Source organism: Nocardia sp. NPDC055321 (assembly GCF_053645575.1).
The window spans coordinates 114,698-171,024 of sequence record NZ_JBSHMS010000003.1 but is presented as its reverse complement, the minus strand read 5'-3'; the positions used below and the strand labels follow the sequence as shown (position 1 = coordinate 171,024).

The window sequence follows — 56,327 nt, the reverse complement described above, 5'->3', positions numbered from 1 at the left end:
ACGAGTTCGTGCGGCTGTGGGATTCGGGCGCGGGCCTCGCGTTCGATTCCCCGATCCTCGCGCTGCGGGAGCGTTTGGACTCGCTGCGATCGAGCCGCGTGCGCACCAGCGACCGCGACCAGATCGGGTTGATCGTCGCGGCATGGAATCTGTGGCGGCGCGGACGCGGCGTGACGAAGTTACAGCGCCCGAAGGGCGGGTTCACCGCCGAGAACTTCCCGGAGCCCAAATGAGCGCCCGGGACCGTGATCGGGAACCGGCGGAGCAGCGGGCCTTGTGGGTGGAACGCGAACGCCTGCACACGGTCAGCGATGTTCTCTCCGATATCTGTAGCGCAGCCTTCGACACGGCGAGACAGGATGACCGCGGGGACTGCGCGGCGGCGGATGCCAAGTTCGAGTACGGGTACGGACGCCAGAGATCTGCTCTCGCAGAGTTTTTCGCCGTCGCCGATGCCTGTCTCGAAGGCCGATGGGGTAGCGAGTCCGTCGCCGAGTCTCGTGCCCGGCGCGCGAAGATCCTCGGTGGCGACAGCGAACTACTGAACCTGATCGACACCGCGAGCGCGGATCTGGCGGCCCGCCGCCGGCGCGCGCAGCCTGATCGGCGGAGATCGCGATGAGTTGCGCATGCGCCCCCGATCAGGAACCGGGCCGTGGCCTGTGCCCGACGCATTACGCGGCGTACCGGACTCGTCAGATCGCCTACGGGCGGTGGAAGCCGCGTGTACCGGCGACCGATGTGCGCGGGCATGTCGAGGCGATGCGCGCGGCCGGGGTGAACGCGAACCAGCTGGCCAAGCTCGCTGGGATCAGCCAGCCCGCGTTAACCCGGATCATGTCCGCCGGCCCGGACGCGCGAGTGTCGAGCCGCTTGCACGACGCGGTGCTGGCGGTTCCGGTGCCCGAACGTGCCGCCGACGTCACCGCAGACAACGCGCTGGTCCCGATTCTGGGGGCGCGCCGCCGTTTTCAAGCGTTGGTGGCCTCGGGCTATCCAGCGACCCAGCTGGCGCGGGAGTTGAGTGCGTCCTCGCTGAACCATCGCACCATCCGGGCGTTGATGGGTCACCGCATCGATCACGGGCGGCCCGCCCAGCAGATCGGCGCCGAGCGCGAGCGGGCGGTCAAAGACCTGTTCGACCGGTTACAGCTGGTCCCTGGCCCGTCGGCGCAGGCGCGCGCGTTGGGGCAGCGGCACCGGTGGCCCCTGCCGATGGAGTGGGACGAGAACGCCCTGGACGACCCGCACGGGCGCCCGACTCGGTCCCGCTGGACCTCGGCATCGAGCCGTTCGGAGCGGCACGAGCAGGTCGCGGACCTCACCGCCCGCGGGTTCACAAGCACACAGATCGCCGAGCAGCTCGGGATGAACGTGCGACTGGTCGCACGCGACCGCGCTCTCGCCAGTGCGCACCGCGCCGCTGAACCGACGCCGGACCTGTACTCGGACAACGAGTTCCAGGCCATGAACGCCGTCGCCGAACGGGCCCGCGCCGACATCGCTGCGCGCCGCGCACGTCCACGTCGACAGGGATTGGAGCGAACACGATGAACCACAACCAGAAGATCGACCGTTGCGCCGCCCTGGAGCGCCGCCACCGCATCCAGATCATCGCCGGACTGCGTTCGACCGGAGCGAGCTATACCGAGATCCGGGAACTACTCGGGATCACCCTGCGTCAGGTCGAGGCGGTGCTGGGTGAAGCGGAAGCCCTGCGCGGCCAGGGTTTCCGGATCCGTGAGATCGCCGCCGAGCTTGGGGTGCCGGTCGGTTCGCTGGGCCGGGTGCTTCCCGCCCGCCGGCGCGACACGGTGACCGGGCGTCAATCCCAGGTGTTGGCCGGGACAGCGCACATGCACGGCATGCAGGTCGACATGCTCGCGGAGTTCCTCAACATCCTCGAATCCAGCGCGTACGCGATCGTGCGCGAGCTGATCGCCAAAGGGCTGGTCATGCCGTTGGAGAAGGTGCAGCGCGGGCGGGCGTGGGTGTACCCGCGCAGGGACGTCGCGGCTCGCTACCTGAACTGGCGCCCGGCGGACTGGAAACCGCCGCTCACGCACGCCAACCACTACCGCGCTGTGGCTCAGGCCCGGATCATGCTCGTCGGATCCGATCCGAGCCTGTTCGTCTCCGAACGCACCTTGCGCCACCAGGCCACGATCGCGGCCAGAGCCGAGGCCCAGAACCGCCGGGGCACAGCGGTACTGGAGTTCAGCAGCGGCTTGGAGCCGATGCGGGGCCGTCCCCACATCCACGACGGGCATTTCCTCGGGGTCGTGCAGGGCACACACGGCTGGTGGGCGCTGGAAGTGGAGCTGAGCGTCAAGGACGCCCCCTACATGGACACCGCCCTGCAAGGCGCGATCCGCGCTGCCCGGGACGCGGGCCCGTACTCGATGGTCGGGCTGCTGTACCTGTGCCGCACCCCCGCAGTGCGCAAGAACGTCGGTGATGCGCTGAATCGGCTTCCCGCTGAGCTGCAAGCGCTCCCGCTGGAGCTGCACGTGCGCGACCTGGACAAGGACTGGACCGCGTTCATCACCCGACGCCGTGAGGCCCGCACCGCGAAAGCCCAGCGCCGCAACCTCTTCGACATCTCCCAGGAAGCATCATGAGCAACAACTGCCAGCCCCTGATCACCCCCGCCGACTGCGGCGACCCCGGTGCCGTCGCCCCGCCGGCCGACGGAGCGCTGTTCCCGCCGATCACCGCTGAACCCCCGCCTGGACTGCCGCCCGTAGTCGAGGAGGTCACCGACCCGGTAACACAGTGGGACGGAATCGATCTCGCAGGCGCTGGTCATGCTGCCGAGACAGCGCTGGTGTGCGGCGCGGTGCTGGCCGCGATGCTCGTGCTCATCGTGGCGGTGGCCGCGACCCGACCGTTGGAGCCGCACCGGCTGCGGAACTTCGCCGCCGCCGCGTGGGCGCTGCCGCTGACCTCGGCATTGGCGGGCGGGTCCTGGTCCACGCCGTGGAGCCTGCTGTGGGACGGCGCCGAGCACCTGGCCGCCGGCGAGCTGGGCGGGTTGTCGATGATGTTCGTGCTGGGACTGCCCGCGACCATGCTGGCCGCGTCGCTGTGGTGGGCGCACTTCCTGATCAAAACCGACACCGTCGGATTGAAGTCCCTGCGCCGCACCAAACGGGTCCAGGATGCCCTGACCGCACGCCGCCACCAGAGCGCGGCACGGGCGGCGAAACTCGGTGCGCCGCTGCACCGCGGGCACGACATCGTGCTGGGCACCCACGTGGACACCGTCACCCACAAATCCCTGGGCATGTGGCGGTCTCTGACTCGCCGTCACGAACCGTGGTTGGCGATCCCGCACGCGGACAGCAAGAAGCAGCAAGCCCTGTTCGGCACCACCGGCAGCGGCAAGACCGGGCTGATCACCACCTATTCCACCGCCCTGTTCGACTACGAATGGCGGGCTTGGCAGAAATGGTCCGGCGTGCCGGGCATGGCGGGCAAACACCCCCGCCCGCTACTGGTCGTGATCAGCTGCAAAGGCGGCCAAGATGACCGTGACCTCGGGGTGAGCCTGCGTGAATCGATGCTCGCGCAGGGCATCGACAAGGACCGGATCGCGCTGGTGGTCCCGGACATGGACACCCTCGACATCTGGGAGAACACCCCGGCGCGGGACCTGCGGGCGATGCTCGCGGCGCTGCTGACCTCCACCGCGGAAGCCAGCACCGCCGAGGGACAGCACTTCGAGGAGATGCAGACCCGCATCGCGCACCTGGTCGTGGACGCTCCGATCGGGCCGCCGCGCAACCACCGTGAATTCCTGGAGCGGCTGGACGCGGACAAGCTCAAGGACATCTGGAACAACGCGCCCGATGTGGTGCGCCAGGTCGACGCGATGCAAGCGGAGAAGGTCCCGCAGATCGACGACGCGCTGATCAAGTGCACCAACCTGTTCGAACACCTCAAGGACACCAACGGGAACATGGTGTTCGACGGCGGCCGCGACATCGGCGATCTGGACCTGCTGTTCATGACCGTGCCCGCCCTGGACAAGGACGCCGCGCGCGCTCAGGTCTCGGCCACCCTGCGCCTGCTGCTCCAGCGCGCCGGGCGCACCGCGAAAGACCAGCGGCGCAGCGTGATCCTGTTCATCGACGAACTCTCGGCCCTGACCACCCGCAAGGGGTCCATCGGGATCGAGGACATCGCCGAGCGTGGCCGCTCGCAGAAGATCGCCATGGTCTTTTGCGGCCAGTCCCCTGAGAGCGTCGCCCCCGACGCGTGGACACTGGGCCGCCTGCTCAAGACGTGCGCCGGCGGGGTGCTGCTGGGCTACATGGAAAACGCCGGAGAGCTGTGCAAACACGCCGGATCCATTCCCGTGATGCTGCCGTCACGGCACCTGATCAAAGGCCAGCGCCACGGCGACGAGGGCCAGGTCTCGGTCGGTGAGAAATGGCTCGTGGATCCCGACCGAGTCCGCCAGTTCGATACCGGCGAATTCGTGTTCTTCAAACGCGGACACGCCCGCTTCGGCCGCGTGATCCTGCGCGACGCCTCCGCGCACACCCCGCTTCCGGGCACCGCCCCCACCAAGCCCACCCCGGCACGCGGCGACGATTCCGCCCCCGCCCCCGCCTGACCCCCTGCCAGTCCGAATTCGATTGGAGCACAACCACTATGCGTATCTTCCGCGACCACGACGACGACCACGACGACGAGAAGCCCCGCCCGAGCGACGATCCCGCCGCGCAGGCCGAGTTACTGGCCGACGAGATCCAGGACTGGCTCGACGAGCGCGACCGCGCCAAGACCACCCCGCAAACTCCGATGGCTTCGGTGACACCCCTGTTCCCTGTCGCGACGGACCCTGCCACCGCATCCGAGACCGCGGCAGCGGACGCACTCAAGCCGGTCGCAACCCCGGTGCCGGCGGCGGTAACGCATACCCGCGGGCAGATCTGGCGAGCGAGCGCCGCGAGTTCCTTCGTTGTGGTCGGTGCCTCCACGGTCGCGATCTGGGGGCAGCCCGCTGAGGTCGGAGCCCCGATCACGGTCTACGGCCTCGGCTGGGTCGTCTACCTGCTCTGGAACAGCGCACACCGGCCGTCCCCGTCGCTGGCCTTGGCCGCGTTCACCGAACGCCGCGCCGCCCGCGTCCACCGCACCACGCCCTGAGCCACGTCATCACCACCACAAAAGGAAGGAAACCAATGCACCCCAACAACTCATTCACGAATGAGGTGGCGGGCCCACCGCCCCCGGCTCACGACCTCGAAACTCCTGGTATCGGGAGAAATTCGACCGCCGAAGCCATCGAACCTGCGGACGAATCCGGCGGTGCAGCAACAGCGTTCGACAGCCTGGCGGCGCTGCTGACCCGGTCCGCCGAGCTGACCAGGGACGAGTACCAGGCGTTCGCGCTGGGCCTGATCGATTCCAAACGCACCGACACCGACTTTGCCGACGGTGTCTTGCGCGGCCTGTGGTTCGCCGTGGTGATCGTCGCCCAGTACGCCCCTGGTACTCGCGCCGAACTGGGCCGACGACTGCTGCAACTCGACCACGCGATGCCCCGCCTGCTTCGCCGCGTCACCCCCGAGACCGACGAACCGGCCCCCTCTCCTGCTGACGTACCCGATGACGTCGCTGCCGAGTTCTACCACCTCGAAATGACCGACCTGAGCAGCCGATCCCTCAGCACCCGTTTCGAGGGAGACCGATTCAAATGGCTGCTCGCGAACCCCGAGCGTCCCGACCAGCCAACCGCGTCCTGACCGAACCCGTTATCCCCGAAAGGAATTCACACACTCATGTCTGAAATCGACGAGATCGCCCGCGATACCGGCAAAACCTTCCGCGACGTCCTGAACGTCGCCGGGCAGTGGTTGCGCACCCTGCGCAACGCCGACGGCACCGGCAAGCTCACCCGCAAGCAGCGCCGCGAGCTGGCCGAGCACATCATGGGCCAGGTCCAGGCCGAGAAGGTCACCGCCGCCTGGTACACCAAACGCGTCGCGGACTACCGCAGCGAGCACGCCGCGGCCCGGTACCGGCGCGAGAACGACCCGCTGTACACCGACCACGACGCCGCCCTGGACGCCGAGCGTCTGGACGCGATGCGGCTGCGGATCGAGGAATCGCTCACCACCGCCCAGATGCCGACCGAGCGCCGCGGGCAGGTAGTGCACGCCCTGGACAAGGCCACCCGCCGGCCCTACCGCACCAACCCCGCGTTCGAGGCCGTGTTCGAGCCGATGACCCAGACTCAGCAGCGCGAGGCCCGGGCCACGGCGGTGGAGTCCGAGAAGTGGGTCGAGGCCCGCCGTGTCGATCTCGATCACCGGCTGGCGTCGATGAACGTGCACGAGCCCACCCTGCAACGCCACCTCCTGCGTAAGTCGGGAGCTGTTGCGGGGGATCAGGGTTCGTCGATTGCGAGCGAAGTGAAGATCGGTCGCGACACCGCCCGGGCGAACGCGGTGCAGACGATCCGGCACGTGCAGTACACGTGGCTGCGGGACCAGGCCAGCGGTCGTGCCCCGGACCCGTACGGGGTCACCGCCCGCCGCGAAGCCGCCGAGCAGGCCAAACGGGCGGGGATGACGACCGAGGAGGTGCGGTGGGAGTTCGCCCACGCCGAGGCCAATTCGCGCTGCCAGGTGACGCTGTCCTCCAGCGCTCCCGACGGAAGCCGGCACGGGATGCGCGCCTACTTCGCGTCCGAGGCCGAAGCCGCTGACTGGACCCGAGATGCGGTGCGGTTCAACACCTGGGCGCCGGGCTCGACGTTCGCGGTGCGGGCCCGCGAGACCGGGCGGCGGCTCCCGTTCTACACCGCCGAGGGCAACCAGGCCGAGATCGGGCGCAGCATGAACGACTGGCAGAACGAGGTCACCACCGAACAGTCCGACCCTCCGGACCAGGACCGGACCCGCGAAAAGTCCGCGACCGCAACGGATCAGCAGGATCTGGAACGGCGAGTGCTGATGCTTCAGCGTGGCCTGGACGCGATCGCCGCCGAGCGGGACCAGCAGCGACAGCAGGCCGAGGCGACGCAAGCGGAGCTGGACGCGCTCAAGAACACCCAGCTGCGCACCAACGCCGAGATCCGCGAGCTGCGCGAGGAACTCGGCACCGCGCGCGATGAACGCGATCAGTACCGCGGGGAACGGGACGAGGCGGTGCGCAAGCTCGCCCAGGCCACGCCCGAGCAGGAACGGTACGGCAGCCGCGAACGCGTCGCGCGTGAGCAGCAGGGCAACGGTCCGGGGCCGTCGCAGCCGGTCAACGGTGGTGCGGTCCGTCCGCCGCGGGAGCGCTGAGCGATGTACGACGAGCACGAGGAAGCGATGCGCGCGGACTTCTCCGACCGCTTCGGCGAGAGCCTCAAAGCCCTGTGGCCCGGACTCTCGCCCAGCGAAGTCAGCGAGATCGACAGGCGTGTGGGCGAATACGACCAGCGGTGGACCGACGGTCCGTACGAGGCGGAGTGGAAGTTCCTGCACGCCTGCTACCAGGACTGGCGCGACCGCCCGCGGGAGATGCGGATCTTCGCCGACGATGTGCGCGCCAACCCGGGCGTGTACATCGCGAACGGGCTGACCGAGGTCGCGCGCCGCAGCATCGATCAGGCCGAAAACGCGGCCAGCGAGGAGCGTTCGGCGATCCGGTCGCTGCGACCGCCGGCCGAGCGTCTCCCGATCAGACGGGAGCGGTGAGCGTGATGGAACGTGAACACGAAGAAATGATGCGCAGCGACTTCCGAGACCAGGCCGCGCTGCAAGCCCGGACATGTCAGGCCGACGTGACTGAACAGGAGATCGGGGAGAGCTTCAGCAAAGTCCGAGAGATCCACGGCCGCTGGCACTCCGGCCCGCATGCCGAGCAGTGGCAGTTCCTGTCCGACGCGTACGCGGACTGGCGGGACCGGCCCGACACCATGGCCCGGCACATGGACAACGTCGAACACAACCGCGCCCAGGGTTGGGATCCTCTCGACGGGGTGCAGTACCGCAGCCTGCTTCAGGCCCGGGAACTGACCGCTCCCGATCGCGAGCACGACCGCACTCGCGGTCGTCGCCGCGGGCAGATCTCGCGGGAGCGCTGATCGGCATGACTCACGATCCGGTCCACGGCAGGTCCTGGCAGATCATCACCTCTGCCTTGACCGCGCGTATGGGTCCGGGCCGGGACCGGGCACGGTGGACATTGTTCCTGTGCCCGGTCCACGAGGCCGATGGACAGCACCACAACCCGTCGCTGGGGGTCCGGTACGACTCCGCCCAGGAGAAGACCATCGTGCGGTGCTTCGCGCACTGCGACGACAAGGACGTCCTGGACAGTGTCGGGCTCAAGGTCCGCGACATGTGGGACCGCCTGCCCGAACGCACCCGGCAGCCCGCTGGCGGGCAGCCTCGCCCGCCGGGCCCGTCGCAGAACCAGCAGGCCCAGCAGCGGCGAGTATCGCTGGTGGACAAGGCGATCGACTACGCCCGCCTGGAGATTCCCGCCAAACCCGATCTCGGCGACGCGATCGGCGCGACGGAGAACGTCTGCTCCTACGTGTACCGCCGCGCGGACGGGCACGTCGAGGGCGCGATCAACCGCCGGCGGACCCCGCACCAGCGTGGGGACCGCAAGTCCTTCAACCAGATCCGATGGAACGGAACCAGCTGGGAACCCTCGGGTTTCGCGCCGATCCCGTACCGGCTGCCCGAAGTCGTCGAGGGCGTACAGGGAGGCCGGGAGATCTACGTGTGCGAAGGCGAGAAAGACGTCCAGCGCGCGTTCACGGCCGGGCAGGTCGCCACCTGCAACGCCATGGGCGCGGGCAAATGGACCGACGCACACGCGAAATGGCTGCACGGTGCGGGCCGGGTGATCGTGGTCGCCGACCGCGACCGCCCCGGCTACCTCCACGCCGCCAAAGTCGCCGAAACCCTGCACGGCCACGTCGGGGAGGTCCGCGTCCTGCAAGCAGCCGCGGGCAAAGACCTCTCCGATCACCTCGACGCAGGACACGGGTTCGAGGACCTGGAAATGGTGCCCTACCTCGACCGCCATTACCGCCAGCCGCGACCGCAGCAGCGAAGCGCCACCCGCTCCCGCTGACTTATCCATCTATCCCTCATCGACCACCAAGGAGACACCAATCATGACCAGCACGAACTTCGGACAGCGATTCACCCGGGCCGCCAACAGGATCCCCTCGGCGTTCGGTAAGAACTCTCAGCCCGGCACCACGGTGTACGGGACCGTGACCCAGATGGGCGAGCAGCCCAAGCTCAAGTACGGCGGGGCGCCGGGCGAGGTCGCTCTGGACGAGCAGGGCCGCACCGTCATGCAGATGTTCATCACCCTCGGCACCCCGAACGGGCCCCGCAACCTGTACCCGACCAGCCGCATGGAGGAAGCCATCGGCAGGGCGATGAACACCGCCGGCGCGGACACCTTCGATGTCGGGGCGACCCTGTCGGTGACCTACACCGGGCCCGACCCGGACAACGACAAGGCCCGCCTCTACACCGCCGTGTACACCTCCGCCGTCGCCGCGAACGGCGGTGGCAGGTGACCGGCAACCACCCCGGCACCACCGCAGGGCACAGCGGCGACGCTGTGCCCTCGGGCACGCCGGAACTCCCAGACCCCACCACCTCACGCGCGCCGCAGGGAGACACCTGTCTCTCGACACCGCCCGAGGTCATTGCCGAGGAGACACCGGCACCGCCGCCGTGCGACACCGCCGCCATCGAGGAGACAGCCGTGGAGACACGCGCGCAGTGGGATCGAGTCGAAGGCGCGGCGCTGGCCGCGGTGACCGTGGTGCTGGTTGTCGCGGGCGGATGGTCGGCTATCGCGCTGCACGATCTGGCGCAGCAGGCGGGCATGACCTCGTGGCTGGCGTGGGGCGCACCGTTCATCGTGGACGGGCCGATCTTCCAATCGGCGATCGCGCTGGTGGTCTTGAAGCGCCGAGAGAAGGCCGGCGTGCACGTGTCCCCGGGGAAGCGCCGGTACTTCATGTGGACATTGGCGCTGGCGGAACTGATTTCGCTGATCGGCAACGGAGCCCACGCAGCCGAAGTCACAGTGTCCGCACCGATCGCGGCCATCATCGCCTCCACCGCGCCGATCGCGGCGCTGGCCGTGCTGCACGGGTTGACCATCCTCATCGAGATACCCCGCGCCCCCGACGACTCACCACGCAAGCCAGACAACATCGAGCACGGTCTTGACAGAACGAGCACCGAGGTACCAATCCCGTTGTCTCCCATGGTGTCTCCAGGAGACACCCGGGTGTCTCCCGCTGTCTCTTTCATGCGCACAGGAGACACCGACGAGACATCGGCTGTCTCCCCGCTGTCTCCACGAGACACCGAAGGCGACAGCGACGAGACGGACGAGGTACTCGACACCGCCGAGCGAGACGAACGCATCCTCGCGATGAGCGATCGCGGCATGACTCTGCGCCAGATCGCGCCCATGGTCGGGCTCTCGCACGGGCAAGTCGGCAAAATCCTGGCACGACTGCGCGCCGAGGACGATCACGCCCGCGGGCCCGACCCCGACGACGACTCGGACGGCAACGTCCTGCACCTGATCCGGTGACACCTACCCCTCTACCGGGTGCCCGCGTGCTCGTGCCGCAGGCATCCGGGCGAATTCGAAAGGACGACCCATGCCGAGATTGATGTCCGTGTCATTGACCGAGCCCCAGGTGCGCGCCCGCACCAAATCCGTCACGCGGCGGATGGGGTGGCTCCACCTGGCAGCCGGGGACCGGGTGACGTTGTGCCGCAAAGTGATGGGGCGCCGGCGCGGGGAACCGCTCGTGCGGATCGTCGAGGTCCAGATCGTTGCGGTCGGTCGTGAACCGCTGAACCAGATCACCTCGACCGAAGTGAGCGCCGAGGGATTCCCGGAGATGAGCCCAGCAGAGTTCGTCGCGTTCTTCTGCCGTACCCACAAGGGCTGTACCCCGGACAGCATCGTGACCCGGATCGAGTGGCGGTATCTGAGCAGCGTCGACATCGACGAGCCCGCCGCCATCTTGATGGCGTGATCCGGGACCAGTACCCGACCCGCCTGCCCTAGCGCGCAGAGCCCCGACCAGGCCCGTCCAGCACTCGCTGGACGGGCCTCTAGCTGTCCCCGGGGAGCGGTTTTTGATTCGGAACGAATGCACACTCAATGCACACTCAATGCGCAATGGATGCACACAAGTGTTGCGATAAAAATGCGATACGAAATCGCTGTGACCTGGGGTGTTCGGTGGTGGCCCGCCTGCTGCCTGGCTCCCACTCTCTCCCGCTTCGCTGAAGAGAGTGGGAGCCAGGCAGCAGACAAACCACCACCGAACAGAAACGAGGAGAACAAGGAACAACCACAACAAGGGAGACCACAACAGAGAGACCACAAGCAGAGGGTTGGGAGCGAACGGTACGTCGACGACGGGGGAGCGTTGGGAGAGGACCGCAAGAGCGAGGGCTGGGAGCGGACGTCGCGCCGGGAGCAACGTCGACATCAGGGGGACCACAACGACGAGGTCGGACTCGCAAGGAAATGACGCGTAGGCATCAATTCCGTTGGTGCACAAGCATTAAGATGCAACGCGCGTACGGACTTCAGCGCCGGTTGATGCGAAGAATGACCACAACGAGAAGAATCAGGTCGAGCGGGAATAGCGCGTATGCGCCAACACAATTGATGCGCAACGATCGAACAAATGATTCGCAGGCATCAGTAACGATCGGGAACGACTGCCTGAGAATGCTTGGCGGGCACTATATTCGGTAGAACTGGTGCATAGTAGTCAATTCTCGGAGGTGCGGCATGAATGCCATCTCGGGTCCCCTGATCGCCGCGATCGAAACCGTGTGGACGGAATTGCGTGTGCGGCACACCGATATCCCCGGCGTGGTGGTGACCATGGCATCGGGATCCATGGGCCGGCGCGGCTCGCTGAAGCTGGGCCACTTCGGCCCCGACCGCTGGAAGGTCGGTCAGCAGGTGATGCCGGAACTGTTCGTCGGCGGCGAGGGCTTGGCCATGGGCGCACGCGAGGTACTCGGCACCCTGCTGCACGAAGCCGCTCACGGTGCCGCGGTGACCCGCGCGATCGAGGACACCAGCCGCGCCGGGGCCTACCACAACGGCAAGTTCCGGGACATCGCCATCGAATTCGGGTTGATCGCCGAACGCGCCCGTGAGCGAGGCTGGTTGACCACTACCGTGCCGGACGGCACCGCCGTGGCCTACGAGCGGCAGATCCGGCAGCTGGACGCCGCGATCATCGCTTACCGTCGCTCCGAGAACGAACCCCCCGAGGGCGGCAAGGAAGAGGGCGAGGGGGGCGGGGCGGGCAAGGCCCCGCGCAACGGCAGCGCGATGCTGTGCGCGTGCACGCCGGCGCGTCGAGTCCGCGCCGCCAAGAAGACCATCGACGCGGGCCCGATCCTGTGCGGGGTGTGCCGCGAGCCGTTCGAGGTTCCGACGAAGGCGATTGATGCGGATGCGTCAATCAGGTTGATGCATCCGCATCAACACCGAGCCTGAGGTTCCGCAACCGCGAGACGAATTGCGCTGGCCAGGACTGTAATTCAACCATAACGGGTAGACTTAGTAATGGAACGCGGTCGGGGTCTGGCCACTCCGACCGGCTTCCGCTCCAGCGAGAAATGAAGGACGACAGTCATGTTGGATCTGATGGATTGGTTCTGCGGCGCGGGCGGCTCGAGCCAAGGCTCACACGCGGTCCCAGGTGTGCGAGTGACAAGAGCGGCGAATCACTGGGCGCGGGCGATCGAGACCCATGCGGCGAACTTCCCCGAGACCGATCACCATCTCGGCGATATCCGTGAGGCCCCGGTGCATCGGTGGCCTGCGGCTGATCTGTTCTGGGCGAGCCCGGAATGCCCGCAATGGTCCTCGGCGCGCGGCAAGGCCCGCGACTACGACCGCACGTTGCAAGGCGACCTGTTCGACACTCCTCGCGATGAGGAGGCCGAACGCAGCCGCGCTCTGATGGAGGAGGTGCCCATGTACCTGCGCGGAGTGATCGAACGCGGCGGCAAGGTCCGCGCGGGCGTGGTGGAGAACGTCGTCGAGGTGCGAGCGTGGGACCAGTGGAATCGCTGGATCGGGGAAATCCGGGCCCTGGGCTACCACACACGGGTGATAGCTCTCAATTCGATGCACGCCCAATCGATCCGGACACCGGTCGCCCCGCAGAGCCGGGACCGGTTGTACGTCGCGTACTGGGACCGGGGGTTGGGTCGCAGCCCGGATTGGTCGAAGTGGCTGCGGCCGTTGGCGTTCTGCGCGATGTGTGATGAGTGGGTATCGGCCATGCAGGTCTTCAAGACCGAACGCGCCGATATGGGCCGCTACCGCCAGCAGTACGTGTACCGGTGCCCGCGAGTGCGGTGCCGCAACCAGATCCTGGAACCGCCCGCGCTCGCGGCAGCGGCGGCGATCGACTGGGCATTGACCGGCCAGCGCATCGGCGACCGCGCCAAACCCTTGGCCGAGAAGACAATGGCACGGATCCTGACCGGGCTGCGTCGCTACGCGCGACAGCTGCCCCTGGTCGTGCCCGCCGGAGGCACCTGGCGCGACGAGCCGACCCCGGTCACCGCACCGCTGCCTGCCCGCACGACCCGGGAGAACGACGGACTGATGATCCCTCCGCAGTTCATAACTCGTCTGCCCGCACCGGTTGCCGGGCACGGGGCGGTAGTGCCCGCGCCGCTGGTGGTGCCGATGGAAGGACGCGAGGGCAAGGAGGCGCAACCGGCCAGCGTGCCGCTGCGCACCCAGACCACCCGTGCCGAAACGGGTATCGCGTTCCTGCCCTTCGTGACCGAGCTACGCGGAGGCAGCAGCGACGCGCGCGCAGTCACCGACGCCCTCTCGACCGTCACCGCCAGCGGCAACCACCACGGCCTGGTGCAACCGGGCGAGGGCGCGCAGCAGGATTGGCCAGCGCTGCTGATGCCGTACTACGGCCACGGCACCGCCCGCCCGGTGGCGCATCCGATCGGCGCGTTGTCGACCCGCGACCGGTACGCCCTGGTGGAGGCGATCACCGAATGCGACATCGCAGACGTTCGGTTCCGGATGCTGGAGCCCCACGAGATCGGCGCAGCGATGGCGTTCACCCACGGCTACACAGTGCTGGGAAACAAGCGAGAGAGGGTGCGCCAGTACGGCAACGCCGTCACCCCGCCAGTAGCGGAGATCCTGATCTCGGCACTGGTCGAAGCGATCACGGGAGAGGACATCGACCGCTGGAGCGTGTGAGCACCTGAGGAGGGCGGCCGGTAACCCGCGACCTGTCAAAGGTCGTGGCTGGCCATACCGGCCGCCCGAGGTGTCCCAGCGAGAAGCAAGGACCCTGCCAGCGTAACGCCGGCGCGCGCCCGCAGGGCCGTAGGAGCGTGGTCGGCCCGGAGAATGGAGTGATGGCACAGTTGGTGACACTCGGCGAATGGGCGAAACGGCGTGCGTTGAGCCTGAGCACGATTCGCAATGCCTGGGTGCCACACGAGGATTTCCCCGCACCTGTGCGCCCGCGGGCGCGCGCTGCGGGAACGGGGCCGGGCGCACGACACCAGGAGTACGACCTCGGGGAGCTGGATACGTGGCTATCGGGATGGGAGGCCGAGCGTCGCCCACCGACGCACTCGATGCCTGAGGATCCCGAGTCTTACCGCACCCTTGGGACGATCGCCGGATTGCTCGGGTTGAACGGCAAGACCCTGACCCAATATCGCGACCGCATCGACCAATGCGCGGACTTCGAGGACCGCGGAGCGCGCCGCTACTACCGCACACGCGAGGTCGTGGAGTTCCTCAACAGCAGAGCCGGGTTCGGCCTCAGCGCGGATGCGAGTGCTGATCGCCGACGACGAAAGCCGCAGTCGGCGACCAGCTCTGAATGATCACTTGACCAGCCTCGGTTAGTAATCAGCTCTATTCGGATTTCTTCTGAGCATCTCGACTTTTTGGGTGCCCAGCCATAAGAGATTCGATGTTTGCGCATGCATATTGATAGTCTTCGAATTCTGCAATAGCCTCGGACAAGTCGTCCTGTTGAAATCCTGCGAGCGAAAGCAGTGTCAGCCGTAGTATCCAGCTGAGTGAATACGATGTAGCGATTTGAAGATCTAGTAGACGCTCTTTTTCTTCGCGAAGCTTTTCACCCAATATTGGCCTATCCTTTTTTCCTTTTACGTAGGGAAGTTGGTGGACCAACTTATTTCGAACGAATGCTACGGCAGAGCTCCAATTCGCAAAATCGGACGTAATCATACTGCCCGGTTCTAGAAGTGATGCTGTCTGCTCAAGCTCAATCATTCGCTCTCGGTAGGAGAGATCATTGAGGCCATTCAGGCTGTCGCCAATCTTCTTTGCCATTCTCTCGGCATCGATTCCTCCGAGCTCGGTGAACTTCGTAGTCCCGGCGCTGGAAGCTGCGGTGCGCACTTCGGTCAGTTGATCCCCGGTCATTCCAGCGAAACCGACGCGATGATCGAAAAGCTTTCTATGCAAGCCCTCGGCGATAGCTGTGAGAGATATCACCTGTGATTCTATTGGAGCTTCCTCATCGAGCCCTGCTAGGCCCTCTACAAGGCTGTCAGCCTTATAGCTGTTCGATATCCATTTGGCGATGTGATCTGCTGTAACTGCTTCATCGCGCATAATCCATGGACGTCTCGTTGGGTTTGCCCTGACTCGATCAACCCGCGAGAGGTAAACGTCCGACCATTTCGTTTCGCCCTCGGATTTGATCTGCATGGAGATAACCCGCAAGCGCTGTTGCGTCGCAGTCTTGAGGAGGCTCATGTAAGAGAATAGGATATGGCTTTCGTACTCTCGCAACAATGCGCCACTAGTACATTCGATATCCATAACGAACGATGATTCTGCATTGGTGAACTTCAGCGTGCAGCCGCCGAACAGTGGGACCGAAGCCTCCTTGTCGTTCAGGTGAGATGCCCACGAACCCGCAAAAGTGTAGCGACAGTTGGTAATTTTTTGGTCGGGCATAAAATGAGACCCGACGATAATGGTGCGACAGTTGAAACGCTGCCCCCCGCCTTCGCTGAAGCTCATGCTGAACACACGACTTGAGGATATGCGGGCATCAAGTGCAGTTAGCTCCACTCCTTCCTCGGTGGTGCCGAAGAAGGTTCGAGGGGAAAAGTCTGAGATATTGTCTGCGGGTGAGCCGCCGAGCATCATATGGGTCTCGTGGGCGTGTGCTATATCCATGCTCACGCTTCGTTCCGTCATGATGTGACTGTCGGTGGCCAACTCTGCCTTGCTTCCGTCGCTGTGAACGGTTAGCAATCCGCTAGAACTCAGCTGTGGCTCATCTGGATTGGAAAAAGTCCCCGCAAATTTGATCTGAACCGCCGACATACCGCCCCTTCTCTACTGTCTGGCACTACTGTGCGGTATCGGCAGAGGGCCGGGAAGTCGTTACCGGCACGCCAGTACCTTGCCCGGAGGTTCACCTCCGCACCATGACCTTCCGAGGCAACCGCGCTCAGCTGCGGAAGCTGTAGTTCTGTCTCTGAAACGATCGTTCCGGATTTGCTTTCCTCGATGGCCGGTTGGTGATGGTGACTAGCCTTGGGGCAGTCGGGTTTCGGTGTTCGTGTGAGGGAGGACTGCGGTGGCGTCGACGGGGGTCGTGTTGAAGAAGGTCGCGGTGCCGACTGCGGTGGTGGCGGTGGTGACGACCGGGTTGGCGGTGGCGGTGAACATGGCCACCGGCGGTGACACACGATGGTGGTGGTGGGTGATCGTGGCCGGGTTGACCGCAGCAGGGTTCGTGGGGTCGCTGTGGCAGTTCCTGCGCCAATCTGGCACCGCCCCACAGGAAACGGTGCAGTCGTCCGGACGTGGTGCGGTGGCCGCGACCGGCACGGTCGCCGGTGCTGTCACCGCGGGCGAGGTCGGTAGCTCCAGCCCCGCGCCGACCGCACCGTCGGCGACTCCGGCGCCAGGTTCGGTGGTGGCGTCGGGCGACGGATCGGTCGCGTTCAAAGGCACCGCCGGAAGCATTTCCGGCGGCGATGTCGCCTAAAACATGGCCTGGGTGAACCGGTTCGGCCGCAGACGCGAATCGGATAACGATCCGGTGGCGGAGGGTTCGACCGTTCACGCGCAGGGCCCCGGGTCGGTCGCGATCGGCCCGGATTCGGTGGTCGGATCCGTCATCGCCGGCGGCGCGCGCGTCACGACTCTGCCCGCGGAGGCCCTTCTCCCGATGGCGCAGCTCGACGCGCCGCCCGGGATCGACAACCTGCCCGCGGTGTCCGCGCATTTCGTCGGCCGTGACCGCGAACTCGATCGCCTGGACACCGCGCTGGCCGACACGGCGCGGGTAGTGGTGCAGGCGGTACACGGTCTGGGTGGGATCGGTAAGACGACCCTGGTCGCACAGTGGGCGCGTACTCGCGCGCACGGGCACATCCCGAAATGGTGGATCAACGCCGACAAACCGGCCGTCTTGCAGCAGGAGCTGGCGAGCTTTGCCGCAGCACTGCAGCCGACGCTGGCGCAGTGGTTGACGACTGAGCAGCTCGCCGACCGCGCCCTACAGTGGCTGGCAACGCATTCGGGGTGGCTGCTGATCCTGGACAACGTCGAGGACCCGGCTGACATCGACCCGGTCCTGGCCCGCGCCCAGGGTGGGCGAATTGTGCTGACCAGCCGGTTGTCAACCGGATGGGCACATATCGGCGCTGAGGTGGTGTCGATGGATGTGCTGGCTCCGGCCGAATCGCTCGCCCTGCTGACCAACATCATCACCGGCAACAGGACACCACCGCGAGCACTCGATGGCGCCGCGGCGTTGTGCCGGGAGCTGGGGCATCTGCCGCTGGCGGTCGAGCAGGCCGGCGCGTATCTGGAACAGACCGCACTCACCCCCACCCAATACCTCGACCAGCTCGCCACATATCCGGCTCAGATCTATCGGCACGGCGGCGCGCGCACCCGTGCCGAGCGCACGATCGCCCGGATCTGGCGGGTCACCATGGATCGGATCACCGCGACCCACCCGGAGGCCGCCGAGATCCTGCGCGTCATGGCGTGGTACGCTCCCGACGGCATCCCGGTCGGACTTCTCGACGGCATTGCCGATCCGCCCGCGCTGCATGCGGCGTTGGGTGCGCTCACCGCGTACAGCATGATCACACTCGACCCGGACACTGCAACGGTGTCGGTCCACCGGCTGGTACAGGCTGTGGCGCGCACTGCCGATCTCGATGACCCGCGCCGCGGCTTGGCGGAGATCGAGCGCGCTCACGTTCGCGCGTCGACCACACTGCAGAGTGCCCTACCTGCTGACGAGCGTGACCCTAGAACATGGCCGACATGGCGAATCCTGTTGCCGCACATCGACTCCTTAGCCACACGCACCGAGCACGACACCCTCGTCACCGTCGGCACCCTCCGGAAGACCGCCCTTTTCCTTCTGAACCAGGGAGCCCACGGTCGGGCTATCGACTACACGGTGCGGGCCGTCACCGGCTATGAGCGTGTGCTGGGCATCGACCACCCCGACACCTTGACCTCCCGCAACGACCTCGCTGGCGCCTACGAGTCGGCGGGCCGGGCCAGCGAAGCCGTCCCACTGCACGAACGGGCACTCACCGACTGTGAGCGTGTGCTGGGCATCGACCACCCCGACACCTTGACCTCCCGCAACGACCTCGCCCTTGCCTACAGGTCGGTGGGCCGGGCCAACGAAGCTATCGCACTGTACGAGCGGGCACTCACCGACTCTGAGCGTGTGCTGGGCATCGACCACCCCGACACCTTGACCTCCCGTAACAACCTCGCCATCGCCTACGAGTCGGCGGGCCGGACCAGCGAAGCCGTCCCACTGCTTGAGCAGGCACTCACCGACTGTGAGCGTGTGCTGGGCATCGACCACCCCGACACCCTGTACTCCCGTAACAACCTCGCCAGCGTCTACGAGTCGGCGGGCCGGACCAGCGAAGCCGTCCCACTGCTTGAGCGGACGCTCACCGACCGTGAGCGTGTGCTGGGCATCGACCACCCCGACACCCTGTACTCCCGTAACAACCTCGCCATCGCCTACGAGTCGGCGGGCCGGACCAGCGAAGCCGTCCCACTGTTCGAGCGGGCACTCACTGACCGTGAGCGTGTGCTGGGCATCGACCACCCGAACACCTTGACCTCCCGTAACAACCTCGCCATCGCCTACGAGTCGGCGGGCCGGACCAGCGAAGCCATCCCACTGCACGAACGAAACCTCACCGGTTATGAGTGTGTGCTGGGCATCGACCACCCGAACACCTTGACCTCCCGTAACAACCTCGCCCTTGCCTACAAGTCGGTGGGCCGGACCAGCGAAGCCATCGCACTGTTCGAGCGGACGCTCACCGACCGTGAGCGTGTGCTGGGCATCGACCACCCGAACACCTTGACCTCCCGTAACAACCTCGCCCTTGCCTACAAGTCGGTGGGCCGGACCAGCGAAGCCGTCCCACTGCTTGAGCGGACGCTCACCGACCGTGAGCGTGTGCTGGGCATCGACCACCCCGCCACCCGGATCTCCCGCGAAAACCTCGCTCGACTACGCAATCTCCAAAAGGGTCTCTAAAACGATCGCTCCCGAGAACCTCCGCAGGCCGGGCGGATTCGCTCGGTCAGTCTCTGAACCCAACCTTCCTAGCACCGCCTCCGAGGTGGTTAGGGAGACAGGGATTTTCTGGGTCGGTGAAAGTGTTTGTCCGTACCCTGCGAGCAGAGAGTTTGGGCTGGGCGGATGGGGTGGGTCTCGTGTCATCGAAACCATTTGGCCACGTCCGCGGTGCCGCCATGGTTTGCCTTCCAGGAAGGGTTGGCGACGTCTGATCGGCTCGGGCGGCGAGGGGCAGGGCTGGCGGCACGTGGGGCAAACGTGGGGCAGACGCGTATCCAACTGTGTACCGCAGCGTGTCCCTGTGTCCCGAGTGCTTCGCCTTGGATCTCACTGACCTGCGGCAACCACCTGACCTAAATTGCCAGTCAAGCGCGGTATCGTCCCGCCCTCCGCTGGACTGGTTTTACACACCAGCGGTCGGGGGTTCGATCCCCTCTGCGCCCACTCTTCGAAAACGGCAGGTTCCTTCGGGTGCCTGCCGTTTTCTGTTTGCATTCAGATTCTCTACGCACATGTGCCGGTTTCGATGACACCATTCGGTTAGTATGCATTCCGTTGGGTATAAACCAACAATATGCATACTCATCGAGAGGCTGGAACTGATGGGTGAGCGGCGTGGTGGCCAACTACCGCGAGAGATCTGGCGACAACCGCTGCGCACCGTGCGGCCGCAGGATCTGGCCGGGGTCTATGTGCAGCCCCGGCCCGAGATCGCGCGGCTCGTCGAGCAGGGGCTGCTGCACCGGGTGGCGCACGGCTATTACATAGTCGTGCCGCCCGAATACGTTGGGCGGACCTGGTTGCCGAGTCTCGAGGCGGCCGCCGCGGGTGTCGCTTCGTCGATCTACGGGGCCGACCGGGCCGTTGTCATGGGGATCAGTGCGGCGCGGCTGCTCGGGGCGGTACCGCGAGCCTTGGCGACCGCCGTTGTCGCGGTGCCCAGCCAGCATCGGCCGATCGTGTTGACCGACCGTTCCGCGCAGATCCGTTTCGTACGGCGCGATACCGATGCGCTCGACGCCGAGCGGATCGAAACACCCCTGGGCCCGGCACTGGTCACCACCCCGGAGCAGACCGTGCTGGACCTCGCCCATCGTCCGGCGCTCGGCAACGCGGAGACCGAGGTTCGATCGGCGATCGCGGCGCTGTACCTCCGCGGTGATCCGGCGAGGCTTGCCGAGCTCGCGGCGGAGCAGCGGCTGGGTGCCGCTCTGCGCCGGGTGAGAAGTGCGGTGGAGGCATGAGCATCGAGGAATTCGACAGTGTCGCCGCGCAATTCGGAGTGGCTCCGGAGCAGGTCGAGCGCGATCATCTCATTTCCCACCTCCTCGCGGCGATCAGCCGGGGGTTCCGTGAGCGGGTGCACTTCATCGGCGGAACCGCGCTCGCGCGTACGCATTTGGTCGACGGCAGGCTCAGTGAGGACATAGACCTTGTCGCGCTGACCAACCGAACAGCGCTGGCCGCTGAGCTCGACGCCGCGCTGCCCCGAGCGGTAGCGCGCACGATGGGCCGACTGGAATGGTCGCCGTCGCTCAGTGCGGTTCCCGAGACCGGAGCCGCGAATCTCCGCTCGGCGTCCGGTATCTCGGTGAAGATCCAGTTGTTGTCGGCTCAGGGCAGAACGCTCTGGCCGGCCGAGCTCCGTGAGATGGAGCAGCGGTACAGCGACGCGCCTGCCGCGGAGCTGTATGTCCCTACCCTGTCGGCTTTCGCGGCGGGAAAGACCGTGACCTGGCATGACCGCCGTGCCTCGCGCGACCTCTGGGATCTGTGGGCGCTCACCGGTTTCGGCGCCATCGACGAAACCGCAGGCGCGCTGTATCGGCGCTACGGCCCGACCAACCGCCTGCCCGCTCCCGAATTGTTCACCCGCGCGCCGGACGAAAACGACTGGAACACCCAGTTGGCCGGCCAGACCCGCCTGAGCGTCACCGCAGACGCCGCACTGGCCGTTGTCAGAGAAGCTTGGGCGCGCGTCGGGTAGCGGTCCAGCGATCGTGCCGATCCAACACGTCGGGCCGTGACGCGCGGTGCGAGCGGGCGCTCTGCGCATCGACGACAGTGATGCGGTCTGGATCGACATCGCATTGGCGTGTGGAGAGTCTCGGGCTATGTCCCCTTCGGGCCGATGAATGGTGCGTGATGGACCCCACATCGACGTCGTCAGGTGGAATCGGTGTAGTAGACGGTCAGTGTGCGGGGCCCGACGTTTCGGCGTCCTCCTCGTCCAGCGGGGGATTGAACACGATCGTTTCGATCTGTACCTCACCACACCCGGTGAGGGTTTCGTCCGCGAACTTCTTCAGCAGATCGGATACTCCCCGAGTGCCTTTGGTGAAGGGATTGGCTTGGGTGGCGTGGAAGACGATGTTCGAGCCGGGTGGGACCGGGCCGGTTATATCTACGTCGGAGGCGAGGCAGTAGTAGACGTCGACGATCGGTTTGAACTTGGCATCGTCGGTCAGGATCGAGTGGACGGTCAGGTCCGAGACCACGACGCCGTCGATCGTGTCCAGGGCGTCGGCCACCCTTCGCAGGAGCATGGAGAGCTTGCCGCCGGTGGCGCCTTCCACCCTGAAATGCAGCTGCTTCCATCGGGGTACGTCATTCACGCTGTTGGTCCGAACTTGTTCGAGGGCTCGACGTCGCGGGGCGGAAGGACACGTCGGGCCGGGGCGCACTGCGCGCCCCGGCCCGGCATGGCTGCGGAAGGGGAGGCTTACGCCGTCCGGGCGCACATCCCGTTCAGGACCACCACGGCCTGGCCGACCATCGAGTTGTCGCGGCTCTGGAGGGCGTCGGCGTAGGCGTCGATCGCGGCATCCACGTCGCCGGTCGCCTCGATCGCGCGGAGGCGGGTCGCGGCGTCGTCGAGCTCGTAGGGGCGGGGGCCCAGGGAGCTGTAGCTGTTGATGATGTCGGCGGCGGCCAGGCAGGCGGGGTCCATCGCGGACGCGGTCCCGGTGGGGACCACCAGGATCGCGGACGCGGCGCCGACGGTCAGCAGGGCGGAGGACAGGATCTTGCGCATTCGTTCACTCCAAGCGGTTGTGTTCGGTTTGCGGGTTCGAGTTTGCCTGATGCGCCGATGAATACGATCAGGCCCCCGGATGAAGATCTCCGTGGGGGAGCGAGTGTTACGCGGGGGCAGCGGAGTTCGGTCGTTCGGTGGAACAATCGAGGGGTGTCGTCGATTCGTGCTATTCAAGAACTGGCGGACGTGAAAGACCCCGCGTGGCCCGAGCTTCGGGAACTGGTGAGGTGGGCTACCGTCCCCGTGACCGTGCTGCCGCCGGACCCGGAGCAGGCTCGTGACACGCTGATTCGCTTGCAGGTCACCGCACGTTCGACCCTCGGCGCGCTCGCGCTCAACACCGGCGGCATCCTGGTCGACTACGGGTGGCTGCGCATCCTCGGCGGCGGCAGTGCGGAACTGCCCGATCTGGCGACCTCCAACGGCGTGCGCCGGCCCGGTGATCTGCCGACCGACGCGCTGGTCGTCGCCGTCGACGTGCTCGGCGGCCGCTTCGCCGTCAACGGCGGCGAGCTGCCCGGCGAGCCGGGCGAGGTCTGCTATTTCGGCCCGGACACCCTGGAGTGGACCCCGATCGGCTGCGGCCATTCGGCCTTCGTGCACTGGGCGCTCGGCGGCGGCACCGCCGAATTCTACGAAGACCTGCGCTGGCCCGACTGGCACCACGAGATCCGCACACTCACGCTGGGACAGGGACTTTCGATCTACCCGCCGCTGTGGTCGGCCGAGGGCCTGGCCGACATCGCCGCGACGAGCAGATGCGCCGCCCCGATGTCCGAGGTCATCGCCCTGCTGGTCGCGACCGCCAAAACCCTGCACTGACGCCGGATTCGCGCGACGGCGAACCCGGCGACCGCTGCCGAGCAAGGCGGAACTCCCCGAAAACCCGGGCCGCACCCGGGTTTTCGAGGATCACGTCACCGGGTGACGATGGTGGCCGAACCGTGCCCGAACAGCCCCTGGTTGACCGCGATGCCCGCGGTGGCGTTCTCGACCTGACGCCCGTCGGCCTGACCGCGCAGCTGCCAGGTGAGCTCACAGATCTGGGCGATGGCCTGGGCGGGGATGGCCTCGCCGAAGCAGGCCAGCCCGCCACTGGGATTCACCGGGATCCGCCCGCCCAGGGTCGTCGCGCCGCTGCGCAGCAGCTGTTCCGCGCCGCCTTCCTCGCACAGCGCGATGTCCTCGTACCAGTCGAGTTCGAGCGCCGTCGACAGGTCGTAAACCTCTGCGAGCGAGAGGTCTTCGGGCCCGAGGCCGGCTTCCTCGTACGCGGCGTGCGCGAGCGAGGACCGGAAGGTGCGCGACGGCGGTTCGACGGCCACCGCGGAGTCCGTCGCGAAATCCGGAAGATCCAGCACGGTTTTCGGGAAGGTCGGGGTGACCGTGGACAGTGCCGAGATCCGCACCGGATCCGTGATGCCTTGGCGGCGTGCGTAATCCATGGAGGTCAGCACCAGCGCCGCGCCGCCGTCGCTGGTCGCGCAGATGTCGAGCAGGCGCAGCGGATCCGAGACGATGGCCGAGGCGGCGATCTCCTCGGCCGAAACCTCTTTGCGGTAGCGGGCATTGGGGTTGTTCAACCCGTGCTTGGCGTTCTTCACCTTGACCGCGGCGAAGTCGTCCAGGGTCGCGCCGTGCAGCGCCATGCGGCGGCGCGCGTAGAGCGCGAAGTAGATCGGGTTGGTCGCGCCGAGCAGGTGGAAGCGCAGCCAGTCCGGGTCGTCGCGGCGTTCGCCGCCGACCGGCTGGAAGAAGCCCTTCGGGGTGGTGTCCGCGCCGACGACCAGCGCCACGTCGGTCAGCCCGGCCAGGATCTGGGCACGCGCGTTGGCGATGGCCTGCGCGCCGGAGGCACAGGCGGCGTAGCTGCTCGAGATCTGCGCGCCCGACCAGCCCAGCGCCTGGGCGAAGGTCGCGCCGGAGACGAAGCCCGGGTAGCCGTTGCGGATGGTGTCCGCGCCCGCGATGTAGCCCACTTCCTGATGGCTCACCCCGGCGTCGGCCAGCGCCGCGCGCGCGGCGACGAGCCCGTATTCGACGAAGTTGCGGCCCCATTTGCCCCACGGGTGCATACCCGCGCCGAGGACCGCGATGTCGCGATTCGTGTCAGTCATTGACCGGCCTCCACATCCACACCGTGTGCTCGGCGTCGTCGTCCTCGTACAGCGTGCCGATGGTCAGTTCCACCGGCATGCCGACGGCCAGGTCGTCGACCGTGAAACTACGGTCGACCTGCCCGAGGATCACCATCTTCTCGACCTCGAGCTCCACCGCCGCGACGACGTAGGGCACGAAGGGGTCGGGGGAGACGTAGGGCGCGGGCGGCTTGTACCGGGCATCGGCGTACGACCAGATGTGGCCGCGCGTGGAAAACAGGTACTCGGCGAGCTCGGTGCCGTCGTGCGGACCGGAGCACTGCGGATTACGGCAGGCCAGGGTGTTCTTCGGGAAGTACGGTGTGCCGCACTCGTTGCACCGGGTTCCCTGCAGACGCACCTGACCGTCATCCGCAGTGAACCAGTCGGCCACGGCGGGGCGTTGTTCTTTCTGCACAAGCCGACGTTATAGGAACACGTTCTATTTTGGGAGGGGGAATCCGTTCCGCGCCCGCGTGCGCGCGGGTACGGTGAAGACGGCTGGAGGATATGCCGCGTCCTCGCCCCGACCTGGAGTACCACAACGCGATGGGCACCAAAGCTATTGATCCGCAGTCGATCCGCAATGTCACGATCGTCGGTGACCCCGACGAGACGGGGCGCGTGGTCCACCACCTGCTCCGGCGCTCCGGCAAACCCCGGACCAGCACGGAACCTGTTATTCATTGGGCGCCGGGGCGGGTCGATCACACCATTCGGGTAGCCGAGGTCGCCGAGCGCGCGCCGCTCGCGGAACTCGAGCGTGCCCTGCGGGTGGCGGACGGGCTGATCGTCGTGGTGCACGCCGGCCGGTTTCGCGGCCCGCGCCTGGAAACCCTGCTGCGGATCGCCGACGATCACCAGGTGGCCCGGCTCTGCCTGATCACCGGCCTGAACGATCCCGCCGCCGACTTCGACCGCTGCGTGCGCACCATCGCCGACACCCGCGGCGCGACCCCGCTCCCGCTGCAGATCCCCATCGGCACGGGCGCGAACTTCGACGGCGTCATCGATCTCGTTCAGATCCTGGCCCTGCAACCCCTCGCCGCCGAGCTCTACGGCCCGCACTGGAACCTCGCCGAAAGCCGGTACCGGGCACTGGTGGACACGGTCCTGGACCACCCGGTTCCCGGTGCGTACCCCGGCGAGCTGCCGCTGAACCAGTTCCACCACCGCGTCCGCCGCCGCACCCGCATCGGCGATCTCGTGCCGATCCTGTGCAGTGCGGCGCCCAAGAGCAACGACATCGCCCCGCTGCTGGACGCGATGGTTCGGTACCTGCCGTCCCCCTTGGATGTGTGTCAGCCCGAACACGCCCTGGATTACTGACACTTCGCGCCGCGCCCGATCGGCGGGCACGGCGGCGGGCCGAGCGCGGACGGGACGGCGGATGGTTCGAGTGGGGACGGTCGCGTCCGCGACGGTGAACGCCCTGCGCCGAGGCGTAGTCGCCGGCTGCGTCGCGGTCGTCGCGATCACCGGGCTCACCGCCTGCGTCACCGCACCCGACCGGCAGGCCGAGGCGGACCGGCTGGAGACGGAGATCCGGGCCATGCCCGGGGTGGAGTGGTTGTCGGTCAACTACACCAACGAGTTCTTCGACGGCAGCCGGCTCGACCTGGACGTGGGGATGACCACCGCGTCCGAGGACCAGATCGGGGCTGTTGTCGCACGCATCGACGAGCTGACCGGACCTGACTTCGACGGGTACCAGCGCACGACCGAATTCACCGTGGCCGAGTTCGCCACGATCGAGCGCGGGGCCGACCTGTGGGCCGATTCGATCATCGACGACACCCGCCGGGTGCGGCGGTTCCGGGAACTGCTGCCCGTCGGCAGGCTCGAATGGCCGCGACATCCGGCGACTCCCGCATCCTCGCTCACGGTGTTCGATGTGGAATCCGCGGACGCGGCGATCGTCGCCGCCCGCACGGCTTTCGGCGATCTCCTCGTCACGGCGCACATCCGTCCCGCGCACATCGAACAGCGCGATTGGCAGGTCACGTTCCCGTTCACCGCGGATCAGGAATCCGTTGTGCGCCAGCGGATTTCCGCGCTGCCCGTGACGAGCGGGTCGATCGCGGTCAGCGGCGACACCGTCACCCGGCTGTCGGTCGACGCGACCCATCCGCCGACCGCCGAGGCCCACCTCGAACAAGTCATCGCGATCCTGCGCCCGCCGAAGGAGAGTCACCTCCTGCTCTCCTGGGGTGACCACAGCGGGGGCCTGGACCCCGGCGAGCTCCGATTCGCGGGGGTGGTGGACGTCGGCGGGTGCAGCTATCGACACGACCGCGGCGCGCGCGAGCAGGAACCCGAGCGGTTCTACACCCCCGAGGCGATCGACCTGCAGCGCAAGCTCCGCGCGAAGTACGACACCTGCGCGCGGTGAATCGGCCGCCGGGTGATGGCCGGGGGTGCGGCGTCGCGGCGTGTGGCCACCGCACGCCCGGGCGGCAACTCCGCATAGGAGTGGACAAAGTCAGCCACGGGCCGGCGCGGTGCGGCTGCCGGAACCGGGTCGGTGCATGAGCGCTGGTGATCGCCGAGCGATAGCGAAGCGTGTCGCCCCGGTTTGCGGACCAACCCCGATTACCGTGCTCGGAATGCGTCGAGTGCTGCTCGTCCTGTCCGCCGCGATGATGTTCGCGGGCGTCGTCGAAACCCCCGCGACCGCCGATCCGGGCGGCTGGCAGCGTGCCCTCCAGGACATCGTCGCCTCGGGCGCGGCGGGGGTGCAGGCCCACGTGGAGACACCGGCGGGCCCGTGGGACGGGACGGCCGGGGTGGTGCGGCTGGGCGGCAACGAGCCGATTCCGGTCGGCGCGCGGTTCCGCGTCGGCAGCATCACCAAGACCTTCACCGCGACCGCCCTGCTGCAGCTCGTCGGTGAGGGCCGTATCGGACTCGACGACAACGTCGCCGGATGGTTGCCCGAGTACGGCTTCGATCCGCGCATCACGGTGCGGATGATCCTGGCCCAGACCAGCGGCCTGCTCGACTACCTCAACGGCGGCTCGGGTTATGCCCCGCTGGTGGGTGATTCGCTCGGCGACATCCGCCGCACCTGGCAGCCCTCGGACTTCGTGCGCTGGGCCACCGACAAACCCCTCGAGTTCGCGCCCGGCAGCGACTGGGCGTATTCGAACACCAACTACATCGTCGCGGGGATGCTGATCGAGAAGGCGTCCTGGCTGCCGTATCACGTCAACATCTACACCCGGATCACGTTGCCGCTGCTCATGTTGAGCACCGGCGTGCCGCAGACCTTCGACCGGGTGCTCGGCCCGCACGCGCACGGCTACTACGACTACGGCGGCGGCCTGCTCGACGTCACCGACCAGAACCCCTCGTACGTGTGGGCGGCCGGCGGAATCGTCTCCTCCACCCGGGATCTGAGTACGTTCTTCGCCGGCCTGCTGGGCGGCCGGCTGCTGGCGCCGCACCTGCTGGCCGAGATGCGCGCGTTCCGGCACGTGAACGACACCTACGACTACGGGCTGGGCCTGTACGAGTTCCGGCTCGGCGACGGCTGCGTGGGGCAGGGCCACACCGGTTACGTGAACGGGTTCGGCTCGCGCGCCCTGCGCAGTCCGGATGGGCGCTACAGCATCTCGCTGTCGATCACCGACGCCGCGGGTGACTTCTCCGGTCCGGTGCGCCGGCTCGTCGAATCCGTCATGTGCCGGAGTTGAGCGCGGGTCAGCCCGCCCGGCCGGCGGTCTCCGAGCTCAACTCCGCCAGGATCGCCTGAATCGCGGGACTCGAGTCCGAGCTGGTCCGCCACGCCGCGTACACCTCGCGCTTGGGCGGCCGCAGCAGCGGTCGCGACACCAGCTCCGCACCCAGCGGCGGCCGGGCCAGCCGCGGAATCAGCGCGATGACCGCACCGGAGGCGACCAGCGACAACTGCGTCGCGAAGTCGTCGATGAGGTGGCGGACGTCGGGGTCCTCGCTCGCCTCGGCGAACAGCCGCCGGAACCACTGGTGGCACACCGATCCCGGCGGGCTGGTGACCCAGGCGTGCCCGGCGAGATCGGTGCGGGTGAGCGGACGGTCGAGCGCGGCGAGCGGATGCGTGCGCGCCATGACGACATCGCCCAGGTCGGTGTCCACCAGCCGCCGGGTCAGCGCCGACGGCAGCGCGGCGGAGAGCCCGTCCGCGTCGTGCACGAGGGCCAGATCCGCGGTGCCGGCGTCCACGCTGTGCAGCGCGCGGTCGGGATCCTGTTCGGTGATGCGCACCTGGAGGCCGGGGTGGCGCGCGGACAGCCGCGCGAGGGCCGGTGCCAGCAGCCCGCGAATGGCGGTCGAGAACGCGACCACGCGCAGGGTTCCGGTCGGCTCGCCGTGGGAGACCAGCTGCGCGGCGGCCACACACCGTTCCAGCGCCTGGAAGACCTCGGGCGCGGACTCGACGATGACCTGACCGGCCGGGGTCAGCACGACCTTGCGCCCGGCGGGCGCGAGCACCGCCACCCCGAGCTGACGCTCGAGCCGCTTGATCTGCTGGGACACCGCCGAGGCCGTGAAGCCCAGCTCCTCGGCGGCCTGCGCGAGGGTCCCCAGCTCGGCCACCGATCGCAGCGCGCGCAATGCTCCGACGTCGATCATGAAGGCAGACTACGGGATTGCGGCCAGGGTCCGGCCTGCTCGGAACCGGTGCCCGGGCCCCGCGGCCGCACCGATCGCGGAGGTCGCCGACCCGGCCGGGGCGCCGGTCATGATTCCCGGGCACCGGAGTGTGGCGGAATCCACTTCCTTCGCGCCGCGCCGCCCGCCGAGCCCCCGGCCGCGCGACTCGCGGCGAACACGGAAGTCGATGCGGGCCAATCGGAATACCGCGAATTCGCCGCCGATCGCACCACCCCGGAACGGCCCTGCGCCCGCGTCGCGCCGGCCCGAAACGGGTGAACATCGACCTCACAGGGGGGTAGCGGGGCTCTGTGATAGTGCGGACCTGGTTAGCATCGATCAGTCGTACTGATCGAGGAAACCCCTGAGGACGTGTGTTGACTACCGACCATCTTGACCGCTGGAACGCCCACGAAGCTTCCGCGGAGGCGATGATTCCGATCATTGGACGGCTGTACCGGGACAAGGGCGTCACCATCCTGCTGCACAGCCGATCGCTGGTGAACAAATCGGTGATCAGCATTCTGCGCACCCACCGCTTCGCGCGCCAGATCGAGGGCGAAGAGCTCTCGATCGAGGAGACCCTGCCCTTCCTCGAGGTGCTCACCACCCTCGACCTGGGCCCCAGCAAGATCGACCTGGGCCGGCTGGTGATGGCCTACCGCGCCGACGATCGCGGTCTGACCGTTCCCGAGTTCACCGCCGACGTGCTCTCGGAGATCACCGGCGCGAACAAGGCCGAGGCCCAGGGCCCGCGCGACGTGGTGCTGTACGGCTTCGGCCGCATCGGCCGCCTGGTCACCCGCCTGCTCATCGAGAAGAGCGGCTCGGGCAACGGCCTGAACCTGCGCGCGGTCGTGGTCCGCAAGGGCGGCAAGGACGATCTGGCCAAGCGCGCCTCGCTGCTGCGCCGCGACTCGGTGCACGGTCAGTTCAACGGCACCATCAAGGTCGACGCGGACAACGACACGATCATCGCCAACGGCAATGTCATCAAGTTCATCTACAGCGACGACCCGGCCGCCATCGACTACACCGCGTACGGCATCAACGACGCGATCCTGATCGACAACACCGGCAAGTGGCGCGATCGCGCGGGCCTGGGCCAGCACCTGCGCCCCGGCATCGCGAAGGTGCTGCTCACCGCGCCGGGCAAGGGCGACGTGCCCAACATCGTGCACGGGGTCAACCACCGCACGCTGGATCAGTCCGAGCAGATCGTGTCCTGTGCGTCCTGCACCACCAACGCCATCGTGCCGCCGCTCAAGGCCATGGACGACGAGTACGGCATCGTGCGCGGGCACGTGGAGACGGTGCACTCGTTCACCAACGATCAGAACCTGCTGGACAACTTCCACCCGGCCGATCGCCGCGGCCGGTCGGCGCCGTTCAACCTGGTGCTGACCGAGACCGGCGCGGCCTCCGCGGTGGCCAAGGCCATGCCGGACTTCAAGGCCAAGATCACCGGCAACTCGATTCGCGTTCCCACGCCGGATGTCTCGGTCGCGATCCTGAATCTGCAGCTGCGCCGCGAGGTCGACAAGGCCGAGGTGCTGGAGTACCTGCGCGGGGTCTCCCTGGCCGGCCCGCTGAGCCGCAACCTCGACTACACCGCCGCCACCGACGTCGTCTCCAGCGATTTCATCGGCTCGCGCGCGGCCTCGATCGTGGACGCGAACGCCACCATCGTCGACGGTGACACCGCGATCCTGTACCTCTGGTACGACAACGAGTTCGGCTACTCCTGCCAGGTCGTGCGCACGGTGCAGTACATCTCGGGCATCGAGTACCCGACGTACCCGCACCTGCCCGCGGACGACCGCGAGGCCGCCCCGGCCGGCGCGCGGTAGCGATTGACCCTCTGAACATGTTCGGCCGCCGCGAGATCCGCGGCGGCCGAACACGTTTCGGCGCGTCCCGCCGCGGCGGCCCGGCTCAGCGCGGTTGCCCGGCGGGCCGGCGCGCGCGGCAGGCCGCCAGGATGACCTCCCGGGCCGCCCGGCCCTCGGGGGTCGGGAACAGGGCGTAGTTGTGCGGCTGGCCCGGCGCCTCGTGGTAGTCGACCGCGACCCCGGCGGCCTCGGCGCGCTCGGCGAGTTCCCGGGCGTCGGTGAGGAAGATTTCCCGGGTCCCGCTGAACACCGTGAGCGGTGGCAGGCCGGCCATCGGCCCGAACAGCGGGCTCACCCGGGGATCGCGTACGTCCAGGCCGTCCGCGTAGACGCGGCCGATCTCGGCGAATCCCGGTGTCCGATGGAAGGGATCGACCGTTTCGAGGGCGGGCAGATCGGGGTGTGACATCGAGGCGTCGAGCCACGGGGAGATCAGGATCAGTTCCGCCGGGCGCGGGCCGTTCGCGGCGGCCAGGGCCTGGGTCGCGGCCAGCGCCAATCCGGCGCCCGCGGAATTGCCGATCACGAAGGTCCGGCCCGGGCCGCGTTCGGCGAGGGTGCGGGCCAGCAGCGCGGCGGTGACCTCGACCATCTCGGCTGCCCCGGCGTGCGGGATCAGCGGATAGATCGGCACGATCGCCTCGGCGTTCAGCTCCCGGCCCAGTCGCGCGGCGAATGTCCAATGCGCGCTGACGATTTCCCGGATGAAGCCGCCGCCGTGCAGGAAGAAGACGGCGTCGCGCACCGGCCCGGGCGGGGTGACGCGGAAGACCGGCCAGTCCCGGAACTCCTCGCGGGTGACCGCGGCGTGTTTACCCAGGGCGGCGGGCGGGCGCACCTCGCCGGCTGCGCGGTCCCGCTTCGCGAGTGCCGCGTGCACCCGGGCCGGACTGCCGAACAGGTCGCGGTCGCCCATCGCCGCCACCAGGGCGGTGACCACGCGGGTCTGCCAACTCGGCCGCGCGGCGCGCTCGTCGGTATTCATGCTCGCTCATCTCCCTGTCGTCCCGATGGGTGCCGGTGACCGGCACCCATCGAGCCTGACGGACCCCGCACGGCGGCGCTTTCGGAAACCTGCGGTGCCGTGAATTCGATCGACGACAGGGGATGAGTTCGCGAATGGTGCTGGGCCTCAGTAGCTCTCGTCGGCCTCGTCGGCTATCCAGTCACGCAGCCAGGCGGTGGCGGTGGAACCGCTCTCGTCGACCACGTAGCGGGGATAGGACTGGTGCACGCCGGATTCCAGGAAATCCTGTACCTGGCGCATCCATTGTTCACCGGCGGGATTCTCGGCGGGAGCCGACAGAATGGCGTTGCCGCCGGGCAGCAGCGCCTCACCGAGAATGGCGTTCAGGGTGAGCGCGTAATTGGGGAATTGCAGCGGATCGGGAGCCGAGAGCTGGGTCATGAAACCCGCGAAGCGGCCGGCCAGATCGTCATTGGGAACCGAGCAGTACAGGTCGCCCTCGGCGCAGAAGGTGCGCACCTTCGGGGTGAGCCAGCCGAAGCCGCCGACTCGGGCGCCGCCCGCTCCGGCGCCGGGCACCGGGGGACCGACGAGCACGTCGGTGGGGGAGCGGCGGGGGTCGGAGAGCAGGCCGACGGCCACCACCTTCTCGGGCGGGATGACACCGAGGCCGGTGCCGATCTCCGCGGCCAGATCACCGGCGGCATCGGCGCCCTGGCTGTACCCGATCAGTGCGAACTTGGTTGTGGCACAGCGCGCAGCCATTCTGACGATCATGGCGCGGGCATTGGTGACGGCCTCGAGCTTGGAGCGGCCGTACACCTCGCCCTCCCACGGCAGCGCGGTGGCCGCGTAGTTCACGTAGTCGGTGCGCACGGTGCCGGGTAGTCCGCGGGTGACCCCGGCCAGCATGCCCTGGCCGGGGTCGTCTCTGGAGGTTTCCCAGGTGCCGGGGACGGCCACCACGTTGACGTTGGGGCAGTCGGCGGGACTCGCGTAGGCCGGTGTCGCACCGGCCGCGCCGAGTATTCCCGCGGCGGTCGCCAGGACCGTCGCGATGGCGCCGGATGCCGCTTTGAAGGATCGCGTAGTTCGAAAGGACAAGGTCCACACCCCTTGTTTTGTTTCAGAACGTTCGGACGACTTCTCCACACTCACATTGGTGCCGATATGTGCGCCCCCACGCGATGACACCGGGCTTGCGCTCGGTGAGGGGCGACGCGATGGGCCGAAGATATCAAAGGAACCGGATGGTCTGTCGTTGGTTGGCGGAGAAACGCCGTAAACGCCGCTACCAGCGCCTTCGGCTACGGCGAGCCTCGCGAAACCCGCTCCCGGGTGAGTCGCGATCGGACGCTGATCCGGGCCCGCGCCGGGGTCGGCGCGGATCCGGGTGCGGGGTGCGTCAGGCCGCGCCCGCGGTGCGTTCCACGGCGTCGAGCGCGGGCAGGCTCGCCGCGTGCAGGATCTGGTGGATGAGCGGGACGATGAGGGTCATGTCGATGGCGCTCCAGCCCAGCGACATTCGGTTGTGCACGAAGCCGATGGACACCCCCGAGCGCGGATCGGCCCAGCCGGTCGAGCCGAACGCGCCCATGTGGCCGTAGCCGCGCGGGGCGCGCAGCGCGGGCAGGCTGTGGTAGCCCAGGTGCCAGAACGGCACCACCAGGGACCGGTCCAGCTGGTAGGTGCGCACCCGCTCGAGCGCCCGCACCGTGTGCGCGCTCAGGTAGGGCTTGCCGGCCGCGGTGCCGCCCGCGGCCAGCGCGCCGTACATGGTGGCCAGCCCGGTCGACGTGCACACCGCGTTGCCGGCGGGCAGCGCCGTCTCGAGGATGCGGGGCCGATCGCCGCGGAAGATGGCCTCCAGCCCGGGGACGTAGATCGAGGCGATCGGCGCGCGCACGAGATTCGGCAGCCGGAAGGCCAGTGCCGCGGCCGGCCCCGGAATCGTGCGGTCGGCAAGGGTTTTCATCGAGCCGACCAGGTCGGCGGGCCGGGTGGGCGCGGTCGCGGGCGGGCGGCCCAGGTGGATGCCGTCGGTGCCGAGCGGCTCGGCGATCTCGGTGCGGAACAGCTCGGTCATGTCCCGGCCGGTGATCGCGCGGGCCAACCCGGCCATCAGCCAGCCGATGGTGAGGGCGTGATAGATCGGGGTGCCGCGCAGGCGATCGGGCGCGGCGGCGGCGAGCCGTTCCTCCATGAGGCGGTGGTCCAGTACCTCCTCGACGGTGGTCGCGGGCAGCGCGGACAGCCCGGCGCGGTGGCTCAGCAGCTCTTCGACGGTGATGTCCGCCTTACCGTTCGCGGCGAATTCGGGCCAGTACTCCGCCACCGGCGCGGCGTAGTCGAGCAGGCCGCGATCGGCGAGCCGGGCCAGGACGGTGGCCGCGACGCCCTTGGAGGCGGAGTAGATCATGGCCCCGGTGTCGGCGGTCCAGGGCGTGCCGTGCGCGTCGGCCGATCCCGCCCAGATGTTCACGATCGGAACGCCGTGCTGATGCACCGCGAGCGCACCACCATTTCCACTGCGCCCGGCGAAGATTCGCGCGAAGGTTCGCAGTGGGGCGTCGAATCGGGGATCGGCGGCGCCCCGCACTCCGATCGGCAGACAGGCGGCGGTGACTGACTGTGGTGCGTTCATCGACCAACGATAGCGGCGGGGCGGGCTCGGAAACAAGAGCTGTCTGAGACAGAATGAATTCGCCTGTCCGACACAATGTGCCAACGTCGCGATTCGTTGTGAAATCGTTCGCACGAACAGGCGCGTCCCCGAGATCGGATGTAGTATCTTTCGCTATCGAAAGGGGTTGTTGTGCAACTGTTTTGCAACTCCCTTTCGGCAATGCGACCGTAGGGGGTGTGCCGGGGGCGGGTACTCGAGGATTTCATCGAATATGTCGTAGCGCAGGGGGAACAACGTCGGCACGACGTGGAGTCGGCCGCCCCGCGAGGCGCTGCATCCAGATCGTTCACGCGATGTACGCCATCGCTGTCGCCGTCAGCGCGGACGCCGCGACAATCCCGATTCCGCAGCTTGGAATGCCGCTCGCACGAAGGAATCTCCAGTGTTCGACGTAATCCCCGATCATCCGGCCCGGCTGTCCACCACCCCGACCGATCTCTCGCTGCTGCTGCGCCCGCCGCCCCCGGGATCGCCCACCGACCTGGTCCGCCCGAAGATCAACAACGGCATGCTGCTGTGGGCCGATCTGCCCTCGGTGCTGGTGCTGGGCAGCTCCGGCGGCTCGGGCGCCACCACCACCGCGCTCGGCATCGCCACCGCCGCCTCCTACAACTACCGCGAGCATTCGCCGGTCGTGGTGGACGCCACCGCCACCGGCGGCGATCTGGCCTCGCGCGGGTGCGACGCCATCGATCCCGCGGGCACCGTGCAGAGCTGGCTGAACATGAGCCACCGCAGCCTGGCCTCGGCCGTGCTGGACAGCTGCGGCGAGAACACCTCGAGCGTCGGCATCCTGCCCCGCGGTCCGGAGGCGCTGCCGCGCCGGGAGAGCTACGCCTCGGTGCACCGCAGCCTCTGTGACGCCGGCTGCCTGCCGGTGTACGACGCGGGCGCGCCGGTCACCAACCGCATGATCTCGCCGCTGCTCTCGGATTCCCGTATCGCCCTGGTGATCACCCTGGCCGCCCGGCCGGACGCGGTGAACCGGCTGCGCCCCGCCCTGGTCTGGCTCGACGACAACTACGGCGAGTACCACCTCGCCGAGGCCGTCATCGTGGTGACCCGCCAGCACCCCACCGACGGGCCGGGCGTCGCCAAACACATCCGCACCTACCTCGGTAAGTTCGTGCGCTCGGTCGCCGAGATCCCCTACGACGCCCACCTCGCCTCCGGTGGCCCCGTCACCTGGTCCAAGCTCGCGCCGCCGACCCGCACCGCCTACCGGCAGATCGTCAATCTGCTCCGATAGGGCTGCGCGGCACCGGGTTTCGCCGGCCGATCAGGACTGGTAGCGGGTACTGCCGTCCACCGGGCGCGTCGTGCTGACCAGTTTCGCGTAGCAGTGGTCGGCGTCGATGTTCTGCTGCGCGCACCACCCGATCGCGCCGCCGGACGTGGCGAAGGAAACCCCCGCCACGGTGACCCAGTAGTCGTCCTCGCCGTAGGTCGTCCACGAGCCCGATTCCAGCAGGCGCGCGCCGGGATAGCGCCCGCGCAGCTCGCGGTGCTCCCGCAGGATGTCGGCGTGACCCCAGGTCGTGCCCTCGGCGCTCATGCCGTACCGCTTCGAACTCAGTTGCGGCACCCAGCGTTCGGCGAGTTCGCGGCGGACCGCGTCGTCGTCGGCGGCGACCGTGGCGCGGAGTTCGGCCAGTCCGGTGGCTTCGCCGTCCGGGGGAGGGGCCGCGGTGGTGGCGGGGCCCGGCATGGCGTTCACGGTCTCGCCGGTGGTGATGCCGGCCGCGGTGGTGTCCGGCTCGCCGCGCAGTTCCAGGACGACGGCGACCGCGACGGCCGCGATGACCGCCAGGGCCGTGGCCACCGCGACGCGCCACTTGGCCGCGGGGCGGCGGGCAGGCGGCCGCAGGTCTCGATCCGGTTGGCGCTGACCGGGATTCGATGGGTGCTGGTCGGGATTTGACGAGTGCGGGTCGTGAGCGCGTGAGTGCGGGCTGTGGGCCGGTGAGTGTGGGTCCTGGGCGCGTGAGTGCGGGCTGTGGGCCGGTGAGCGTGGGTCCTCGGCGCGTGGGTGCGGGTGCCGGGCGTGTGGGCGCGGGTCGTGGGGCGGCGAGTGTGGGTCGTTGACGCGTGAGCGTGGGTCCTGGGCCGGTGCGTGCGGGGTGTGCGCATGTGAACGTGGATCGTGGGCAGGCAACAGCGGATCGTGGGAACGTGCGCGTGGGTCGTGGGCCGGTGCGTGTTGCCCACGTGAGCGCGGGTTGCGGGCCCGTGCGGCACCCGGCTCGGCGACCGGCCCCGGCTGCCCGCCTCGAATCGCGGTGTCCCCCGGCGCGCTTCCCACCACCCGCGGCAGGACGGCGGTCACCTGCGCGGCCTCGACCGCCGGATCGAGTGCTTCGGCCAGCGCCGAGATCCACTCCTCGGGAACCGGCCGCATCCCCGGCGCGGGGGAGAGCGCCGCCCGGGTGAGCCGCACGATCGCTGCGGGCGTGTACGGCGGCAGCCGGGCGGGGTCGCGGGTGGCGGGGTCCCCGGAGAGCATTCGCAACGCGAGCAGGCCGAGTTTGTAGGCGTCGGAGTACGGCGTGGCCGATTGCTCGCCCGATCCGATCGAGCGCACGTCCCAGCCCGGCGTCTCCGCCTGCGGGCTCACCGACACCGCGCCCGATCGCGCGGTGTCGCACCCGGTGAGATACACCCGGCGCGCGGGCCGCAGCGCGAACAGCAGGTTCCGCGGCGCGAGATCACCGACCGAAACACGATGCCGGTGCAGCAGTTTCAGCGTTTCGGCGACCTCGGCCAGCAGCTCGTACCGGTGCCGGTCGGTGAGCGCGATGCCGCGCGCGGCCACCAGCCCGTCGGCGTCCAGCAGGTACTGGAAGCGGGCCGCGACCGGCGGTGCATGATCGTTCCCGGCGTCGAGGAAGAACACGCGCGGCGCGAGCGGCATCAGGAATCCCGCGATCGCGCCGGAACCGTCCTGCTCGACGACCCCGCACGGCCACGCCGCCCGCGCGAGCAACTCGGCCCGCTCCGCACGCGTCAGCGTGCCGGGAAACGCGGCGAGCTCTGCCAGCGCCGCCCCGTCCACCTCGCCCAGCACCCGCGGTTCGTATTCCAGAAAGGCCAGCGAATTCCCCGGCGGCGCCCCCGCGTCGGGCGCGGCGTACACCACGCCCCGCTCGCCGTAGCTCAGCCGGTACAGCGTCCCCAGCGCCGTCCGCTTCCATCGCCGCAGTGCCATGAGCCAGCCTTCACTCCCCGGAGCGGCCACCTCGGCCGGCGGTCCCGAGTCGCTCCGGTCCCGCACACCCGAGCCGGAGGGAATGCTGTGGCCCTCGTCTCGCATGATCGCAACGAGCATAGCGTTCTCGGGGCCCGAATCCCGGTGCGGTTCAGGACTGATATCGGGTGCTGCCGGGTGATGGTGCGGACATGGGGAAGCCCCGAGGGCTAGCCTGCCTCGGGGCTCCGGTGTCCACCCATTTGCAACGCGCCGACACGGTGGAGAACGGTCTGAGTTTGAGGACGTAGTGCTCTGCGATTGAGCTACGGCCCATTGGTGGCTGAGCCGGCGGGAGTTGAACCCGCAACCTCTACGTTGACAAACCGTTCGTTCGATTCGGCGTTCGGTGGAAAATGCTGAAGCTCGAGCGATAATCTTGAGTTTCAAGGCACCGGCGCCTCTACCGTTGGGCTACCCCGCCGAGTGGATGGCGGGGGGAGGATTCGAACCTCCACTGGACCGTTCTGTGTGCCTGTGACACAGAGCTTCTGTTTCAGCTTGCGCTCTTGCGCGGCACCGACATTAGCCGGTGCCGCGGGCGCTGCCAACCGATTATCGGGCGAACAGGTAGCCGAAGACCTCCGCGCCGGGATGCTGCTGGGTGATCTCGGCGTTGTTGGCCTCCTCGCGGGCGAATTTCACCGCCTGCTGGAGCTTTTCGACCCTTTCGGTCAGTTCGTTCACCCGCTTGGCGGGCAGCGCGCCGGAGAACTTGATGGTGCGCCAGTAGCCGACCACGACATCCTCGTGGTAGACCTCGACCTGCGCCGGATGCTTGTCCGTCGCTTCGGCTTTCACGTGGTTGCGCGGAATCTTCTTGGTGCGCACCGTCTGTACCGGTTCGGTCGCGTAGCAGTCGGCGGAGGCGTCGTACTCCCAGGACTCGGCGGCGTCGAGCACCGGCAGCTTGCGCACGAAGGTGTGCAGGTCGACCAGCTGCTTCTCGAGGAAGAGCAGATAGGTGACCGGGGCGTCGCGCACCAGCGTGCGCCCGTCGACCACCACGTCGGCGGTGGCCGCGCAGTTGGCCCAATCCTTGGTCGCCACCACGTCGAACAGCTTGGTCAGAATCTGCGCCGTGGTCTCGAGCACCGCGTCCGCCTTGACCTGCACCCGTGTCGATTCGGGCGGCAGCTGCTCGCCCTCTTCGTCCTTGGGCCGGTAGGTGCGCGAAATACCGGTCAGCAGCGGATTCTTCGCCAGCTGGTGATGGGCGTCGGTGAGCTCGGAAAAGGTTCGGGACTTGATCCCTTTCTCCACGGCGACAATCTGATTCAAACGTGTCATGCCCGCACTGTAACGATCACCGGCCCGGCCCGACCAGTGGATTTCCACCGGATCGGGCCGGGCACAGGCGGTTTCGGTGTCAGCCGCGCGGCATCACCGGGTGAGCGCCTCTTCCAGCACCGGCCACGACCGATGCAGCGCGTCCTCCCAGTACTTCCACGAATGCGTTCCGGTGGGCCGGAATTCGACCGTCGCGGGAATGGCCAGCGCGGAGAGCTTCTCGGCCAGGCGCACGGTGCACGCGTTGGTGGCCGCCTCGATGGCCCCGCCCAGGATGATCTGGTTCGCCAGGGTGAACGCCTGGCCGCCGACCATGTCGAGGGTGTCCGCGGGCCCGGGCAGTCCGGTCGAGGACGAGATGTAGATCGTCTTGCCGCGCAGGCGTTCGGCGTTGACGAGCGCGTCGTTGGCCAGCCACGCGGGATCGTTGTCCTCGCCCCACATGTTGCGGGGGTCGGCGTCACCCCGCTCGAGCACGAGTCCGACGTACTCGCGGCCGAGCTGATCGGAGGTGGAGGCGCAGCCGCTGTAGGAGGCCACCGCGCGATAGACATCGGGGGCGGCGATCGCCAGGTTCAGCGCGGAGGACGCCGACATCGACACCCCGGCAATGGCGTTCGCGCCGGACGCGCCCAGGGCGGCGTCGAGCACGGGCGGCAGTTCGCTGGTCAGGAACGTCGTCCACTTGTGCCGGCCGAGCGCGGGATCGTCACGCTGCCAGTCGGTGTAGTACGAGAACGAGCCGTCCACGGGGGTGACCACATTGACGTTCTTGCTCGCGAAGTACCGCACGATGTCCGTCTGCCGGTACCAGGTCGCCATGCCGGTGCCACCACCCGCGCCGTTGAGCAGATACAGCGTGGGACGGGGCACGCTGTTGTCCAAGGGGAGCAGTACCTGCAGGGCGATGGTCCGGCCCATGCTGGGGGAGAACACGTGCATGGTCTGCTGCCGCTGGCCCGCGTTGTCGATGCGCACGATCTCGGCCTCGGTGGGATCGGCGGCGGCGACGGCGGGATCGACCGCCGGAACCGCGAAAGCCAGTGCGGCGGTGAGGCAGGAACTCGCGAGCAGTGCCCACAGTCGGTGTTTCATGAACAAAGCGCTCTCTTCGTCGAACTCGCCCGGATGACCGGGCCGGCCGCCGGCGTCCCGCGGGACACCGGCCGCCGGTGGTGATCAGCTGCCGATGTACTTCTTGATCACGTCGGCGATGACGTCGCTGAAGGAGCCGGTCGAGCTGAGCTGTCCGTCGGAGGACCCGAGGCCGTTGTTGCCCAGGCTGCCGACCACGCCCTCACCCGCGTTGGGCGCGCGAGTGGTGAAGCAGGCGGTCAGGTTCGGCATCTCGTTGCTCACGCCGACCGTGCCGGCCACGCCGACGCCACCACTGGTGATCTGCTGACCCTTGGGCAGGTTGCCGGGCACGATGTACGTGATGTCCATGGTCAGCGGGTTGCTGGAGTTGACGAACCAGCCGGTGTTGGTGACCTTCCAGCCGGCCCCGTTGGGGCTGGCGGTGACCTCTTCGGTGCGCTGGCCGCCCACGAGGTGGTACGCGGTGATGGTGGTCTTGACCGGTGAGCCGAAGCCCGACGGCGGGAAGTCCGTGATGGTGTTGACGTACGGATTGCCGATGCTCGTCGTGCCGATGATGATCGTGTAGGTCACCGCCGTTCCGACGCCGACGGTCTCGGCGCTGGCGATCTTCTCGTAGATGTGCTTGATACCGACCGTGCTGATGTCCTGCTTGGTCTGGTAGCTGCGCACCTCGCAGCCCTCGGCGGCCGAGGCGGTGCCCGCGCTGACGCCGACGGTCAAGCCCGCAGAAACCAAAGCGGCCGACGCTGCGATCGCGGCGATCCGATGAGTTCGGAACATTCTTTCTCCTCTTCGTCCCGCAGCTGCCACGGGACACCACAAAGCTGCCGAGTTCTGCGGAAACTCGGGGGTGATTCGGGCCACCCGGGGACCTAGTAAACAGGTGAAACTGGGCGTACGTCCAGGTTTTCGAAAAATTGCTTGCGAGAATTCGGAAACGTACTGCGACAGCGTTATCGGGCAATGCTCGAATAACAATTCCGGTGAATCCCGGTGGGTGAATGCAGGGCTGTGCAAAGCCCTGTGCGAAGGGTCTGACTATAACACGTTTCAGTCGCTGTCCAACCCACTCGCCACCGGACGGGAGCCGGCCGCCCGGTGCGCTCGGCGCCGGAAATGCGGTGGAGCCGTCGCGCCCGGGCGGACGATGATGGCGAGCATGTTCCGCGTCGAAGGTCTCGAACGCGCCGAGTGCGAGCCCACCGGCATCCGCACCCCGCTCGGGGTGGTCGTGCACACGGTCACCCTGGACCGGTACGTGCTGCCCGAATCGCCGTGCGCGGCATGGCGTTTACCCACCGGTGCGCGGCTGTACCGCTGGCGGGACCGAGCCGCCACCGTCGAACTCGTCACCGGATCGGTCGATCGGCAGTCGGTCAGCGGTGCGCTGCCGGTGGCCGCGTGGTCCGCCATCTGGCAGGTGCACGCGCACCGCCGGATCGAGAGTTCGGAGCTGTCAGCCGAATTGATGGACATCCCGCCCGGCACGGAGAGCGGCCCGGACACCGGCGAATGCCTCGAAGCCGTGACGGTGGAGACCGAGGACACGATGGTGTCGATCGGTGGCCCCGACGACGAATCGCTGCGTGCGCTGGCGACTTCGGGCAGGCACCTGCCCGCGCGATGGCGTGACGAGATCGCTGACTTCCGGCACGCCGCACCCGGCGCCTACGCCGTCCGGTACGACGATCCGGCGAAGATCACCTGGCGGCTACCGTCACTGCACACCGAGGAGTCGTTCCGGTTCTGCCTCACCGTGGCCGCCGCCCCGGTCGTCTTCGATCAACCGGCAGCGTGGTTCGCCGTCAACTTCGGCATCGACGCCGCACTCGCACAACTCGGTCCCCACCTCACCTGGACGTGAGCGGGTGTCGTGGCAGGGCCCGCAGGCGGATCACGCACGCGCGGTGCTGTTCTCGGACCCACCGAGCAGGATCGGACGAGCCGCGGCCACCGGCACCGTCGACGATTCGACTACCGAGCCTGCGAAGCCCGGGCCAGATCGACCGTCGCCGAACGCAAGTCGGCGAGTGCGTCGATGGGCGACAGGTACCCGACGCGGGTCACCGCGATCCCGCGCGGCGTCGTGACGCGCAGGTCCAGGCCGTAGCGATCGGCCACCTCGCACACCGCGGCCGTGGCGTCCGGATAACCGCCGCGGGCGCGGGCCATGTCCAGCAGGGCGTCGGCGTGATCGTCGTTCAGGTGCGCGATGGCGCGGCCTGCGCCCGGCGCGACCGGATCGGGCGCGGCGGCACGGTAGTCCGCGGCGGTGGCCGAGTCCATGCGGCCGTAGCCGCCCACCCAGCGCACGCGTTCCACGCGCAGGATCCAGACGGTGAAATCGCTGAAGTCGATGTAGTGCTTGGCCGCCGGGACCGCGGCGAGATGGGCCGCGCGGGCCGCCTCGGCCTCCGCGCCCTCGGGACGCTCGACGACGCCCGCGAGGGTGACCCGGGCCGCGGCGAGCGGATCCGACGGCAGGTCCGGGGTGACCACGGACAGGCTCGCGCGCGGATCGTTTGCGAGATTTCGGCCGTGTTCGGCCAGCCGGGAGACGCACAGGACGGGCTGCCCGTCCAGCAGTCCGTAGGTCACGAACGAGGCCCACGGCGCGCCGTCGGCGGACAGCGAGGCGAGGGTGGCGGCATTGGTGACCTCGGCGATGGTGCGCGCCTCCTCGGCTGCCGAGGGTCGTGCGGAATTCGCGATCGGGGCCAGTGGCTGCGGGGTCGAGGGCGCGTCACCGGGGTCGCCGTGGTCGAGAGGCATGGCTCACAGGCTACGCGGCGCGGGGGCGGACCAGGGACCGTCTCTTCGCCCGCGGGGGCGACCCGGTAGAAAAGACACAGGCGTCAGGGGCTTGCACCTGCGCCGCCGCCGCATTCGGTTGCGGGCGGTCACGCACCTACAGCAGTCGAATGGAGAGAGTCTATGGCGGCCTCTACAGCGCGCGCCCAGATCGGCGTCACCGGTCTCGCGGTCATGGGCAGCAACATCGCCCGCAACTTCGCCCGGCACGGCTACACCGTCGCGCTGCACAATCGCAGTGTCGCCAAGACCGACGCGCTGCTCGCCGAGCACAGTGGCGACGGCGATTTCGTGCGCACCGAGACCATCGAGGAGTTCGTCGCCGCGCTCGAGAAGCCGCGCCGCGTGCTCATCATGGTGAAGGCGGGCGACGCCACCGACGCCGTCATCGAGGAACTGGCCGACGCCATGGAGCCCGGCGACATCATCATCGACGGCGGCAACGCCCTCTACACCGACACCATTCGGCGCGAGGCGGCCATGGCCGCGCGCGGGCTGAACTTCGTCGGCGCGGGCATCTCCGGCGGTGAAGAGGGCGCGCTCAACGGCCCGGCCATCATGCCCGGCGGCCCCAAGGAGTCCTACGAATCCCTGGGCCCGCTGCTGGAATCCATCGCGGCGCAGGTCGACGGCACCCCGTGCTGCACCCACATCGGCCCCGACGGTTCCGGCCACTTCGTCAAGATGGTGCACAACGGCATCGAGTACGCCGACATGCAGCTGATCGGCGAGGCGTACAACCTGTTCCGCGACGCGCTGGGCCTGGACGCCAAGCAGATCGCCGACGTGTTCACCGAGTGGAACAAGGGCGACCTGGAGAGCTACCTGGTCGAGATCACCGCCGAGGTGCTGAACCAGGTCGACGCCAAGACCGGCAAGGCCCTGGTCGACGTGATCGTGGACGCCGCCGAGCAGAAGGGCACCGGCCGCTGGACGGTCAAGTCCGCGCTCGATCTGGGCGTGCCGGTGACCGGTATCGCCGAGGCCGTGTTCGCGCGCGCCCTGTCCGGTTCGCGTGCCCAGCGCAAGGCCGCGGTCGGCCTCGCCTCGGGGCACCTGGCCGACAAGCCCACCGACGTGGCCGAGTTCACCGAGGCCATCCGCCAGGCCCTGTACGCGTCCAAGATCGTCGCCTACGCCCAGGGCTTCGATCAGATCGCCGCCGGTTCCGCCGAGTACGACTGGAACCTCAATCCCGGTGACCTGGCCACGATCTGGCGCGGCGGCTGCATCATCCGTGCCCGGTTCCTGAACCGGATCAAGGACGCCTACGAGCAGAACCCGGAGTTGCCGTCCCTGATCCTGGCCCCGTACTTCCGCGAGGCGATCGAGACCGCGATCGACTCCTGGCGCCGCGTGGTCTCGACCGCGACCCTGCTCGGCATCCCGGTCCCGGCCTTCGCCTCCTCGCTCTCGTACTACGACGCCCTGCGCGCCGAGCGCCTGCCCGCCGCCCTGACCCAGGGCCAGCGCGACTTCTTCGGCGCCCACACCTACGAGCGCGTGGACGCCGACGGCAAGTACCACACCCTCTGGAGCGGCGACCGCTCCGAGATCAGCGCCTAGCGAACAGGTTTCACCCGGAGGGCGGTGCACGCGCGATAAGCGCGCGCACCGCCCTCCGGCGTTCGTGGCGCCGAGCGGTGTTCGAGTTCGTATTCCCGATCGGTGGGAAACTCGTTCGTGCCGAGTCGGATTCGGGTGATCACGGCGCGGGCGACGGCTCGTCCCGGGTGGCGGTGATCGCGGCCAGGGCCGCGCGGATCGCGGCGCACAGCCGGGTGTCGTCGCGCGGGCGGCCGTGGGTGGCGGGGGAGACGTCGAAGCCCAGGAGGCGTTCGTCCGAGGTCAGCGCGGGGGACAACAGGGGGATCGCGGCGTGGGCGGGGGCGCCGATCGCGGTGACCAGGCGCAGGGCCGTACGGGATTCGCGATCGGTGTAACCCGAGGTGAAGGGTTCCAGGGCGCGTAGCGCCTCGGGGAGGGCGGGGGCGGGATCGCGGGTCAGGTGGAACCAGGCGTCGGCCGCGTTGATGCGTTCCCAGCGGTTGTCCGAGGTCAGGCGGGGACGCAGCGCCGGGGCGAAATCGGCTGCCAGGGTTCCCAATTCGGCGAGTCTGCCGTAGTCGACGGCACGGCCGGAGCGCAGGGCGGCGCCGAGGACCTCGCGGGCCAGGGTGGGATCCGAGGTCAGCCGCCAGTGCGCCCACGCGGCCTGTTGTACACCGAGCCAACGGTATTCGCGGACGGGAGCGTCGCCGGTGTAGTGGTGCGGCGGGCGGTCGAGGCCGCGGGCGATGCGTTCGAGGGCGGGTGCGGCCGCGCGCGGCCCGTGCGGGCCCAGCGCGCCGAGCGCGGCCACCGCCGTGCGAGCGCCGGTCGTGCGCAGCTCCCCGACCAGCCGCATGTTCGCCCCGATCCGCGACGGCGCGGCGGCGGGTTTCCAGGACGACAGGGCCGTGAGCAGGCTGTCGTGGGTGAAGGTCCGGGTCATGGTGACGCGCATGGCCCAGTGCAGCGGATCCGGCAGTTCGGCCAGCGGGGCGAGCACCGACTCCACCGGCAGGCTCGCGAATCGCTCCGCGCGCCATTCGGTGGTCAGCCACTCGCGCAACGCCTCGGCCGCGCCGGGATGGCCGAGGCCGCCGAGGGTGCGCAGTGCGGCGGGGAAGGTGCGCTCGCGCTCGAGCGCGGTCACCAGCAGCGGAATGACGGGCGTGTAGTCCGGGGCGGGCTCGCTGTCGACCAGCGCGAGCAGGGCCCCGCTCTCGGTGCCGCCCTCGTACCGGGTGCGGACCAGGTTGCGCGCGAGCCCGATCAGCAGTTCGGGATCGGCCGTACGCCAGGCCATCAGGACGGCCGCGGCCATGTCGGAGCCTGCCCACCGGCCGTTGGGGTCGTCCGATTGCAACGCCGTCACCGCGTTCTCCACCCGCGCGGCCAGCCCCATCGCGAGCCGGTTGGCCGCCCGTTCGTCGATGGCGGCTCGGCGTCGATCCTCCCACCTCATTCCCGAACGCTACCGGCGGCGGCGTGCGGGCCGCACGTGAATCCGGTTCGGCGCGGTCGGCGGCTGGGCCGTGTGCGCGGCCGGCCACGAACCCGGGCACCCCGCTCGCCGCCGCCGATCCGTTCGCCGACCATGCGGGCCCGGGTGGTTGCGCCCGGGTGTCAGGGCGTAGCCGTCATCGCCTCGCGCACCGACGACTCCTCCGGCCCGAGGAGCTTCGGATCCGGCTGCACGGCAATGGAATACATGGCCTTCACGGCAGCGAGCTGATCGCGGAGCCAGCACTTGCGGTACGTGCCGTTGTGTATCTGGGTGTCGTCCCCGACCGCGACGGCGTCGATCCCGACCGAGCGGCACAGGGCGATGGTGCGCGGCACGCTGAAATCCTGGGTGACCGCGATGGCCGAGCGCACCCCGAAGATCCGGTACGCGCGGGCGCACGAGTCGAAGGTGCTGAACCCCGCGTAGTCCAGCGCGATCTTGTTCGCGGGGACGCCGCGATCGAGTAGATACTGCCGCATGTTGTCGGGCTCGTTGTAGGAGTTGTGCCCGTTGTCCCCGGTCAGCAGCAGCGCCCGGACCTTCCCCGATTCCAGCAGCTGCCGCCCCAGATCGAGCCGGGCGGCCAGATACGGCGAGGGCTTGCGGGTGCTGTACATCTCGGCGCCGAAGACGATGGCGACGTCGGCGGCGGGCGCGGTCGCGGCCGAGTACTGGAAATCCCGGGTGGTGAAGCGAATCCACAGCACCGAGCTCAGCAGCACCAGCAGCACCGCCAGCAGCGCGGCCACGAACATCTTGCCGATACGGCGCGGCCGCAGCAGGGCTCGCGCCCGGGTGCGGGTGCCGCGCAGTGTGTCACGGAGCTTCATGGCCCGAGTGTGCCCGATCTTGCTCGGGAAACGGTTGGCGCTCGCTTGTAACCGCGCGGCGGCCGAACCCCTACGGCTGCGGCGCCGGCTGCACGCCGATCATGGGCAGGATCGTGCGCCGCGCGAAGTCCCGCGCCGCCTGTTCGTCGTTCAGCGGAATGAGCCCGTCCGGGGTCAGCACCAGCGACTGCCCCAGCCGCGCGAGGACCTCGGCCACCAGATCCGCGTCGAAGTCCGGCACGTTGCCCGAGGCCTGCAGCCCGCGTAGCTTGTCGGCCAGATACGACCGGCCGACCGCGAGCACCGCGCCGCCGTCCGTGGTCAGCCTGGGCAGGATGGCGTCGGGTTCGGTGCGCAGAAGTCGTTGCAGCAGTTGATTGTTCGCCAGGTTGGTGATGAACGAGACGAAGATCTCCACCATCTGCTCGTCGACCGGAACGCCGTTGTCGGCGACCTCCAGTACCCGCTTGTCGATCTCGGCGACGAACTGCTGCGCCTCGCGCACCCCGACCGCCTCGACCAGCTCGTTCTTGGACTCGAAGCGCCGATACAGCGTGGCGGGGCTGATGCCCGCGCGCCGCGCGATCTCACCCATGCTGGTGCGCTTGATACCGAAATCCAGGAATGCCGAGAGCGCGCTCTCGAGTAACTGTTCACCCTCGGTGCGCGGCTTCTCCAGAATGCGTTGCAGGATGGCTGGCACGGACGGCATCGAGTCTCCAGTCGATCGGTTGGCATCCGCGACATTGCGGTGACGGCGGCGTCATTATCGCATCGGGTCGCGGGTGTACCGGTCTCTGCGCGAACCTACTGTCCAGTTACCGGACGTTGAGCGCGGCCATTTCCCGCTCGATGACGTTGGCGGCGAAATCTATGCCGTTCGATCGCAATTCGTGAACGCGGCGCTGCAGCGCCTCGATGCCCCCCGGCTGTGCCGCTATGTCGGCCACGCTGATCAGCCGTCGGTGCATACTGTTCTGCTCGTACGACACCGTATGAAACCTCCTGCTAGCCCGTGCGCGATCCCGGCGAGGGCCGCGGAGCCCCGGGCCGCCGGGAACGCTTCGACGAATGCTAGCAGCGCGTTATATGGTCGCTTGTTCAGTGTGGGAGTTCTCACATGCCCCCTCGAGTCACACCTCTTGACCGCCCCGGTGCAGGCTCATGTTGTGCAGGTACACAGCGGCATTGAGCTTGATGCGCTCCACCTCGGCCTCGCCCAGTTCGCGCCGCACCTTGCCCGGCACGCCCGCCACCAGGGAGCCCGGCGGAATCTGCGCGCCCTCGGGGATCAGGGCATTGGCGGCGATCAGGCTGCCGGCGCCGATCACCGCGCCGTTGAGCACCGTCGCGCCCATGCCGACCAGCACGTCGTCCCCGACGGTGCAGCCGTGCAGGATCGCGTTGTGGCCCACCGAAACCCCCGCGCCCACGGTCAGCGGGAAGCCGGGATCGGCGTGCAGCACGCAGCCGTCCTGAATATTGGTGCCCGCCCCGACGGTGATGTCCTCCAGATCGCCGCGCAGGACCGCCGAGTACCAGACGCTGACCTCGCCCGCCAGCGTCACCCGCCCGATCACGGTGGCATTCGGCGCGACCCACGCGGTCTCGTCGATCTTCGGCTCGTGCTCGCCCAACTTGATCCTCATGATCGAGAACCTAACAAAGCCCGGGCGCGGGCAACGGGCGGGCGATCGCCGCGCGACCCCGGGGCTACGCGCGCGCCGGGACCTCCGTGCGCCGGAACAGGGTCCGGTGGGTCGCGGGCGCCGTGCCGAGCAGGCGATGGAAGTGGTGCCGCAGATTGACCGCGGTGCCGAGCCCGGCCTCGGCGGCGATCCGCTCGACGGTGTCGTCGGTGGATTCCAGTAGCAGGCGGGCCCGGTCCACCCGCTGGTGCAGCAGCCACTGCTGCGGACTGGACCCGGTGCGCTCGCGGAAACGGCGGGTGAAGGTGCGACGGGACATGAGCGCGGTGCGGGCCCAGGTGTCCAGATCGACGGGGGAGCCGAGATGGGTTCGGGCCCAGACCATCGCGTGCTCGATGGGATCGTCGTCGAGCGCGTCGGGCACCGCGACCGGTATGTACTGGGCCTGTGAACCGCTGCGATGCGGGGCCAGCACCAGGCTGCGCGCGAGTTCGGTGGCGGCGCGACTGCCGTGATCCCCGCGCACGATGTGCAGGCAGCAGTCCAGGGCGGCGGCCACCCCCGCGGAGGTGATGAGGTCGCCGTGATCGGACCACAGGGTGTCGGCGCGGACCCGGACCGCCGGGAACGCGCGGGCCAGTTCGGCGGCGGCGGACCAGTGCGTGGTGACCTCGCGGCCGTCGGCCAGTCCGCTCGCGGCCACCGCCCAGGAACCGAGGCAGAGCCCGACGACGCGCGCGCCACGCTCGTGGGCGGCGTGCAGGGCCTCGCGCAGGGGATCGGAAAGCGGTTGCCGGCGTTGCCAACTCGGGATCACGACGGTGTCGGCGTCCGCGACGGCCTCCAGGCCGTGGTGCGCGATGATGTCGAATCCCGCCGGGGTGGACAGGATTCCGGGGCGCTCGGCGCACACCCGCACGGTGTAGGGCGATTCGGTGGTGGTGCTCAGCCCCGCTCGGCCGAACACCAGGCTCGGCACCGAGAGGTGGAACGGACTGATCCGATCGAACGCGAGGACGGCCACCGAACGCATGCCCCGATTCTAACTGGCCCGATATGAGCGATCAGTGGCTCACGGGCCACTGTCGTGCGGGCGGCCGCGGGCGCAAGCTGATCCCATGACGAACACGATCGCCCCCGCCACCATCGAGATCCTGCATGTCGGCGGGCCCACGGTGCGCCTGCGCTACGGCAACCTGACCTGGCTGACCGATCCCACGTTCGACGCGCCCGGCAGCTACCCCGGGCCGCTGACCCTGCACAAACTGACCGGGCCCGCGGTCTCGGCCGCGGACATCGGGCACGTCGACGCGGTGCTGCTCTCGCACGACCAGCACGCCGACAATCTCGACACCTCCGGCCGGGAGTTCCTCGGCACCGCCCAGCGCGTGTTCTCCACCACCGACGCGGCCGGACGCCTGGAAAACGTTCGGGGGCTGGCGAACTGGGAGTCGGTGCGGGTCGGCGAGGTCACCGTCACCGGGGTGCCCGCGCTGCACGGTCCCGAGGGCGCGGAGGCGCTCTCGGGCATGGTCACCGGGTTCGTGCTGAGTGCGGACGGGCAGCCGACGGTCTACATCTCCGGGGACAACGCCTCGGTGGAGCTGGTGGCCGAGATCGCCGAGCGCATCGGGCGGATCGATCTGGCCGTGCTCAATGTGGGTGCGGCGAACGTGGATCGGTTCGGCGACAGCGATGTGACGCTCAACGGCCGCAGCGCCGTGCGGGCCGCGCGGGAGCTGCCGGGGGCGGTCATCGTGCCGGTGCACGGGGAAGGCTGGGCGCACTTCTCCGAGACCCTGGAGTACCTGGGGCGGAACTTCGAGTACGCGGGACTCGCGGACCGGCTGCGGATTCCGGTGCCGGGGGTCGCGCTGACCGTAACCGCTGGATAGCCGGAACGCTGATGTATGGGCGCGGTTCCGGCCGAGTGGCCGGTGCCGGGTGGCGTGCCCTATACGGTTCGCTGCTCGAGGTAGTGGTGAACAGACGCGAGTCGTCGTGGTCGCGACTCGCTCGTCCGCGTGTCGATCAGCGCGCCGCACAGCCGGATTGCTGATCGATTGCCTACCGGTGAGTTCGGTCGTGGCGATGGTGGCGGAGACCGAGCGGGTGGGCCACGATGGCGGTATGAGGATTGGTGTTCCACGGGAGGTCAAACAGCAGGAGGATCGGATCGCCTTGACCCCGGCCGGCGCCGGGGAATTGGCGCGATCCGGGCACGAGGTCTTCATCGAGGCCGGGGCCGGCGACGGCTCGGGATTCGCGGACGCGGACTATCTCACCGCCGGCGCGCGGATCGCGGACGGGCCCGACGCGGTCTGGGACGCCGCCGAACTCGTGCTGAAGGTCAAAGAGCCCATCGCGCAGGAGTATTCGCGCATGCGGTCCGGCCAGGTGCTGTTCACCTACCTGCACCTGGCGGCCTCCCGCGAATGCACCGAGGCGATTCTGCGCTCCGGGATCACCGCCATCGCCTACGAGACGGTGCGGGGCCCGGACGGTTCGCTGCCGCTGCTCGCGCCCATGAGCGAGGTCGCGGGCAAGCTGGGCACGCAGGTCGGGGCCTATCACCTGATGTCACCGCACGGCGGGGAGGGCGTGCTGCTGGGCGGGGTGCCCGGGGCGCGGCCCGCCGACGTGGTGGTGCTCGGCGGCGGGGTGGCCGGCAGCAACGCCGCGGCGGTCGCGGTCGGCATGGGTGCGCGGGTCACGGTGCTGGACACCAACATCGCGCGCCTGCGCGAACTCGACGCGCGGTTCGGCGGGCGGGTGAGCACCATCGGCTCGAACGCGGCCGAGGTCGAGAAGGCCGTGCTGGCCGCCGATCTCGTCATCGGCTCGGTGCTGGTGCCGGGCGCTCGGGCGCCGAAACTGGTGCCGGACAGCATGGTCGCGGGCATGCGGCCCGGATCGGTGCTGGTCGACATCGCGATCGATCAGGGCGGGTGCTTCCAGAGTTCGCATCCGACCACGCACGCCGAACCCACCTTCCGGGTGGCGGAGTCGGTGTTCTACTGCGTGGCGAACATGCCGGGCGCGGTGCCGCACACGTCCACGGTGGCGCTGACCAACGTGACGCTGCCCTACGCGCGGGCCATCGCCGATCGCGGCTGGCGGGCGGCGTGCGACGCGGATCCCGGTCTGGCGCAGGGGCTCACGGCCGACGCGGGGCAGCTGTACTCCCCGGAGGTGGCCGCCGCGCACGGGTTGCACACCGTGGCGGGCGCGGCGTCGTAGGCGCACGGCCGCGCCGAGCCACGGGGTGGGTAACGGCCGCGATCCGGCGGTCCGAGGCGCGGGTGGCCGGGACGCGCGATACGTCCCGGCCCTCAGGCGTGGGTGCGTTTCGGCCCGACCTATTCGGGCGCGGATTCGCCCAGCGGCCAATCAGGTTCGCCGTCGAGCGGCAGGTTGTGCAGCTTGTCGGGGTTGCGGACCACGTCGATGTTGGTGATGCGGCCGTTGTCGATGGTGAAGGCGAACACGCCGGTGTTCTTGCCGTCGAACACCACCAGGCCGGGGCGGCCGTTGACCAGAACCGAACGTCCCCACGCGCCGCCGGTCCGCCGCGATTGCCCCAGGAACGACAGGAATGCCTGGGCCACCGTGTCCGCGCCACGCAGCGGATCGAGGAAGGCCAGCACCTTGCCGCCGCCGTCGGCGGTGAAGGTGACGTTCGAATCCAGTACGCCCAGTAGGGCACTGAGATCGCCCGAGCGCCAGGCGACGGCGAACGCGGAGACCACCTTCTCCTGTTCCTCTGGGCTCGCCGGGAAACGCGGGGTGCCCGATTCCACGTGTTTGCGGGCGCGCGAGGCCAATTGGCGCACGGCCGCCGGGGTGCGGCCCACCACCTCGGCGACCTCGGGCCCGGTCATGCCGAACACGTCCTGGAGTACGAACGCGGTGCGCTCTGCCGGGGACAGCGACTCCAGGACCACCAGCAGCGCGGTGGTGACCCGCTCGTCCTGCGAGACGCGGTCGGCCGGATCGTCCCAGTTGGTGACCTCGGGTTCGGGCAGCCATTCCCCGACGTACTGTTCGCGCCGGGCGCGCGCCGAACCGAGGTGGTCGAGTGCGAGCCGTCCGGTGACGGTGGTCAGCCAGGCGCGCAGGTTCTCGATCTCCGCGCCTTCCGGGCTGGTCTCGTAGTACCGCTGCAGCCGCAGCCACGCGTCCTGCACCACGTCGTCGGCGTCGCTCAGGCTGCCCAGCGTGCTGTACGCGACGCGCCGCAGGTACGCCCGGTGCTCCTCGAACTGCCTGCCCAGCTCGGCCGCGTCCGGTCCACCCCGTCGTTCGTCGCCACTCATCACCGCTCACCCTTCGTTCGCACCCGCCGCCCCGGCGAGCCTCTACCGCATGGACGAAACAGCTCGGACCACTGTGACATTCCGTCGGAGATGTCCGGGTCGGGGCACCCGCGGCGGTATCGCACCGGCCGCGATTCCAGTGGCATCCACGTCCGGCCCGGTCGTCGCAGCGCCGCCGGGACGACCCGGACCGGCCGCGGAAGCCAGGCATCCGGGCGCCGGGCGACTGTCCCGACGTCGCTGCTTCGCGACCGGGCGCGCCGATTCGCGTCAGTGGCGTGCGAGGGCGACCGCCGCCGCCACCGCGACGGCGGCGACCTGCACCGCCTCGGACAGGCGGACGGCCCGGCGCAGGTCGGGCACGCGCGGCGCGGGCCCGTCGCCGAGGGTCGGCCGCATCTCGATCCCGTGCCGGTATTCGGTCCGCCCGCCCAGCTGAACACCCAGCGCCCCCGCCATACTCGCCTCGGCGACACCGGCATTGGGGCTCGGATGCTTGCTCGCGTCCCGCCGCCAGGCGCGCCACGCGTCGCGCGGCCGCCCGCCGATCACCGGCGCGAGCGCCACGGTCAGCAGTCCCGCCACCCGGGCCGCCCCGAGGTTGGCCACGTCGTCGGTGCGCGCGGCCGCCCACCCGAACCGCGAGTACCGCTCGTTGCGGTATCCGACCATCGCGTCGAGCGTGTTGATCGCGCGGTACCCCAGTAGCCCCGGCGCCCCCGCGACCGCACCCCAGAACAGCGGTGCGACGGTCGCGTCGGAGGTGTTCTCCGCGATGGATTCGAGCGCGGCCCGAGCCAGCCCGTCCGCGTCCAACAGTTCCGGATCCCGCCCGCACAGTGACGGCAGCAGCGCCCGAGCCCCCTCGATGTCCCCGCCCTCGAGCAGGTCCGCCATCTCTCGCCCGGTCTTCGCCAAGGTCGTCCCGCCCAGCACGGTCCATGTGGCAGCCGCGGTGACCAGCACCTGCCCGAGGGCGCGTGCGCCCCCGGCGCCGTCGCGTCCGCGTGGCCCCCCGATCACCCGCCGCGCCCCCGCTCCGATCCCGGCGGCCCCGCCCACCAGAACCAGTTCGTGCACGACCCCCGCCCACCGCCGATCCCGGTAGGTCACGCCCTCCAACCTGGCGGCGACGTTCCCGAACCCCGCCACCGGGTGCCCCCGCCGCGGGTCCCCGAACCCACGGTCCAAGCCGAACCCGACCACGATCCCAGCCGCAACGGCACACCCCATACGCACCCGCCGAGGCTAATCGACCCCCACACCACCACCCTCGCACCACCCCCGCACGCGCGTCGGAGCCAACGGCGCTCCCCGCGCGTCGACCCCGCCCGTGTGCCACGGTGATGGCGTGGCCGATGAACTTCCTTCTCCCGGACCGCGGGAGCGTGCCCGCGAGCGCCGGCTGCTCGCCGACCTGACCGCGACCGTCGCCGCGTTGCGGGCACGGTCAGGGGGCTATTGCGAGGACGGTCTGCTGCGCTACTTCGGTCCAGCGCTGAGCGCACTCGAAGCGGTGCTCGAGCGGGACGGTCCCCTGGACGAGCGCAAGCGGGTACTCGCCGACATCCGAAACCCGTTCGGTGGCGGCATGGGCAGCCCGATCAACGACTGCACGTTCTCCGCGGAGATCGACGACCTGCTGGAGAAGATCCGGCAGAACTACGACATCTACCGCTGAACCGATCACGATCCAGGGGCATTACGTACAGCCCGGTGGTCGCGGAGGTCGTCGCGGTGCCGCCGCCAGGTCGCCGATTGGTGCCGGTCTGACCCGGCCCGTCGGCTTCAGGATCGACATCCCACTCACACAGCGTGGCCGCGCGTAAGCAGCACCGCGACCTGTCCTACCGTCGCGAATTCGACGGTCCGGCATCGCAGCTCGGTCAGTTGCGGGTGCCGCCGTAGCGGTCGGCGAGGCGAGCCTCGTTCGTCTGGGGTTTGGGCGAAGCGGCCGGTGCGGTGGGCTCGGTGGCCGGGGCGGAGGTGGGTGTCGTTGCCGCCGGGGCGGATTCGCCGCGTTCGCGGCGGCGGGCGCGCATCTCGGCGTACACGAAGTAGCCGAGGCCGAGGGGAGCCATCACGCCGAAGGCGAGCCACTGCAGGCCGTACGAGAGGTAGGGGCCGTCTTCCAGCTGGGGGAGGGCCACGGGGGTGAAGACGCCCGGCTGGCCCTCGTCGAGTTGGAGGTAGCCGGGGCGGCCGGTCGTGGGGACCGTCGTCAGGGGCAGGTTCAGGAAGGCCGAGAGCTGGGTCGTGTCGATCGAATAGACCTGGCGGTAGCCGTCTTCGGTCATGGGCGGCTTGTCGGCGGGGACCCCTTCGGAGGCGCGGACCCGGGCCTCGAGGGTCTGTGCACCGGCGGGTGGCTCGGGCACCCGGGGCGCGCGCGTGCCGTCGACGGCCGCGATCAGGCCGCGATCGATCAGCAGGGTGCGGCCGTCGTCGAGGCGGAACGGCGTCAGCACGGCGAACGCGGGTGCCGAGGACAGGTGGCGCAGGCGGACCAGCACCGTGGACTCGGGCACGTAGGTTCCGGTCGCGGTGACCCGGCGCCACTCGGTGTCCGTCCCGGTGCCGTCGAGCATGCCGCGCACATCGACCGGCGCGGCGTCGACCGAATCCTCGATGCGCTGATTGCGTTCGGCGGTCGAGGTGTTCTTGCCGAGCTGCCAGGGCGCGAGCACGGTGAAGCACAGGTAGGCGAACCCCGCCACCACCACCGCGAGAATCAGCCAGCTGGGCCGGAGCAGGAAGGTCAGCCGGCGTAGCCCCGCGGCCTTCGAGGTACTCATACGTCCGCACCCAGCTGCGCGCGCACCCAGTCCAGCAGCCCGGGCACGGCCGCCTCGATCTGCTCGCGCACGAGTTCGAAATCCGAGCGGTCGCCGTAGTACGGGTCGGGCACATCGGGCCCGTCCGCGCCGGGGTCGAAGCTGCGCAGCAGCCGCCGCCGCTCGGCCGGCACTCCGAGATGAGCCAGAGCCCGCTCGTGCCCGGTGTCCAGGGC

56 protein-coding genes (2 of these 56 running past the window's edge) are annotated in these 56,327 nt (G+C 68.7%); 32 read left to right on the top strand and 24 right to left on the bottom strand.

Annotated features, from left to right (window positions below):
* The 17 genes from ACWIGI_RS05650 to ACWIGI_RS05570 all read left to right on the top strand — a co-directional run.
* Positions 1-233, top strand: partial view of a hypothetical protein gene (locus tag ACWIGI_RS05650; protein WP_454201175.1) — the final stretch only. The gene continues 610 nt to the left of window position 1, outside the view; only the last 233 of its 843 coding nucleotides appear in the window; its start codon lies off the left edge, out of view; it ends in the stop codon at positions 231-233.
* Positions 230-622, top strand: a complete 393-nt coding sequence (locus tag ACWIGI_RS05645) for a hypothetical protein (protein WP_454201174.1) — start codon at positions 230-232, stop codon at positions 620-622. The genes ACWIGI_RS05650 and ACWIGI_RS05645 overlap by 4 nt, the downstream gene beginning before the upstream one ends.
* Positions 619-1,554, top strand: a complete 936-nt coding sequence (locus ACWIGI_RS05640; RefSeq protein WP_454201173.1) for a helix-turn-helix domain-containing protein — start codon at positions 619-621, stop codon at positions 1,552-1,554. Before ACWIGI_RS05645 ends, ACWIGI_RS05640 begins: the two co-directional genes overlap by 4 nt.
* The gene (locus ACWIGI_RS05635) at positions 1,551-2,621 is read left to right on the top strand and encodes a hypothetical protein (protein WP_454201172.1); all 1,071 of its coding nucleotides are present in this window, start codon (positions 1,551-1,553) and stop codon (positions 2,619-2,621) included. The genes ACWIGI_RS05640 and ACWIGI_RS05635 overlap by 4 nt, the downstream gene beginning before the upstream one ends.
* On the top strand, positions 2,618-4,621 hold the full coding sequence (locus ACWIGI_RS05630) for a hypothetical protein (protein WP_454201171.1): 2,004 nt from the start codon (positions 2,618-2,620) through the stop codon (positions 4,619-4,621). Before ACWIGI_RS05635 ends, ACWIGI_RS05630 begins: the two co-directional genes overlap by 4 nt.
* A 38-nt stretch (positions 4,622-4,659) precedes the next feature.
* Positions 4,660-5,157: a hypothetical protein gene (locus tag ACWIGI_RS05625; RefSeq protein ID WP_454201170.1), complete on the top strand. Its 498-nt coding sequence runs from the start codon at positions 4,660-4,662 to the stop codon at positions 5,155-5,157.
* A gap of 35 nt (positions 5,158-5,192) precedes the next feature.
* Complete coding sequence (locus tag ACWIGI_RS05620; RefSeq protein WP_454201169.1) at positions 5,193-5,756, top strand: hypothetical protein; 564 nt, start codon at positions 5,193-5,195, stop codon at positions 5,754-5,756.
* A 36-nt stretch (positions 5,757-5,792) separates the two neighbouring features.
* Positions 5,793-7,304, top strand: coding sequence for a hypothetical protein (locus ACWIGI_RS05615; protein ID WP_454201168.1), 1,512 nt, complete (start codon positions 5,793-5,795; stop codon positions 7,302-7,304).
* Positions 7,305-7,307: 3 nt separating this feature from the next.
* Positions 7,308-7,700, top strand: a complete 393-nt coding sequence (locus ACWIGI_RS05610) for a hypothetical protein (RefSeq protein WP_454201167.1) — start codon at positions 7,308-7,310, stop codon at positions 7,698-7,700.
* Positions 7,701-7,705: 5 nt separating this feature from the next.
* A complete protein-coding gene (locus tag ACWIGI_RS05605) occupies positions 7,706-8,089 on the top strand; it encodes a hypothetical protein (protein ID WP_454201166.1) in 384 nt (127 codons plus the stop codon).
* A gap of 5 nt (positions 8,090-8,094) precedes the next feature.
* Positions 8,095-9,093 (top strand): toprim domain-containing protein, encoded by a 999-nt coding sequence (locus ACWIGI_RS05600; RefSeq protein WP_454201165.1) that lies wholly within the window; start codon positions 8,095-8,097, stop codon positions 9,091-9,093.
* Positions 9,094-9,136: 43 nt separating this feature from the next.
* Positions 9,137-9,553, top strand: a complete 417-nt coding sequence (locus ACWIGI_RS05595; RefSeq protein WP_454201164.1) for a hypothetical protein — start codon at positions 9,137-9,139, stop codon at positions 9,551-9,553.
* Positions 9,550-10,590: a DUF2637 domain-containing protein gene (locus ACWIGI_RS05590; protein ID WP_454201163.1), complete on the top strand. Its 1,041-nt coding sequence runs from the start codon at positions 9,550-9,552 to the stop codon at positions 10,588-10,590. The genes ACWIGI_RS05595 and ACWIGI_RS05590 overlap by 4 nt, the downstream gene beginning before the upstream one ends.
* Positions 10,591-10,678: 88 nt before the next feature.
* Entirely contained in the window at positions 10,679-11,044 is a 366-nt protein-coding gene (locus ACWIGI_RS05585; protein WP_454201162.1) for a hypothetical protein, read from the top strand.
* Between the two features lie 830 nt (positions 11,045-11,874).
* Positions 11,875-12,537, top strand: a complete 663-nt coding sequence (locus ACWIGI_RS05580) for a hypothetical protein (protein ID WP_454201161.1) — start codon at positions 11,875-11,877, stop codon at positions 12,535-12,537.
* 138 nt (positions 12,538-12,675) lie between these two features.
* Entirely contained in the window at positions 12,676-14,283 is a 1,608-nt protein-coding gene (locus ACWIGI_RS05575) for a DNA cytosine methyltransferase (protein WP_454201160.1), read from the top strand.
* A gap of 161 nt (positions 14,284-14,444) precedes the next feature.
* Positions 14,445-14,924: a hypothetical protein gene (locus ACWIGI_RS05570; RefSeq protein ID WP_454201159.1), complete on the top strand. Its 480-nt coding sequence runs from the start codon at positions 14,445-14,447 to the stop codon at positions 14,922-14,924.
* A 31-nt stretch (positions 14,925-14,955) separates the two neighbouring features.
* Here the strand turns inward: ACWIGI_RS05570 and ACWIGI_RS05565 are convergent, their stop codons facing one another.
* On the bottom strand, positions 14,956-16,407 hold the full coding sequence (locus tag ACWIGI_RS05565) for an ApeA N-terminal domain 1-containing protein (protein ID WP_454201158.1): 1,452 nt from the start codon (positions 16,405-16,407) through the stop codon (positions 14,956-14,958).
* A 256-nt stretch (positions 16,408-16,663) separates the two neighbouring features.
* Here ACWIGI_RS05565 and ACWIGI_RS05560 point away from each other — a divergent pair, with 256 nt between their 5' ends.
* From ACWIGI_RS05560 to ACWIGI_RS05545, 4 genes are all read left to right on the top strand, one after another.
* On the top strand, positions 16,664-17,077 hold the full coding sequence (locus ACWIGI_RS05560) for a hypothetical protein (protein WP_454201157.1): 414 nt from the start codon (positions 16,664-16,666) through the stop codon (positions 17,075-17,077).
* A gap of 12 nt (positions 17,078-17,089) precedes the next feature.
* A complete protein-coding gene (locus ACWIGI_RS05555) occupies positions 17,090-19,627 on the top strand; it encodes a tetratricopeptide repeat protein (RefSeq protein ID WP_454201156.1) in 2,538 nt (845 codons plus the stop codon).
* A gap of 644 nt (positions 19,628-20,271) precedes the next feature.
* Positions 20,272-20,913: a type IV toxin-antitoxin system AbiEi family antitoxin domain-containing protein gene (locus ACWIGI_RS05550; RefSeq protein ID WP_454201443.1), complete on the top strand. Its 642-nt coding sequence runs from the start codon at positions 20,272-20,274 to the stop codon at positions 20,911-20,913.
* Positions 20,910-21,656, top strand: coding sequence for a nucleotidyl transferase AbiEii/AbiGii toxin family protein (locus ACWIGI_RS05545; protein WP_454201155.1), 747 nt, complete (start codon positions 20,910-20,912; stop codon positions 21,654-21,656). The genes ACWIGI_RS05550 and ACWIGI_RS05545 overlap by 4 nt, the downstream gene beginning before the upstream one ends.
* Before the next feature lie 205 nt (positions 21,657-21,861).
* Here ACWIGI_RS05545 and ACWIGI_RS05540 read toward each other — a convergent pair whose 3' ends face one another.
* Positions 21,862-22,284 carry a hypothetical protein gene (locus ACWIGI_RS05540; protein ID WP_454201154.1) on the bottom strand — a complete coding sequence of 141 codons (423 nt, stop codon included), beginning with the start codon at positions 22,282-22,284 and terminating at the stop codon, positions 21,862-21,864.
* A 107-nt stretch (positions 22,285-22,391) separates the two neighbouring features.
* Positions 22,392-22,703: a hypothetical protein gene (locus ACWIGI_RS05535; RefSeq protein WP_454201153.1), complete on the bottom strand. Its 312-nt coding sequence runs from the start codon at positions 22,701-22,703 to the stop codon at positions 22,392-22,394.
* A gap of 153 nt (positions 22,704-22,856) precedes the next feature.
* On the opposite strand from ACWIGI_RS05535, the gene ACWIGI_RS05530 reads away from it, so the two are divergent.
* Positions 22,857-23,528: a DUF2625 family protein gene (locus ACWIGI_RS05530; RefSeq protein WP_454201152.1), complete on the top strand. Its 672-nt coding sequence runs from the start codon at positions 22,857-22,859 to the stop codon at positions 23,526-23,528.
* A gap of 95 nt (positions 23,529-23,623) precedes the next feature.
* Here the strand turns inward: ACWIGI_RS05530 and ACWIGI_RS05525 are convergent, their stop codons facing one another.
* On the bottom strand, positions 23,624-24,823 hold the full coding sequence (locus ACWIGI_RS05525; protein WP_454201151.1) for a lipid-transfer protein: 1,200 nt from the start codon (positions 24,821-24,823) through the stop codon (positions 23,624-23,626).
* Positions 24,816-25,262, bottom strand: coding sequence for a Zn-ribbon domain-containing OB-fold protein (locus tag ACWIGI_RS05520; RefSeq protein ID WP_454201150.1), 447 nt, complete (start codon positions 25,260-25,262; stop codon positions 24,816-24,818). Before ACWIGI_RS05520 ends, ACWIGI_RS05525 begins: the two co-directional genes overlap by 8 nt.
* A 92-nt stretch (positions 25,263-25,354) precedes the next feature.
* Here ACWIGI_RS05520 and ACWIGI_RS05515 point away from each other — a divergent pair, with 92 nt between their 5' ends.
* From ACWIGI_RS05515 to ACWIGI_RS05505, 3 genes are all read left to right on the top strand, one after another.
* Positions 25,355-26,173: a GTP-binding protein gene (locus ACWIGI_RS05515; protein ID WP_454201149.1), complete on the top strand. Its 819-nt coding sequence runs from the start codon at positions 25,355-25,357 to the stop codon at positions 26,171-26,173.
* A 70-nt stretch (positions 26,174-26,243) separates the two neighbouring features.
* Positions 26,244-27,236, top strand: a complete 993-nt coding sequence (locus ACWIGI_RS05510) for a hypothetical protein (RefSeq protein WP_454201148.1) — start codon at positions 26,244-26,246, stop codon at positions 27,234-27,236.
* A 214-nt stretch (positions 27,237-27,450) separates the two neighbouring features.
* On the top strand, positions 27,451-28,539 hold the full coding sequence (locus ACWIGI_RS05505) for a serine hydrolase domain-containing protein (RefSeq protein ID WP_454201147.1): 1,089 nt from the start codon (positions 27,451-27,453) through the stop codon (positions 28,537-28,539).
* A gap of 7 nt (positions 28,540-28,546) precedes the next feature.
* Here the strand turns inward: ACWIGI_RS05505 and ACWIGI_RS05500 are convergent, their stop codons facing one another.
* The gene (locus tag ACWIGI_RS05500; RefSeq protein ID WP_454201146.1) at positions 28,547-29,458 is read right to left on the bottom strand and encodes a LysR family transcriptional regulator; all 912 of its coding nucleotides are present in this window, start codon (positions 29,456-29,458) and stop codon (positions 28,547-28,549) included.
* A 398-nt stretch (positions 29,459-29,856) separates the two neighbouring features.
* Here ACWIGI_RS05500 and ACWIGI_RS05495 point away from each other — a divergent pair, with 398 nt between their 5' ends.
* Positions 29,857-31,329, top strand: a complete 1,473-nt coding sequence (locus tag ACWIGI_RS05495) for a glyceraldehyde-3-phosphate dehydrogenase (RefSeq protein ID WP_454201145.1) — start codon at positions 29,857-29,859, stop codon at positions 31,327-31,329.
* Between the two features lie 85 nt (positions 31,330-31,414).
* Here the strand turns inward: ACWIGI_RS05495 and ACWIGI_RS05490 are convergent, their stop codons facing one another.
* From ACWIGI_RS05490 to ACWIGI_RS05480, 3 genes are all read right to left on the bottom strand, one after another.
* Positions 31,415-32,356 (bottom strand): alpha/beta hydrolase fold domain-containing protein, encoded by a 942-nt coding sequence (locus ACWIGI_RS05490; protein ID WP_454201144.1) that lies wholly within the window; start codon positions 32,354-32,356, stop codon positions 31,415-31,417.
* 147 nt (positions 32,357-32,503) lie between these two features.
* A complete protein-coding gene (locus tag ACWIGI_RS05485) occupies positions 32,504-33,442 on the bottom strand; it encodes a cutinase family protein (protein WP_454201143.1) in 939 nt (312 codons plus the stop codon).
* 301 nt (positions 33,443-33,743) lie between these two features.
* Positions 33,744-34,982: a serine hydrolase domain-containing protein gene (locus tag ACWIGI_RS05480; RefSeq protein ID WP_454201142.1), complete on the bottom strand. Its 1,239-nt coding sequence runs from the start codon at positions 34,980-34,982 to the stop codon at positions 33,744-33,746.
* A 424-nt stretch (positions 34,983-35,406) separates the two neighbouring features.
* Between ACWIGI_RS05480 and ACWIGI_RS05475 the strand changes: the two genes are divergently transcribed.
* Positions 35,407-36,273 (top strand): MinD/ParA family ATP-binding protein, encoded by an 867-nt coding sequence (locus tag ACWIGI_RS05475; RefSeq protein WP_454201141.1) that lies wholly within the window; start codon positions 35,407-35,409, stop codon positions 36,271-36,273.
* Positions 36,274-36,303: 30 nt separating this feature from the next.
* Here ACWIGI_RS05475 and ACWIGI_RS05470 read toward each other — a convergent pair whose 3' ends face one another.
* The 4 genes from ACWIGI_RS05470 to ACWIGI_RS05455 form a co-directional block, all read right to left on the bottom strand.
* Complete coding sequence (locus ACWIGI_RS05470) at positions 36,304-38,229, bottom strand: hypothetical protein (RefSeq protein WP_454201140.1); 1,926 nt, start codon at positions 38,227-38,229, stop codon at positions 36,304-36,306.
* A gap of 594 nt (positions 38,230-38,823) precedes the next feature.
* Positions 38,824-39,558: a DUF7873 family protein gene (locus ACWIGI_RS05465; RefSeq protein WP_454201139.1), complete on the bottom strand. Its 735-nt coding sequence runs from the start codon at positions 39,556-39,558 to the stop codon at positions 38,824-38,826.
* 93 nt (positions 39,559-39,651) lie between these two features.
* Positions 39,652-40,653 carry an alpha/beta hydrolase gene (locus tag ACWIGI_RS05460; RefSeq protein ID WP_454201138.1) on the bottom strand — a complete coding sequence of 334 codons (1,002 nt, stop codon included), beginning with the start codon at positions 40,651-40,653 and terminating at the stop codon, positions 39,652-39,654.
* An 84-nt stretch (positions 40,654-40,737) separates the two neighbouring features.
* Positions 40,738-41,439: a hypothetical protein gene (locus tag ACWIGI_RS05455; RefSeq protein ID WP_454201137.1), complete on the bottom strand. Its 702-nt coding sequence runs from the start codon at positions 41,437-41,439 to the stop codon at positions 40,738-40,740.
* Between the two features lie 379 nt (positions 41,440-41,818).
* Between ACWIGI_RS05455 and ACWIGI_RS05450 the strand changes: the two genes are divergently transcribed.
* Positions 41,819-42,523, top strand: a complete 705-nt coding sequence (locus ACWIGI_RS05450; RefSeq protein ID WP_454201136.1) for a hypothetical protein — start codon at positions 41,819-41,821, stop codon at positions 42,521-42,523.
* Between the two features lie 110 nt (positions 42,524-42,633).
* On the opposite strand, the gene ACWIGI_RS05445 is transcribed toward ACWIGI_RS05450, so the two are convergent.
* On the bottom strand, positions 42,634-43,431 hold the full coding sequence (locus ACWIGI_RS05445; RefSeq protein ID WP_454201135.1) for a HugZ family pyridoxamine 5'-phosphate oxidase: 798 nt from the start codon (positions 43,429-43,431) through the stop codon (positions 42,634-42,636).
* Between the two features lie 162 nt (positions 43,432-43,593).
* Here ACWIGI_RS05445 and gndA point away from each other — a divergent pair, with 162 nt between their 5' ends.
* Positions 43,594-45,036, top strand: a complete 1,443-nt coding sequence (gndA, locus tag ACWIGI_RS05440) for an NADP-dependent phosphogluconate dehydrogenase (RefSeq protein ID WP_454201134.1) — start codon at positions 43,594-43,596, stop codon at positions 45,034-45,036.
* A 139-nt stretch (positions 45,037-45,175) separates the two neighbouring features.
* Here the strand turns inward: gndA and ACWIGI_RS05435 are convergent, their stop codons facing one another.
* The 6 genes from ACWIGI_RS05435 to ACWIGI_RS05410 all read right to left on the bottom strand — a co-directional run bounded on the left by ACWIGI_RS05435 (position 45,176) and on the right by ACWIGI_RS05410 (position 50,034).
* Complete coding sequence (locus ACWIGI_RS05435; RefSeq protein ID WP_454201133.1) at positions 45,176-46,480, bottom strand: hypothetical protein; 1,305 nt, start codon at positions 46,478-46,480, stop codon at positions 45,176-45,178.
* Between the two features lie 161 nt (positions 46,481-46,641).
* Positions 46,642-47,352 (bottom strand): SanA/YdcF family protein, encoded by a 711-nt coding sequence (locus ACWIGI_RS05430; protein WP_454201132.1) that lies wholly within the window; start codon positions 47,350-47,352, stop codon positions 46,642-46,644.
* Positions 47,353-47,422: 70 nt separating this feature from the next.
* Complete coding sequence (locus ACWIGI_RS05425; protein WP_454201131.1) at positions 47,423-48,064, bottom strand: TetR/AcrR family transcriptional regulator; 642 nt, start codon at positions 48,062-48,064, stop codon at positions 47,423-47,425.
* 106 nt (positions 48,065-48,170) lie between these two features.
* Positions 48,171-48,323 (bottom strand): hypothetical protein, encoded by a 153-nt coding sequence (locus tag ACWIGI_RS05420; RefSeq protein WP_454201130.1) that lies wholly within the window; start codon positions 48,321-48,323, stop codon positions 48,171-48,173.
* A gap of 162 nt (positions 48,324-48,485) precedes the next feature.
* Positions 48,486-49,001, bottom strand: coding sequence for a gamma carbonic anhydrase family protein (locus ACWIGI_RS05415; protein ID WP_454201129.1), 516 nt, complete (start codon positions 48,999-49,001; stop codon positions 48,486-48,488).
* Between the two features lie 64 nt (positions 49,002-49,065).
* A complete protein-coding gene (locus ACWIGI_RS05410) occupies positions 49,066-50,034 on the bottom strand; it encodes a GlxA family transcriptional regulator (protein ID WP_454201128.1) in 969 nt (322 codons plus the stop codon).
* 85 nt (positions 50,035-50,119) lie between these two features.
* Between ACWIGI_RS05410 and ACWIGI_RS05405 the strand changes: the two genes are divergently transcribed.
* Entirely contained in the window at positions 50,120-50,896 is a 777-nt protein-coding gene (locus ACWIGI_RS05405; protein WP_454201127.1) for an MBL fold metallo-hydrolase, read from the top strand.
* Positions 50,897-51,131: 235 nt separating this feature from the next.
* On the top strand, positions 51,132-52,241 hold the full coding sequence (gene ald / locus ACWIGI_RS05400) for an alanine dehydrogenase (RefSeq protein ID WP_454201126.1): 1,110 nt from the start codon (positions 51,132-51,134) through the stop codon (positions 52,239-52,241).
* Positions 52,242-52,360: 119 nt separating this feature from the next.
* Here ald and sigJ read toward each other — a convergent pair whose 3' ends face one another.
* Together sigJ and ACWIGI_RS05390 are read right to left on the bottom strand one after the other, a co-directional pair.
* Entirely contained in the window at positions 52,361-53,317 is a 957-nt protein-coding gene (gene sigJ / locus ACWIGI_RS05395) for an RNA polymerase sigma factor SigJ (RefSeq protein WP_454201125.1), read from the bottom strand.
* 270 nt (positions 53,318-53,587) lie between these two features.
* Positions 53,588-54,550: a cobalamin biosynthesis protein gene (locus tag ACWIGI_RS05390; protein ID WP_454201442.1), complete on the bottom strand. Its 963-nt coding sequence runs from the start codon at positions 54,548-54,550 to the stop codon at positions 53,588-53,590.
* A gap of 118 nt (positions 54,551-54,668) precedes the next feature.
* Here ACWIGI_RS05390 and ACWIGI_RS05385 point away from each other — a divergent pair, with 118 nt between their 5' ends.
* Positions 54,669-54,998 carry a hypothetical protein gene (locus ACWIGI_RS05385; protein WP_454201124.1) on the top strand — a complete coding sequence of 110 codons (330 nt, stop codon included), beginning with the start codon at positions 54,669-54,671 and terminating at the stop codon, positions 54,996-54,998.
* A 205-nt stretch (positions 54,999-55,203) separates the two neighbouring features.
* On the opposite strand, the gene ACWIGI_RS05380 is transcribed toward ACWIGI_RS05385, so the two are convergent.
* Both ACWIGI_RS05380 and ACWIGI_RS05375 read right to left on the bottom strand, forming a co-directional pair.
* Positions 55,204-56,112 (bottom strand): SURF1 family cytochrome oxidase biogenesis protein, encoded by a 909-nt coding sequence (locus ACWIGI_RS05380; protein ID WP_454201123.1) that lies wholly within the window; start codon positions 56,110-56,112, stop codon positions 55,204-55,206.
* Positions 56,109-56,327, bottom strand: partial view of a low molecular weight protein-tyrosine-phosphatase gene (locus ACWIGI_RS05375; RefSeq protein WP_454201122.1) — the 3' portion only. Its footprint extends 267 nt past the window's final position; only the last 219 of its 486 coding nucleotides appear in the window; the start codon falls outside the window, past its right edge — the gene reads right to left on this strand; it ends in the stop codon at positions 56,109-56,111. The genes ACWIGI_RS05380 and ACWIGI_RS05375 overlap by 4 nt, the downstream gene beginning before the upstream one ends.

Coding starts and splice junctions, on each gene's coding strand:
- ACWIGI_RS05645 (WP_454201174.1), top strand. CDS start 230: ATGAGCGCCCGGGACCGTGATCGGGAACCGGCGGAGCAGCGGGCCTTG.
- ACWIGI_RS05640 (WP_454201173.1), top strand. CDS start 619: ATGAGTTGCGCATGCGCCCCCGATCAGGAACCGGGCCGTGGCCTGTGC.
- ACWIGI_RS05635 (WP_454201172.1), top strand. CDS start 1,551: ATGAACCACAACCAGAAGATCGACCGTTGCGCCGCCCTGGAGCGCCGC.
- ACWIGI_RS05630 (WP_454201171.1), top strand. CDS start 2,618: ATGAGCAACAACTGCCAGCCCCTGATCACCCCCGCCGACTGCGGCGAC.
- ACWIGI_RS05625 (WP_454201170.1), top strand. CDS start 4,660: ATGCGTATCTTCCGCGACCACGACGACGACCACGACGACGAGAAGCCC.
- ACWIGI_RS05620 (WP_454201169.1), top strand. CDS start 5,193: ATGCACCCCAACAACTCATTCACGAATGAGGTGGCGGGCCCACCGCCC.
- ACWIGI_RS05615 (WP_454201168.1), top strand. CDS start 5,793: ATGTCTGAAATCGACGAGATCGCCCGCGATACCGGCAAAACCTTCCGC.
- ACWIGI_RS05610 (WP_454201167.1), top strand. CDS start 7,308: ATGTACGACGAGCACGAGGAAGCGATGCGCGCGGACTTCTCCGACCGC.
- ACWIGI_RS05605 (WP_454201166.1), top strand. CDS start 7,706: ATGGAACGTGAACACGAAGAAATGATGCGCAGCGACTTCCGAGACCAG.
- ACWIGI_RS05600 (WP_454201165.1), top strand. CDS start 8,095: ATGACTCACGATCCGGTCCACGGCAGGTCCTGGCAGATCATCACCTCT.
- ACWIGI_RS05595 (WP_454201164.1), top strand. CDS start 9,137: ATGACCAGCACGAACTTCGGACAGCGATTCACCCGGGCCGCCAACAGG.
- ACWIGI_RS05575 (WP_454201160.1), top strand. CDS start 12,676: ATGTTGGATCTGATGGATTGGTTCTGCGGCGCGGGCGGCTCGAGCCAA.
- ACWIGI_RS05570 (WP_454201159.1), top strand. CDS start 14,445: ATGGCACAGTTGGTGACACTCGGCGAATGGGCGAAACGGCGTGCGTTG.
- ACWIGI_RS05565 (WP_454201158.1), bottom strand. CDS start 16,407: ATGTCGGCGGTTCAGATCAAATTTGCGGGGACTTTTTCCAATCCAGAT.
- ACWIGI_RS05550 (WP_454201443.1), top strand. CDS start 20,272: ATGGGTGAGCGGCGTGGTGGCCAACTACCGCGAGAGATCTGGCGACAA.
- ACWIGI_RS05545 (WP_454201155.1), top strand. CDS start 20,910: ATGAGCATCGAGGAATTCGACAGTGTCGCCGCGCAATTCGGAGTGGCT.
- ACWIGI_RS05535 (WP_454201153.1), bottom strand. CDS start 22,703: ATGCGCAAGATCCTGTCCTCCGCCCTGCTGACCGTCGGCGCCGCGTCC.
- ACWIGI_RS05525 (WP_454201151.1), bottom strand. CDS start 24,823: ATGACTGACACGAATCGCGACATCGCGGTCCTCGGCGCGGGTATGCAC.
- ACWIGI_RS05515 (WP_454201149.1), top strand. CDS start 25,355: ATGCCGCGTCCTCGCCCCGACCTGGAGTACCACAACGCGATGGGCACC.
- ACWIGI_RS05505 (WP_454201147.1), top strand. CDS start 27,451: ATGCGTCGAGTGCTGCTCGTCCTGTCCGCCGCGATGATGTTCGCGGGC.
- ACWIGI_RS05500 (WP_454201146.1), bottom strand. CDS start 29,458: ATGATCGACGTCGGAGCATTGCGCGCGCTGCGATCGGTGGCCGAGCTG.
- ACWIGI_RS05490 (WP_454201144.1), bottom strand. CDS start 32,356: ATGAATACCGACGAGCGCGCCGCGCGGCCGAGTTGGCAGACCCGCGTG.
- ACWIGI_RS05480 (WP_454201142.1), bottom strand. CDS start 34,982: ATGAACGCACCACAGTCAGTCACCGCCGCCTGTCTGCCGATCGGAGTG.
- ACWIGI_RS05470 (WP_454201140.1), bottom strand. CDS start 38,229: ATGGCACTGCGGCGATGGAAGCGGACGGCGCTGGGGACGCTGTACCGG.
- ACWIGI_RS05465 (WP_454201139.1), bottom strand. CDS start 39,558: ATGACACGTTTGAATCAGATTGTCGCCGTGGAGAAAGGGATCAAGTCC.
- ACWIGI_RS05460 (WP_454201138.1), bottom strand. CDS start 40,653: ATGAAACACCGACTGTGGGCACTGCTCGCGAGTTCCTGCCTCACCGCC.
- ACWIGI_RS05455 (WP_454201137.1), bottom strand. CDS start 41,439: ATGTTCCGAACTCATCGGATCGCCGCGATCGCAGCGTCGGCCGCTTTG.
- ACWIGI_RS05450 (WP_454201136.1), top strand. CDS start 41,819: ATGTTCCGCGTCGAAGGTCTCGAACGCGCCGAGTGCGAGCCCACCGGC.
- ACWIGI_RS05445 (WP_454201135.1), bottom strand. CDS start 43,431: ATGCCTCTCGACCACGGCGACCCCGGTGACGCGCCCTCGACCCCGCAG.
- gndA (WP_454201134.1), top strand. CDS start 43,594: ATGGCGGCCTCTACAGCGCGCGCCCAGATCGGCGTCACCGGTCTCGCG.
- ACWIGI_RS05435 (WP_454201133.1), bottom strand. CDS start 46,480: ATGAGGTGGGAGGATCGACGCCGAGCCGCCATCGACGAACGGGCGGCC.
- ACWIGI_RS05430 (WP_454201132.1), bottom strand. CDS start 47,352: ATGAAGCTCCGTGACACACTGCGCGGCACCCGCACCCGGGCGCGAGCC.
- ACWIGI_RS05425 (WP_454201131.1), bottom strand. CDS start 48,064: ATGCCGTCCGTGCCAGCCATCCTGCAACGCATTCTGGAGAAGCCGCGC.
- ACWIGI_RS05420 (WP_454201130.1), bottom strand. CDS start 48,323: ATGCACCGACGGCTGATCAGCGTGGCCGACATAGCGGCACAGCCGGGG.
- ACWIGI_RS05415 (WP_454201129.1), bottom strand. CDS start 49,001: ATGAGGATCAAGTTGGGCGAGCACGAGCCGAAGATCGACGAGACCGCG.
- ACWIGI_RS05410 (WP_454201128.1), bottom strand. CDS start 50,034: ATGCGTTCGGTGGCCGTCCTCGCGTTCGATCGGATCAGTCCGTTCCAC.
- ACWIGI_RS05405 (WP_454201127.1), top strand. CDS start 50,120: ATGACGAACACGATCGCCCCCGCCACCATCGAGATCCTGCATGTCGGC.
- ald (WP_454201126.1), top strand. CDS start 51,132: ATGAGGATTGGTGTTCCACGGGAGGTCAAACAGCAGGAGGATCGGATC.
- sigJ (WP_454201125.1), bottom strand. CDS start 53,317: ATGAGTGGCGACGAACGACGGGGTGGACCGGACGCGGCCGAGCTGGGC.
- ACWIGI_RS05390 (WP_454201442.1), bottom strand. CDS start 54,550: ATGGGGTGTGCCGTTGCGGCTGGGATCGTGGTCGGGTTCGGCTTGGAC.
- ACWIGI_RS05380 (WP_454201123.1), bottom strand. CDS start 56,112: ATGAGTACCTCGAAGGCCGCGGGGCTACGCCGGCTGACCTTCCTGCTC.